The organism is Escherichia sp. HH26CH, from assembly GCF_009820205.1.
GTDB lineage: Bacteria > Pseudomonadota > Gammaproteobacteria > Enterobacterales > Enterobacteriaceae > Escherichia > Escherichia coli_F.
Genome location: NZ_VNXM01000063.1, coordinates 1 through 49,599, shown reverse-complemented (window position 1 = coordinate 49,599; position 49,599 = coordinate 1). Strand labels below are relative to the sequence as shown.

The window sequence follows — 49,599 nt, the reverse complement described above, 5'->3', positions numbered from 1 at the left end:
CTGTTAGGGCGCGGCTGGTAACAGAGCCTTACAGGCGCATTTGAAAAACCTCCGGCTATGCCGGAGGATATTTATTAAGGTTAAATCACCGCCCATACGCACCAGGTAATTAAGAATCCGGTAAAACCGAGAATGGTCGTTAACACTGTCCAGGTTTTCAGACCGTCTGCTACCGACAACCCCAGATATTTGGTCACAATCCAGAACCCTGAGTCATTAATATGTGACGCACCAAGCCCACCAAAGCAGGCTGCCAGCGTCACCAATACGCACTGAATTGGATTCAATCCCATCACCGCTTCTGAGAGTAACCCGCCGGTTGTCAGGATTGCTACGGTTGCTGACCCCTGCGATGCACGCAGCGCCAGTGAAATAATAAATGCGGCTGGTAACAGAGGTAGGTCAATCATTTGTAACATGTTGGCAAGGGCTTTACCGACGCCCGATTCCACCAGCACTTTACCAAATACTCCTCCAGCACCAGTAACCAAAATCACTACCGCCGCAGTGGGAAGGGCAGAGCCCATAATGTCGCTGGTGTGTTGTAAGCTCCAGCCGCGACGTAAAGCCAATAACCAGAATGCCAGCACCAGCGCAATCATTAGGGCTACCATTGGTGAGCCGATCAACTGTAGCGTACCAAGCAGGGGATGCGAAGGCGGCATCAGTGTTGCAGAAACCGTACCCGCCATGATAATCGCGATAGGAATAACAATTAGCGAGGTGACCAGCGCGACGCCCGGTGGATTTATTTTATCGCTTAATTTTGTCGCGCCTTCCTCACTGGCCGGAGCCAGTTGCATCTGTTCCAGTACCTCGACCGACATCGCATACTGGCGCTTATTGATTATTTTCGCTGCAAAGTAGCCAACAATCCCTACGGGAATAGAAATCGCAATACCAATGATGGTTAGCCAGCCGATGTCTGCGTGGAGTAACCCCGCTGCGGCGACAGGGCCTGGATGCGGCGGTACCGCCACGTGAACAGTGAGCATGATCCCAGCGACAGGCAGGCCAAATTTGAGTGGTGATATTTTGGCAACCTTGGCAAAACCGTAAATGATTGGCGCAAGAATAATAAAGCCGACATCAAAGAAGACGGGAATACCGAGGAAGAACGCTGCCAGAGTCAGCGCAGCGATAGTTCGTTTGTCACCTAACTTGCGACTGAAATAATTAGCCAGTGACTCTGCACCACCAGAGTGTTCGATCATACGCCCCAGCATAGCGCCCAGACCAATAATAATAGTGACGGAACCAAGCACACCGCCCATCCCGGCGATCATCACTTTACCCACTTCGCCCGCCGGTATACCCGCCGCAAGTGCGACTAACAGGCTGACGAGGAGCAGAGCAACGAATGGTTGAACCTTTGCCTTGATGACCAGCAGCAACAGCATGATTACGCCAGCTAACGCAATGCATAACAAAGTAATTGTGGACATGGGAAACCCTGTCTGAAAGTTATAGTTAACCTACCCCATCCGTAGATGGGGGGATGTATGGGTACGTTGTAATTAGGGATTGAGCGAATTAGCGCCAGGCGTCAAACCAGCCAAGCCCTTCTTCGGTGAGGCCACGAGGTTTATATTCACAACCGATCCAGCCCTGATATCCCACCTCATCGAACAGGCGGAACAGCCACGGATAGTTGATTTCTCCATCGTCCGGTTCATGTCGATCAGGTAGTCCGGCAATTTGTACGTGCGCATATTTCCCGGCGTAGTCGCGGATTAAATGCGTCAGGTTGCCATCTACTTTTTGCGCATGAAAAGTATCTAGTTGAATAAACACGTTATCTCGCGCAACTTCTTCAACAATAGCCAGTGCCTGATACTGGCTGGAGAAGAGATAATGAGGCTTAACGCCGGGGCTGAGTGCTTCAACTAATATTCGCTTGCCGTGTGGCGCAAAGCGGTCGGCAGCGTAGCGGAGATTATCGATAAATACTGCCCTGTACCGTTCAGCATCTTCGCCAGCGGGCACGACGCCTGCCATCACATGGACTTGTTCACAATTGAGCGCCAATGCATATTCCAGTGCCAGGTCGATGTCTGCGTGTGCTTCGTGCTCACGTCCGGGAAGGGCGGATAATCCCCATTCCCCCGCATTAATATCTCCGGGAGCGGTATTGAACAGCGCCAGTGTCAGATGGTTTTGCTCCAGTTGCTTTTGGATTTGCAGGGTGGAGTAGTCATAGGGAAACAGAAATTCCACAGCATCGAACCCGGCTTTTCGCGCTGCGGCGAAGCGTTCAATAAAAGGCACTTCGGTGAACATCATGGATAAATTAGCTGCAAAACGAGGCATTGCATTAACTCCTTAATTCCGCAATTTCACCTGCGGTCAGATAACGGATCGGGCGGTCACCGAGAATAAAAATCAGCTTTGCCGTTTCCTCCAGCTCTTCCATATTGTTGGCGGCTTCTTGCAGGCTTTCACCGCAAACCACTGGGCCATGATTTGCCAGTAAAAAAGCCTGATTGTCTGCTGCCAGTTCCGCCAGATCCTGTGCGATGCGTTTATCGCCCGGTCGGTAATAAGGCACCAGCGGGATATTTCCCATCCGCATCACCACGTATGGTGTGAACGGACGAATAACGTTATTGCTGTTCAGCCCTTCCAGGCAGGAAAGCGCCGTCGACCACGTACTGTGCAAATGCACCACCGCTTTACAGCGCGGATTGTTGCGATACAGCGCCAGATGAAAGAGCACCTCTTTCGAGGGTTTGTCACCACTTAACCATTCGCCATCCGCGGTGACTTTGGAAAGCCGCTGCGGATCGAGGTTGCCCAGGCATGAACCTGTCGGTGTCGCCAGTAAATTCCCGTCAGGTAAAAGCAGCGACAGATTGCCAGCCGAACCGGTTGCATATCCGCGCTGAAAGAATGAACTGGCAATCCGCGTCATCTCCTCTCGCAAAGACTGCTCTACTTTTGCGAAATCGCTCATGATAAAAACTCTCTTTGGGCTCGTGAAAAAAAGGCTTCATCACCGAAGTTGCCAGATTTAAGGGCGAGTGAGACAGGCTTATCCAGTGCGTTTACCCACGGCACGCCGGGGGAAATGGTTGGGCCAATATGAAACCCTTTTATTCCCAGGCTCTGTGTGACTACGCCGGAGGTCTCACCGCCTGCGACAATAAAGCGTGTCACGCCTTCCGCTGCTAACCGCGCCGCTAGTTGAGAAAACAGTGTTTCTACTGCCTGACTGGCTTTTTGTGCACCGTATTGCTGTTGAATTGCTGCCAATGCATCAGTGCTGGCGGTGGCAAAAACCAGTGGAGCAAGTACACTTTCCTGGCCCAGAACCCACTCTGCCAGTTCGTGTGCATAAGCGGCCAGAGTTTCAATTGAGAGGCAGCGTGCCACATCAACTTCACGGGCTGGTGCAATTTGACGGTAATGTGCTACCTGGCGATTGGTCATTTGAGAGCATGAACCGGAGAGCACTACGCCGCGCCCAGCGAGCGGATGCCCTGCTTTGCGAGCCTGGTTACCGTTTTCTTGCGCCCACTGCCGGGCAAGGCCAATCGCCAGACCAGAACCGCCCGTTACCAGTGGGGCATCGCGCAAGGCTTCTCCCTGAATTTCCAGATGGTGTTCGGTCAGCGCATCAAGCACCGCGTAGCGGTAGCCCTCTTGCTGTAAGCGAGCCAGCTCTTGACGAACGGCATCCACACCTTGTTCGAAAACATGTGCCGAAACGACGCCGCAGCGCCCTGTGGATTGCGCTTCAACCAGACGGGGAAGATAGCTGTCGGTCATGGGATTTACCGGGTGATGGCGCATCCCGGATTCGGCCAGCAGTTGATTCATTACGAACAAATACCCCTGATAAACCGTACGTCCGTTGACCGGCAGGGCCGGAGAGAAGACCGTAAACGGCGTGTCGAGAGCATCCATTAATGCATCGGTAACCGGGCCGATATTACCTTTCGCCGTACTGTCGAAAGTAGAGCAGTATTTGAAATAGATCTGTTTGCAACCTTGCTGTTGCAACCAGCTCAGAGCCGCCAGCGATTGCTGTGTGGCTTCAACCACCGGACAGGAACGCGTTTTCAGGCTGATCACCAGTGCGTCGATTGCTTCCGGCATTTTACCTGTTGGAACACCGTTAATTTGTACCGTTGGTAGACCGTTTTCCACCAGAAAACTGGCGATATCCGTCGCGCCGGTAAAATCATCGGCGATAACGCCAATCTTGATCATGATTTCGCTCCCGGTAGAGTGATGCCAGAGAAAATCTTGATAACTGCGCTATCGTCTTCTTTCCCGTAACCCGCGTTACTGGCGCTGGTGAACATATTCAATGCTGTTGAGGCCAATGGCAGCGGGAAGTGCAGGGCTTTGGCTGTATCGGCAACCAGACCAAGATCCTTAACAAAAATATCGACGGCTGAATGCGGGGTGTAATCGCCATCCACCACATGACGCATCCGGTTTTCGAACATCCAGGAATTTCCGGCGGCATTGGTCACGACGTCATACATCACATCCAGCGGGATCCCCGCACGGGCTGCAAGTGCCATCGCTTCGGCTCCGGCAGCAATATGTACGCCCGCTAACAACTGGTGAATAATTTTTACGGTCGAACCTAGTCCCGGTTCTGCACCTATGCGATAAACTTTTCCGGCAACGGCTTCCAGCACGGGTGCCAGTCGTTCAAAGGCAATATCGCTACCGGAGGCCATGACAGTCATTTCACCGTTAGCGGCTTTTACTGCACCACCAGAAACTGGCGCATCCAGCATTTCCAGATCGAATCCAGCTAGAGCGGTAGCAATTTCTTGCGCATCAGCACTAGCGATAGTGGAAGAAACCATTACTGCCGTACCGGGTTTCAGATGTTGTGCAACGCCTGTTTCACCAAACAGCACCTGTTTAACCTGGGCCGCATTGACCACCAGCACCAGCAGAGCGTCCAGTTTTTCGGCAAACGTCGCGGCGTTATCAGAAACCCCGCAAGCACCTGCCTCTTTCAACGTAGCGCAGGCATTGCTGTTCAGGTCTGCGCCCCAGGTAGAAAGACCTGCGCGGACACATGACAGTGCTGCTCCCATTCCCATTGACCCTAAGCCAACGATACCGACATGAAACTCAGATCCCGTTTTCATCTGCTCTCCTTGTTAATTTAAGTGATATTTTGTTTGATATTGTGAATATAAGCGCTGGAAGATAACGATATGGTGAGCTGATTCACAAAAATTAACATTGTGTGTTATTTTATGTGAACTAAGCGTTAGTTGCGCCGCGCACGTTTCGCAGGCAAATAGCGTAGAATGTCAGCAGGACAAAGGAAGGAGCAAAAGTTGATACCCGTAGAGCGTCGCCAAATCATCCTTGAGATGGTAGCTGAAAAAGGCATTGTCAGTATTGCTGAACTAACGGACAGAATGAATGTGTCACATATGACCATTCGTCGGGATTTACAAAAACTGGAGCAGCAGGGAGCCGTTGTGCTGGTGTCCGGAGGCGTCCAGTCTCCGGGACGCGTGGCGCATGAACCTTCTCATCAAGTAAAAACTGCGCTGGCAATGACGCAAAAAGCGGCTATTGGCAAGCTGGCGGCAAGTCTTGTTCAGCCGGGAAGTTGTATCTATCTGGATGCGGGAACGACCACGCTAGCGATAGCACAGCATCTGATTCACATGGAGTCACTGACTGTGGTCACAAACGATTTCGTTATTGCGGACTACTTGCTCGACAACAGTAATTGCACAATTATTCACACTGGCGGTGCAGTGTGTCGGGAAAACCGTTCCTGTGTCGGGGAAGCCGCTGCGACCATGCTGCGCAGCCTGATGATTGATCAGGCTTTTATTTCTGCATCGTCATGGAGTGTGCGGGGGATTTCTACGCCAGCGGAAGATAAAGTCACGGTGAAACGGGCGATTGCCAGTGCCAGCCGCCAGCGAGTTTTGGTCTGTGATGCGACGAAATATGGTCAGGTGGCGACATGGCTGGCGTTACCATTAAGCGAGTTTGATCAGATTATTACAGACGACGGTTTGCCGGAGAGTGCCAGTCGCGCGCTGGCGAAGCAGGATCTCTCTTTGCTGGTAGCGAAAAATGAATAATGGCCTGCAATAACACCGGGTTACTCATGCTTCACAGAAGAAGCATGAGACTATTTTATTTTATAAAATGACAGGCGTCCGCTTTCCGGCGAACCGGTATCAATATAAACCTGGTTGGCGAATGTCTGGATGTTATCAAACATCATATGTCCGAAGATAAAGCAGTCGGCGCCGTTTATTTCCTGTAACTCGCCTTTGAGCGATTTCAGTACGCGATCAACAGGCCAGAGTAATTCTCTCTCCGCTATTTCTTTGCCAAAGAGATATTCATTCCCCGGATAATCTGCATGCGCGATGACATATTTTATTATGTCGTTAGTGATTTCAACAATATGTGGAAGATTATGAAAACGTAGCAATAGGTCTATTGCTTCTTTTTGTTCCGTATCACTTAACTCAAAGAACCAGTCGCCACCGCTGGCAAGCCACATATTGCCATCGCCGGTCGCGAACGCATCCAATGCCATCGCTTCATGGTTGCCTTTAACCGATGTAAACCAGGGCTGGTTTAGCAGGCGCAGCACGTTAAGACTCTCCGGCCCACGATCAATATTATCGCCGACAGAAATAAGTAAGTCGGTTTCAGGGCAAAAAGAGAGTTGATGTAAGCGGGATTGTAATAATTGATAGTCACCATGAATATCACCAACGGCCCATATATGGCGATAGTGATGGGCATTAATTTTTTGATAGCGTGTAGATGGCATGGTTTTACCCTGTAAAATAAGATTTTCTATTATACAGGGTATTTTTATTTGATTCGTCAGTTGTCGTTAATATTCCCGATAGCAAAAAACTATCGGGAATTGTTATTACACCAGACTCTTCAAGCGATAAATCCATTCCAGCGCCTGACGCGGGGTAAGTGAATCCGGGTCAAGATTTTCCAGCGCTTCGACCGCTGGCGAGGTTTCTTCCGGTACTGACAGCAAAGACATTTGCGTACCATCCACTTGCGTAGCGGCGGCGTTCGGCGAAATGCTTTCCAGCTCACGCAGTTTTTGCCGTGCGCGCTTAATCACCTCTTTTGGCACGCCCGCCAGAGCAGCAACCGCCAGGCCGTAGCTTTTGCTCGCCGCGCCATCCTGAACGCTGTGCATAAAAGCGATCGTGTCGCCGTGCTCCAGCGCATCGAGATGCACGTTGGCGACGCCTTCCATTTTCTCCGGCAGTTGAGTCAGTTCAAAGTAGTGGGTAGCAAACAACGTCAACGCTTTAATCTTATTCGCCAGATTTTCCGCGCACGCCCATGCCAGCGACAGACCATCGTAAGTGGACGTTCCGCGCCCAATCTCATCCATCAACACCAGGCTGTACTCCGTGGCGTTATGCAGAATATTGGCGGTTTCGGTCATCTCCACCATAAAGGTTGAACGCCCGGATGCCAGATCGTCAGCCGCGCCTACACGGGTAAAGATACGGTCGATCGGGCCAATCTCGACTTTTTGCGCCGGTACGTAGCTACCGATGTAGGCCATCAGCGCAATCAACGCGGTCTGGCGCATATAGGTACTTTTACCGCCCATGTTCGGACCGGTGATGATCAACATGCGGCGCTGCGGCGACAGGTTCAGCGGGTTGGCGATAAACGGCTCATTCAGTACCTGTTCAACCACCGGATGGCGACCTTCGGTAATGCGAATGCCCGGTTTATCAATGAAGGTCGGGCAGGTGTAGTTCAGGGTATAGGCCCGTTCCGCCAGGTTTACCAGTACGTCGAGTTCTGCCAGTGCGCTCGCGCTCTGTTGCAACGCTTCCAGATGCGGCAACAACAGGTCGAACAACTCTTCATAAAGCTGTTTTTCCAGTGCCAGCGCTTTACCTTTCGAGGTGAGTACTTTGTCTTCATACTCTTTTAGCTCTGGAATAATGTAGCGTTCGGCGTTTTTCAGCGTCTGGCGACGCATATAGTTGATGGGTGCCAGATGGCTTTGTCCACGGCTAATCTGAATGTAATAACCATGCACCGCGTTAAAGCCGACTTTCAGCGTGTCCAGGCCGGTACGTTCACGCTCGCGAACTTCCAGACGCTCCAGATAATCTGTCGCGCCGTCAGCCAGCGCTCGCCACTCATCCAGCTCTTCGTTATAGCCTGATGCGATAACACCACCGTCGCGTACCAGCACCGGCGGTGTGTCGATGATTGCTCGCTCCAGCAGATCGCGCAGCTCGGCAAACTCGCCCATTTTCTCACGCAGCGCCTGTACCGGTGCACTAGCGACATTTTCTAACTGTGCACGCAGCTCCGGCAGTTGCTGGAAAGCGTGACGCATACGGGCCAGATCGCGTGGGCGGGCAGTCCGTAAAGCCAGACGTGCCAGAATACGTTCCAGGTCGCCGACCTGACGCAGTACCGGCTGCAGCTCAGCGGTGAAATCCTGCAATGCGCCAATAGTTTGCTGGCGCTCAAGCAACACGCGGGTATCGCGCACTGGCATATGCAGCCAGCGTTTCAGCATTCGACTCCCCATCGGCGTTACAGTGCAGTCGAGCACGGAAGCCAGTGTGTTTTCCGCACCGCCCGCCAGGTTCTGGGTAATTTCCAGGTTACGACGCGTCGCGGCATCCATAATGATGCTGTCCTGCTCACGTTCCATAGTGATAGAACGAATATGCGGCAGAGTCGTACGTTGCGTATCTTTCGCATACTGCAACAGACAACCGGCGGCACAAAGTCCGCGCGGCGCGTTCTCGACGCCAAAACCGACCAGATCGCGGGTGCCAAATTGTAGATTCAACTGCTGGCGCGCGGTGTCGATTTCAAACTCCCACAGCGGACGACGACGCAAGCCGCGACGACCTTCAATTAACGACATTTCAGCAAAATCTTCTGCATACAGCAGTTCCGCCGGATTAGTGCGTTGCAGTTCTGCCGCCATCGTTTCGCGGTCAGCCGGTTCGCTCAGGCGAAAACGACCAGAACTGATATCCAGCGTCGCATAGCCGAATCCTTTGCTGTCCTGCCAGATAGCAGCCAGCAGGTTGTCCTGACGCTCCTGCAACAGCGCTTCATCGCTGATGGTGCCCGGCGTAACGATACGCACAACTTTGCGCTCAACCGGACCTTTGCTGGTCGCCGGATCGCCAATTTGTTCGCAGATGGCAACGGACTCGCCCTGATTCACCAGTTTGGCGAGGTAGTTTTCCACCGCATGGTAGGGAATCCCCGCCATCGGGATCGGCTCGCCCGCTGAAGCGCCGCGTTTGGTCAGTGAAATATCCAGCAGTTGTGACGCACGTTTTGCGTCGTCATAAAACAGTTCGTAAAAGTCACCCATCCGGTAGAACAGCAGGATCTCGGGATGCTGGGCTTTCAGCTTGAGATACTGCTGCATCATTGGCGTATGGGCGTCAAAATTTTCTATTGCACTCATGGGGTTATGTCCGGTTCCCTGATATTAAATGGGGTGTGATGGTTTTTATTTTCGTTGTAATCACATAAGGCGCACATGATACCGGAGTTAATCATTTCAGGGGAAGAAGCGAACGGCGAGTTCTTGATGGTGATTCCGGGAAAGATGCTGTTTTGCAGCTTTTGCGTGATGCTTATGAAGCAAGTACGCAAAATTGTATCAGTTGGCGAACCCTTCTTCTTCAGAGCCATAGTCCCCTTTCAAATTAAGTTGTAATATAAATACATCTTAATGAGGTGGAGGCAGCATGTCCGGCAAGCGTATCTCTCGTGAAAAATTGACGATTAAAAAAATGATCGATCTTTATCAAGCGAAATGCCCGCAGGCGTCAGCGGAGCCGGCGCATTACGAGGCATTGTTTGCTTATGCGCAAAAACGGCTGGATAAATGTGTGTTCGGCGAAGACAAACCCGCCTGTAAGCAGTGTCCGGTGCACTGTTATCAGTCTGCAAAGCGTGAAGAGATGAAACAGATTATGCGTTGGGCCGGGCCGCGCATGCTGTGGCGTCATCCGATCCTAACCGTACGCCATCTCATTGATGACAAGCGTCCGGTGCCGGAGTTGCCAGAAAAATATCGCCCGAAAAAACCTCGTGAATAGTATACCGGACAGGCAGATCTGTCCGGCACCTCATGCAGTTAAACCAATGCCGATTTATCAATCCCCAGTCGTTTCATCCGTGATAGCAGTGTGGTGCGTTTTAGTCCCAGACGTTGCGCCGCGCCTTTCGGCCCGGCAACCACGCCGTTAGTCTCTTTTAATACACGCACAATTAGCTGATATTCATCTTCGCCCTCCTGAGCGACGACCGTTGCAGCCGGCGGCGTTTTAGGTTCCGGTAAAGCAATATCAGGCAATGACAGCTGCAGCACGTTGCCACGTGTCAGCAATACCGCGCGCTCAATGACGTTTTCCAGCTCGCGTACGTTACCTGGCCACTCCATATTGCTCAACGCGCGCAATGTTTCGGCAGGAATGCTGTCGATATTACGCCCCAGACGGCGGGCAATTTTAAAAGTAAAGGCTTTCGCCAGCAGCGGAATATCTTCCGGACGCTCGCGTAGTGGCGGCAGGTGGATCGGGAATACGTTCAGACGGTAATAGAGATCGCTACGGAACTCGCGGTCGGCAACCATTTTTTTCAGATCGCGGTTAGTCGCGGCAATTAAACGCACGTCCGTCTGTATAATTTTATTACTGCCGAGACGTTCAAACTCCTGTTCCTGTAATACACGCAGCAACTTCGGTTGTAACTCCAGCGGCATATCACCCACTTCATCGAGGAACAGGGAGCTTTTATCCGCCAGTTCAAAACGACCGATACGCTGGGCGCTGGCTCCGGTAAACGCACCACGCTCATGGCCAAACAGATCGCTTTCCAACAATCCGGCAGGCATCGCCGCGCAGTTCATTTTTACCATGCGGCGATTATTACGCCCACTGAGATTATGGATCGCGCGGGCAATCAGCTCTTTACCAGTGCCAGTTTCACCGAGGATCAGAACTGTACTGTCACTTTGTGCCACCATTTCAACTTGTTTAAGCACGCTGTACATGGCTTCACTGCGACCAATAATCTCGCCAAATTCACTATCAACATTGTTGAGCTGCTCGGTCAGGGCGAGATTTTCATCAACCAGTCGTTCTTTCAGACGATGAATTTCCTGATAGGCAAGGGCGTTATCGACAGCGATTGCCACACGTTCGGCAATCTGGCGCAGTAAATTCAGATTGGTCGTGGTAAACACTTTCTCTTCGCATTGCGCCAGTTTCAGCACGCCCAGCATGGTGTCGCCAGACATCAGCGGTAACAGGCACAAGGTTTGAATCTGGTTGCCCCAGGTGTCGAACAACATGCGTTCGTAGGGGGCTAAATTATCTCGCTCGTGGAGATTAATCAGCAGCATCTCTTTGCTTTTAAACACGCGTTCGGTGAGGGTTCCAGCTTCATCGACTTCGCTCTGTTCGTGAGCGGGATGCTGTTTATCAAGATAGTGAGTGGAGTAGATGTTGAGTTTGTTTTTACGGTGGCTGCGTAAGACGATGCTGATATCGTCAATGTCGAAATAGTAATGGATTTCTTTGGCGACTTCGCTGACCAGTTCGTCCATATCCAGGCGAGAAAGCACCGCGTTGGTGATGGCAACCAGGATGCGGAAGTTATCGCGTTCCCTGCATAACAACTCATAGTCGACATTATTGACGACGCGGCTCTGGATTTGTTCGGTGACGACAGAAATGATCTGCGTAAAAGTTTGCAGGCGATTGAACTCTTTTTCACTCCACGGGCGATCGTCATAACGAATAAATTCACAGCCACCAAAAATATGCCCTTCCGCCGCCAGTGGCATCAGGCAATAGTGACCAAATTTGGGGTATAGCCCACCAGCGGCCAGCTGCGGCCAGGTTTCACAAAATTCTTCGTAACTGCAATGTAGTGTATCAGGGCGCGACAAAATGCTGCGCACTGGACCGTGTGCCAGAACAGTTTCGTCTTCATAATTTATGGGGGTGTCTTTTTCACGCGACGCGTAATAAGACGCACGTTGAGTCTGCGCTTGCCACAACACAATAGCTGCATTGTCGGCGAGCGCAGAACGCTTTACCAATTGCGAAAGAGCCTCACACAGCGAGGCCAGATCGGGCTGCTGCAATAGTGTCCGAGTGATGTCGAACAACCCTTGTTGTCCGAGATCACTCATCGGTGTATATGACATTTTGTTCTTCCAGGAAAGCACCGCAAAGCGGTGCAAAAGGTCATTGACTAACTATAGGAGATTTAGAATTTTATTAGCATATACGCGGAAGCGGTTCGGCGTGTGGTAAATCGAGGGTTCGTTTCACGCCATACAGACCGGCAAGACGAACACCTTTACGTTCCACCACTTCACCAATCAGCGCCGCGTCTTTCCCCAGTGGATGGGAATGTAACGCCGCCAGCACTTGCTCTGCTGCGTTGCGTTCAACGGCGATCACCAGTTTGCCTTCGTTGGCAAAGTTAAGGGCGTCCAGCCCCAGCAGTTCGCAAACGCCGCGCACGGCAGGTTTAACCGGCAGTGCCGCTTCTGAAATTTCAATACCACAACCGCAGGCTGCCGCGAACTCATGAACTACCGCGTTCACTCCACCACGGGTGGCGTCACGCAGTGCCTTCACACCGGGAATATCACGCAGCGTCTGGATGAGCGGCGTCAGCACTGCGCAGTCGCTGACCAGTTCGCCATCCAGCCCCAGTTGCTCGCGCAGATTAAGAATAGTTGCTCCGTGGTCGCCGAGAGTTCCACTCACCAGCAGAACATCGCCTGCGGTTAGCGTCTGTGCGCCCCAGTGAATATTCGCCGGGATCGCGCCCATGCCAGCGGTGTTGATAAACAGTTTATCTGCCGCGCCGCGTTGCACCACTTTAGTGTCGCCAGTAACGATGGCAATGCCTGCCGCGCGGGCGGTTTCTGCCATGCTGGTCACCACGGCTTTTAGCGTCTCCATCGGCAATCCCTCTTCGAGGATAAAGCCACAAGAGAGATAGCGCGGAATAGCGCCACTGACCGCAACGTCATTCGCGGTGCCACAAATCGCCAACTTGCCAATATTGCCACCAGGAAAGAACAGCGGGTCGATGACGTAGCTGTCGGTGGAGAACGCCAGACGGTCGCCTTCTGCCACCAGCTGCGCCAGCTCAAGGCGCGCCTGGTCTTCCTGTTCTGCCAGCCACGGATTGGCAAAAGCTTCCATAAATAGGCTGTTGATTAATTGCTGCATCGCCTGGCCGCCGCTGCCGTGGGCGAGTTGGATATTATTCACGCTTCACTCTCCTGCTGACGATACTGATACCACGCGGCGCATGCTCCTTCGGAGGAAACCATCAGCGCGCCAAACGCGGTTTGAGGATTACAGGTGTTACCAAACAGCGGGCATTGATGCGGCTTACATTTGCCCGTCAATACTTCGCCACAACGTGCGCGCGGGTCATCGCAAACCTGCTGCGGTGCCGGGCGGAAATGCGCTTCGGCGTCAAATCGTTGATAGTCTGGCGTCAGGTGTACACCAGAAGATTCAATCACGCCTAAGCCGCGCCATTCGCTGTCGCCGTTGACGCAGAACACATCGGCAATCGCCTGTTGCGCCAGCAGGTTACCGGCATCCGGCACCACCCGCCGATACTGATTTTCTACCTTGCTGTGGGCCGCTATTTTCTGCTCCACCAGCATGACCACGCCTTGCAGTAGATCAAGCGGTTCGAAACCAGCCACCACCAGCGGACGATGAAAATCGCTGGCGATAAAATTATAGGCGTCGGTGCCGATAACCATACTGACGTGGCCCGGCGCGAGGAACGCATCGATACCGTTATCCGGCTGTTCCAGCAAACTGCGTAGCGTTGGGATCAGCGTAATATGCTGGCAGAAAAAGTAAAAATTTTGCACATCGCGGGCTTTCGCCTGTTGCAGAGTGATGGCCGTCGTCGGCATGGTGGTTTCAAACCCTAAGCCGAAGAACACCACTTTACGAGTTGGATTCTCCTGCGCCAGTTTCAACGCATCCATTGGCGAGTAAACGATGCGCACATCGGCACCGCGCGCTTTTGCCTGTAACAGCGACCCTTGTTTCCCTGGTACGCGCATGGCGTCGCCAAAGGTACAGAAGATGACTTCCGGATGGCTGGCAATCTCCACGCAGGTGTCGATTCTTCCCATCGGCAGTACACATACCGGGCAACCCGGACCGTGGATAAACTCAACGTTTTCCGGCAGTAACTGGTCGAGGCCGAATTTAAAAATGGCGTGGGTATGACCGCCGCACACTTCCATAATCCGCAGAGGGCGTTCAGCGGTGTAAGAGAGATGTGAAGCACGTTCGCGTAGATGCTCAATTAACTGCATCACCTGTTCCGGCGCGCGATATTCATCAACAAAACGCATTATTTTTCCTCGCCATACAACAGCGCGCCGACATCCGGCTCAACGTCAAACATGTTTTGTAAGGCGTCGAGGGTGTCGCGCGCTTCGGCTTCATTAATTACGCTCATGGCAAAGCCAACGTGAACCAGTACCCACTGGCCCACGCGTGGCTGACCGTTTTCATCGCAGCTGCCGACTAACGTTAGATCGACGTCGCGCTGAATACCGCAGACGTCGACTTTCGCCTGGTTGCCGTCAATGGTGCGGATCTGGCCGGGAACGCCTATGCACATCGCTGTGTCTCCAGCCAGTTCAGCCACTGGTCCATCCCTTCGCCGCTGGTGGCGGAAATAAGGATGATTTCAATTTCTGGATTGACTTCGCGGGCGCAGGCGATGCACTTCTCAACGTCGAAATTGAGATACGGTAGCAGGTCAACTTTGTTGAGCAGCATCAGTGAGGCGGCGGCAAACATATGGGGATATTTCAGCGGTTTGTCTTCACCTTCGGTAACAGAAAGCACCGCCACTTTGTGTTTTTCACCGAGATCGAAGCTCGCCGGACATACGAGGTTGCCAACGTTTTCGATAAACAGAATACCGTTATCGTCCAGTGGCAGGCGCGGCGCGGCGTCGGCAATCATCTGTGCGTCAAGATGGCAACCTTTACCGGTATTCACCTGAATCGCTGGCGTGCCGGTAGCGCGAATGCGCGCGGCATCGTTCACGGTTTGCTGGTCACCTTCAATAACTGCGCACGGAACGCTATCTTTCAGGCGCATTAAGGTTTCCGTCAGCAGGGTGGTTTTACCGGAACCAGGGCTGGAAACCAGGTTGAGCACCAGTTGCTTACGGGCAGCAAAGCGCGCGCGGTTGCGTTCAGCCAGACGGTTGTTTTTGTCCAGCACGTCAATTTCGACTTCCAGCATCCGACGCTGGCTCATGCCCGGCGCGTGAGTGCCCGCTTCGCCATGACCGTAATGCAGGTCGCCTTCTTCAGTCTGGCTGGGGGTAAATTCAGGCGCTTTAATGCCGGTGATTTTCATCTTCGGGCGTGCCGCCGGGGCAAATGGCGCGCTACGAAACGCGGAATGAGGGTTATGTTCATCACCCTCGATATACAGGTTGCCTTCACCGCAACCGCATGTTGTACACATCGCTCACTCCTGGTCTATTTCTATCCGCCGAATCTGTAAACCGTCGTCTGCCACAATCTGTAGCATGTCACCATGACACTGTGGACAGCGGCGGACGCGCTGGGTCAGTAGCGTCACATACTGTTGGCATGTTTCACACCAGCATTCGGCCTCTTGTTCTTCGAGGTGCAGTTTACAACCTTCCGCTACGCTGCCGCGGCAAACCAGATCAAAACAAAAGGCAAGAGAGCTGGTTTCGACACAAGAAAATGCGCCAATTTTGAGCCAGACCCCAGTTACGCGTTTTGCACCGTGTTTTGCGGCCTGCTGTTCGATCAATTCCAGTGCCCGTTGGCAGAGGGTTATTTCGTGCATATCGCCTCCCATTAACTATTGCCAGCTACAAGCAATAATTGTGCCAGTGTTGATTATCCCTAAAGTGAATAATGTCGATGATGTCGAAATGACACGTCGACACGGCGACGAAATTCACCAGAATCCTAAAAATCTCTTTTATAACAATAAATTAAAAGTTGGCACAAAAAATGCTTAAGGCTGGCATCTCTGTTAAACGGGTAACCTGACAATGACTATTTGGGAAATAAGCGAGAAAGCCGATTACATCGCACAGCGGCATCGTCGCCTACAGGACCAGTGGCATCTCTACTGCAATTCGCTGGTTCAGGGGATCACGTTATCGAAAGCGCGCCTGCATCACGCCATGAGCTGTGCGCCAGACAAAGAACTCTGTTTCGTCCTTTTTGAACATTTTCGCATTTACGTCACCCTGGCGGATGGCTTTAACAGCCACACCATCGAGTATTACGTCGAAACGAAAGAGGGTGAAGAAAAACAGCGGATTGCGCAGGCACAATTGAGCATTGACGGAATGATAGATGGCAAGGTCAACATCCGCGATCGCGAACAGGTACTGGAACACTATCTCGAAAAAATCGCTGGCGTTTACGACAGCTTATACACCGCCATTGAAAACAATGTACCGGTGAATTTAAGCCAACTGGTAAAGGGACAAAGCCCGGCGGCATGAGCTGAGGCTTTGCCCGTTTTGCAGGCGTTACGCCTGTTTGGGGATGGGCGTGTCGATGAGTGTCGAAAATGACATTTCATCGGCATGTTTTCGTCAAAAATGACAATCACCTGAGGAATGCCTGGTGAATCGTTTTGTAATTGCTGACTCCACGCTCTGTATCGGCTGCCACACCTGTGAGGCCGCCTGTTCAGAGACGCATCGCCAGCACGGCCTGCAATCAATGCCGCGCCTGCGAGTGATGCTAAATGAAAAAGAATCTGCGCCGCAGCTCTGTCACCACTGTGAAGATGCGCCCTGTGCGGTGGTCTGCCCGGTTAACGCTATCACCCGCGTTGATGGGGCAGTGCAGCTGAATGAAAGCCTGTGCGTAAGCTGCAAACTGTGCGGCATCGTCTGCCCGTTTGGCGCAATCGAATTTTCCGGCAGCCGTCCGCTGGATATTCCGGCAAACGCCAATACTCCGAAAGCACCACCGGCACCGCCTGCTCCGGCGCGTGTCAGCACGTTGCTTGACTGGGTGCCGGGTATTCGCGCGATCGCCGTCAAATGTGACCTCTGTAGCTTTGATGAACAAGGTCCAGCCTGCGTGCGGATGTGCCCAACCAAAGCCCTGCATCTGGTGGATAACACCGATATCGCCCGCGTCAGCAAGCGTAAGCGTGAGCTGACCTTTAACACGGACTTTGGCGATCTCACCTTGTTTCAGCAGGCTCAAAGTGGAGAGGCTAAATGAGCGCAATTTCCCTGATCAATAGCGGCGTGGCGTGGTTTGTTGCCGCCGCTGTTCTGGCATTTCTCTTTTCTTTTCAAAAGGCGTTAAGCGGCTGGATTGCCGGAATTGGCGGCGCGGTGGGTAGCCTGTATACGGCAGCCGCAGGCTTCACTGTGCTGACTGGCGCGGTTGGCGTGAGCGGCGCGTTGTCGCTGGTAAGCTACAATGTGCAAATCTCTCCGCTTAATGCGATTTGGCTGATAACCCTCGGCCTGTGCGGTCTGTTTGTCAGCCTTTACAACATTGACTGGCATCGCCATGCGCAGGTGAAGTGTAACGGCTTGCAGATCAATATGTTGATGGCTGCTGCCGTCTGTGCCGTCATTGCCAGCAATCTGGGCATGTTCGTAGTAATGGCAGAAATCATGGCCCTGTGTGCGGTGTTCCTCACCAGCAACAGCAAAGAGGGCAAACTGTGGTTTGCGCTGGGGCGTCTTGGCACTCTGCTGCTGGCGATTGCCTGCTGGCTGCTGTGGCAACGTTACGGCACGCTGGATCTGCGCCTGCTGGATATGCGCGTGCAGCAACTGCCGCTCGGTTCCGATATCTGGCTGCTCGGCGTTATTGGCTTTGGCCTGCTGGCCGGGATTATCCCGCTGCACGGCTGGGTGCCACAGGCTCATGCTAACGCCTCTGCGCCAGCTGCCGCGCTGTTTTCCACGGTGGTGATGAAAATTGGCCTGCTGGGTATTTTAACCCTGTCTCTGCTGGGCGGTAATGCGCCGCTGTGGTGGGGAATTGCACTTCTGGTACTCGGCATGATCACCGCGTTCGTCGGCGGTCTGTATGCGCTGATGGAGCACAACATTCAGCGTTTGCTGGCTTACCACACTCTGGAAAATATCGGCATCATCCTGCTGGGGCTGGGCGCTGGCGTAACGGGTATCGCGCTTGAACAACCGGCGCTGATTGCCCTTGGCCTGGTCGGTGGTCTGTACCATCTGCTTAACCATAGCCTGTTCAAGAGCGTACTGTTCCTCGGGGCTGGGAGCGTCTGGTTCCGTACCGGTCATCGCGATATCGAAAAACTCGGCGGTATTGGCAAAAAAATGCCGGTTATCTCCATCGCCATGTTGGTCGGTCTGATGGCAATGGCTGCGCTGCCACCGCTGAACGGTTTTGCCGGGGAATGGGTTATCTATCAATCCTTCTTCAAACTGAGCAATAGTGGCGCGTTTGTTGCTCGTCTTCTCGGGCCGCTGCTCGCCGTGGGGCTGGCAATTACCGGTGCGCTGGCAGTGATGTGTATGGCGAAAGTTTATGGCGTTACTTTCCTTGGCGCGCCGCGTACCAAAGAAGCCGAAAACGCCACCTGTGCGCCGCTCCTGATGAGCGTAAGCGTAGTGGCACTGGCGATTTGCTGCGTGATTGGCGGTGTTGCTGCGCCGTGGCTGCTGCCGATGTTGTCTGCTGCCGTACCTCTGCCGCTGGAGCCTGCTAATACAACCGTTTCTCAACCAATGATCACGTTGCTGCTGATTGCCTGCCCGCTGCTGCCATTCATCATTATGGCGATTTGCAAAGGTGACCGTCTGCCGTCGCGTTCCCGCGGCGCGGCCTGGGTGTGCGGCTACGACCATGAAAAATCAATGGTGATTACCGCTCACGGTTTTGCCATGCCGGTGAAACAGGCATTTGCGCCAGTGCTGAAACTGCGCAAATGGCTGAATCCGGTGTCGCTGGTACCAGGCTGGCAGTGCGAGGGGAGTGCGTTGCTGTTCCGCCGGATGGCGCTGGTTGAACTGGCGGTGCTGGTGGTGATTATTGTTTCACGAGGAGCCTGAGAATGAGTGTTTTATATCCGTTAATTCAGGCGCTGGTGTTATTTGCCGTTGCGCCGCTGCTCTCCGGTATTACCCGCGTGGCGCGCGCCCGCTTGCATAACCGTCGCGGGCCGGGCGTGTTGCAGGAGTATCGCGACATTATCAAACTGCTGGGTCGTCAGAGCGTTGGTCCCGATGCCTCCGGCTGGGTGTTCCGCCTGACACCGTACGTAATGGTTGGCGTCATGTTGACTATCGCTACCGCGCTGCCGGTAGTGACTGTCGGTTCTCCGCTGCCGCAACTGGGGGATTTGATCACTTTACTGTATCTCTTCGCCATTGCGCGTTTCTTCTTTGCCATTTCTGGTCTGGATACCGGTAGTCCGTTTACTGCTATTGGCGCGAGCCGTGAAGCGATGCTGGGCGTGCTGGTTGAACCGATGCTGCTGCTTGGTCTGTGGGTCGCCGCGCAGGTGGCCGGTTCCACCAATATCAGCAACATCACCGACACCGTTTATCACTGGCCGCTGAGCCAGAGCATTCCGCTGGTGCTGGCACTTTGTGCCTGCGCGTTCGCCACCTTTATCGAAATGGGCAAACTGCCGTTCGACCTGGCGGAAGCCGAGCAGGAGCTGCAGGAAGGTCCGCTCTCTGAGTACAGCGGCAGCGGCTTTGGCGTCATGAAATGGGGTATCAGCCTGAAACAGCTGGTGGTGTTACAGATGTTCGTCGGGGTGTTTATTCCGTGGGGACAAATGGAAACCTTCACTGCCGGTGGGCTGCTGCTGGCGCTGGTGATTGCCATCGTCAAACTGGTGGTCGGCGTACTGGTTATCGCGCTGTTCGAAAACAGCATGGCCCGTCTGCGTCTTGATATTACTCCACGCATTACCTGGGCTGGTTTTGGCTTTGCATTTTTAGCGTTCGTCTCCTTGCTGGCGGCGTGATTAAAGAGAGTTTGAGCATGTCTGAAGAAAAATTAGGTCAACATTATCTCGCCGCGCTGAATGAGGCATTTCCGGGCGTCGTGCTGGACCACGCCTGGCAGACCAAAGATCAGCTGACTGTCACCGTGAAGATGAACTATCTGCCGGAAGTGGTGGAGTTCCTCTACTACAAGCAGGGGGGCTGGCTGTCGGTGCTGTTTGGTAACGACGAACGCAAACTGAATGGTCATTACGCCGTTTACTACGTGCTGTCGATGGAGAAGGGCACCAAGTGTTGGGTAACTGTTCGCGTCGAAGTTGACGCCAACAAACCAGAATATCCGTCCGTGACGCCGCGCGTTCCGGCGGCGGTGTGGGGCGAGCGTGAAGTGCGCGATATGTACGGTTTGATTCCGGTAGGGCTTCCGGATGAACGCCGTCTGGTGCTGCCGGATGACTGGCCGGATGAACTCTACCCGCTGCGTAAAGACAGCATGGATTATCGTCAACGTCCGGCACCAACTACTGATGCTGAAACCTACGAGTTCATCAACGAACTGGGCGACAAGAAAAACAACGTCGTGCCGATTGGTCCACTGCACGTCACTTCTGACGAACCGGGCCACTTCCGTCTGTTCGTCGATGGCGAAAACATTATCGACGCCGACTACCGCCTGTTCTATGTCCATCGCGGCATGGAAAAACTGGCGGAAACCCGCATGGGTTACAACGAAGTGACCTTCCTCTCCGACCGTGTGTGCGGGATCTGCGGCTTCGCCCACAGCACCGCTTACACCACGTCGGTGGAAAACGCGATGGGTATTCAGGTGCCAGAACGTGCGCAGATGATTCGCGCCATTTTGCTGGAAGTGGAACGCCTGCACTCGCATCTGCTCAACCTTGGACTTGCCTGCCACTTCACTGGCTTTGACTCCGGTTTTATGCAGTTCTTCCGCGTGCGTGAAACCTCCATGAAAATGGCGGAGATCCTTACCGGTGCGCGTAAAACTTACGGCCTGAACCTGATCGGCGGGATTCGTCGCGATCTGCTGAAAGATGACATGATCCAGACTCGCCAGCTGGCGCAACAGATGCGTCGTGAAGTGCAGGAGCTGGTGGATGTGCTGCTGAGCACACCGAACATGGAACAGCGCACTGTCGGCATTGGTCGTCTGGACCCGGAAATTGCCCGCGATTTCAGTAACGTTGGCCCGATGGTCCGTGCCAGCGGTCACGCCCGCGATACCCGTGCCGATCACCCGTTTGTTGGTTATGGCCTGCTGCCAATGGAAGTCCACAGCGAGCAGGGCTGCGACGTGATTTCCCGTCTGAAAGTGCGTATCAACGAAGTCTATACCGCGCTGAACATGATTGACTACGGTCTGGATAACCTGCCTGGCGGCCCACTGATGGTGGAAGGCTTTACCTACATTCCACACCGTTTTGCGCTGGGCTTTGCCGAAGCGCCGCGTGGCGATGATATCCACTGGAGCATGACCGGCGACAACCAGAAGCTGTACCGCTGGCGCTGCCGTGCCGCGACCTACGCGAACTGGCCGACCCTGCGCTACATGCTGCGCGGCAACACCGTTTCTGATGCGCCGCTGATTATTGGTAGCCTGGACCCTTGCTACTCCTGTACCGACCGCATGACCGTGGTCGATGTGCGTAAGAAGAAGAGCAAAGTGGTGCCGTACAAAGAACTTGAGCGCTACAGCATTGAGCGTAAAAACTCGCCGCTGAAATAAGGAATCGCCATGTTTACCTTTATCAAAAAAGTCATTAAAACCGGCACGGCGACCTCGTCTTACCCGCTGGAGCCGATTGCGGTTGATAAAAACTTCCGTGGTAAGCCAGAGCAGAACCCGCAGCAGTGCATCGGCTGCGCAGCCTGCGTCAATGCCTGCCCGTCAAACGCCTTAACCGTTGAAACTGATCTTGCCACCGGTGAGCTGGCATGGCAGTTCAATCTCGGTCGCTGCATCTTCTGTGGACGTTGCGAAGAAGTCTGCCCGACGGCGGCAATCAAACTGTCGCAAGAGTACGAACTGGCGGTGTGGAAGAAAGAAGATTTCCTGCAACAGTCTCGCTTCGCGCTGTGCAACTGCCGCGTCTGTAATCGTCCTTTCGCCGTCCAGAAAGAGATCGACTACGCCATTGCGCTGCTTAAGCACAATGGTGACAGCCGCGCGGAAAACCACCGCGAAAGCTTTGAGACTTGCCCGGAATGTAAGCGCCAGAAATGCCTGGTGCCGTCCGACCGTATTGAACTGACTCGCCATATGAAAGAGGCCATCTGATGAGCAATTTATTAGGCCCCCGTGACGCCAACGGCATTCCGGTCCCGATGACGGTGGATGAATCCATCGCCAGTATGAAGGCGTCGTTACTGAAAAAAATCAAACGTTCTGCCTACGTTTACCGCGTGGACTGCGGCGGCTGCAACGGCTGCGAAATTGAAATTTTCGCTACCTTATCGCCGCTGTTCGATGCAGAACGCTTCGGCATTAAAGTTGTGCCGTCTCCGCGTCATGCGGATATTTTACTGTTTACCGGCGCGGTCACCCGTGCAATGCGATCCCCTGCGCTGCGTGCGTGGCAGTCCGCGCCGGACCCGAAAATCTGTATCTCCTACGGCGCCTGCGGTAACAGCGGCGGGATCTTCCACGATCTCTACTGCGTGTGGGGTGGTACGGATAAAATCGTCCCGGTGGATGTCTACATTCCGGGGTGCCCGCCAACGCCTGCCGCCACGCTGTACGGCTTTGCAATGGCGCTCGGCCTGCTGGAGCAGAAAATTCACGCCCGTGGGCCGGGTGAACTGGATGAACAACCGGCAGACATCCTGCATGGCGATATGGTGCAGCCGCTGCGTGTAAAAGTCGATCGCGAAGCACGCCGCCTGGCGGGTTATCGTTACGGTCGCCAGATTGCCGATGATTTCCTGACGCAGTTAGGGCAGGGTGAAGAGCAGGTTGCACGCTGGCTGGAAGCGGAAAACGATCCGCGTCTGAACGAGATTGTCAGCCATCTGAATCATGTTGTTGAAGAGGCGCGTATTCGATGAGTGAAAAGGTGGTGTTCAGTCAACTGAGCCGTAAATTTATTGATGAGAACGATGCTACGCCCGCCGAGGCGCAGCAGGTGGTCTATTACAGCCTGGCGATTGGTCACCACCTTGGGGTTATCGATTGCCTGGAAGCCGCGCTCACCTGCCCGTGGGATGAATATCTGGCATGGATTGCCACTCTGGAGGCGGGCAGTGAAGCCCGCCGTAAAATGGAAGGCGTGCCGAAATATGGTGAGATCGTTATCGACATTAACCATGTGCCGATGCTGGCCAACGCATTCGATAAAGCCCGGGCAACGCAAACTTCGCAGCAGAAAGAATGGAGTACCATGCTGTTAAGTATGCTGCATGATATTTATCAGGAAAATGCCATCTATTTGATGGTGAGGAGACTGCGTGACTGACGTTTTACTCTGTGTTGGCAATAGCATGATGGGCGATGATGGCGCAGGTCCGCTGCTGGCGGAAAAGTGCGCCGCCGCGCCGAAAGGTAACTGGGTGGTGATTGACGGCGGTAGCGCACCGGAAAACGACATTGTCGCCATCCGTGAACTGCGCCCTACGCGACTGCTGATTGTCGACGCCACTGATATGGGGCTAAACCCCGGCGAGATCCGCATCATCGACCCGGATGACATCGCCGAGATGTTTATGATGACTACCCATAACATGCCGCTGAACTACCTTATCGACCAGTTAAAAGAAGACATTGGCGAAGTGATTTTCCTCGGCATCCAGCCGGATATCGTCGGTTTTTACTACCCGATGACCCAGCCGATTAAAGACGCCGTAGAAACCGTTTATCAACGACTTGAAGGCTGGGAAGGGAATGGTGGATTTGCGCAGTTAGCGGTGGAAGAAGAGTAGTTTTTCAGTAAGGAATTCAGGGAATTGAAAATCAGAACAGGGATGTGCGCTTTTTTATTTTGCTTAGTGCTTCCTGCGCAGGCTACCAGCTTTACCGAATATCTGCCAATGAGTGACAGCGAATACGCGCAAAAGCGGGCGCTGAAACCTCTCCTGACTATGCCTTATTATACCGAGCAAACCTGGCATTTTAGAAAAGTGGGCGTTGCTGGCGTGACGCTTGAGAAGATGCCAAATGAAGAGGATTACTGGCAATTAACTGCTAAAGACCGCGCCGGTAAATCCTGGAAGGTGCCTGTGGGTATGCTGGCAAATATGGCGGGCAAAGGGCAACTCTATCGCGCCGATCTGGATCGTAACGGCATTCAGGATCTGGTTATCTGGTTACCAAGTGCTGGTAATGGTCTGGCTCCTTATGCACATTTAATCCTTATGACGTTCACGCGCGATGGTCGTCCCTGTGTCTTTGAACCCTGGGGATTCTACACCGCAAGCAAAACTGGCGTAGATGATTTGCTGGATTTGCAAGGCAATGGCCACACACAATTGCTGGATATGCAGTTTAATTCTGGTTACTGGATAACCAGTCTGTATCAGGTAAAAGATGCCAAATGGCAACGTGTTCACGGCTGGTTTGGCAAGTTAAGCTATCCCGCGCTCACGCGTTTCACTTATACCCCCAACCGTAAACTCGTCCTCAAACCCATTGCCGGGCGTGACCCGCAAACGGAAGATTTAGCGCTGACGCAGCGTTGTTTGATAACAGGGGATGTGCTTGATGGGGTGAATCAGAACTGACTTTTTGCAGAGTGGCTATGTGGGCGATTACGTGCAGACAGACGTCACGTCAATACAGAGAGAACAAAGAATGACTGCTAATGCTGCACGCGCTGTTAAAGCAACAAGAGAACTGGTCAATGCAGTCCCCTTTCTGGGAGGCAGTGACTCAGAAGATGATTATCGTGAAGCACTGGAACTGGTCGAATATTTGATTGAAGAAGATGACACCAATCCACTTATCGACTTTCTGGCGAGCCGCATTGCAGAGTATGAAAACAACCACGAAAAGTTTGCAGAGTTCGACAAAGCCGTTGCTGCAATGCCGGTTGGCGTGGCGTTACTTCGCACGTTGATTGATCAACATAATCTGACCTATGCGGATTTGAAGAACGAAATCGGCTCTAAATCCCTGGTCAGTCAGATTTTGTCTGGACAAAGATCCCTGACGATATCCCACATTAAGGCACTTTCAGCCCGATTTGGCGTTAAGCCGGAATGGTTTCTTTGATTTTGACTGATGCCAAACGCCAGATTGCCCGATGCGCAACGCTTATCGGGCCCACCTGGTTCGTGCGACTGTAGTTGCTTACTCTAAATCTTCACCGTTACTGGCAATCACTTTTTTATACCACCAGAATGATTTCTTACGCGTGCGCGCCAGCGTGCCGTTGCCTGCATCGTCACGGTCTACATAGACAAAACCGTAGCGTTTGCTCATTTCACCCGTTGACGCGGAAACTAAATCAATACAGCCCCAGGTGGTGTAGCCCATCAGCGGAATGCCGTCTGCAATCGCTTCGCCCATTGCGCGGATATGTTCGCGTAAATAGCTGATGCGATAGTCGTCGTTAATCTCGCCATTGGCAGCAAATTTATCTTTTGCGCCCAGGCCGTTTTCCACCAGAAACAGCGGCTTCTGATAACGGTCATACATCATGTTCATAGTGATACGCAGACCGAGTGGATCAATACCCCAGCCCCAGTCGCTTACCTGCAGATAGGGGTTACGCAGCGATTTCACCACGTTCGCCGCACTGCTGTTGTTGGCGCTCATCTCCGCTGAGGCGCAGCGCGAGGCGTAATAGCTGAAAGAGACAAAATCGACGGTGTTTTTCAGGATCTCATCATCGCCCGGAGCTTTGTCGATGGTTACCCCTTTTTCGCGAAATACGCGGGCAGAGTAAGCCGGATACGCGCCCCGCGCCTGCACATCGATAAAAAACAGGTTTTCCCTGTCTTTCTCCAGCGCTGCCCAGACATCTTCCGGCTTGCAGCTGTAAGGGTAGAAGTTGCCGCCCGCCAGCATACAGCCCACCTGATTTTGCGGGTTAACCTCATGGGCGATTTTGGTAGCTAACGCACTGGCAACCAGCTGGTGGTGCGCAGCCTGATATTTCACCTGCTCCTGATTTTCCCCTTCTTCAAACACCAGACCCGCGCCGGAGAACGGGCTATGCAACATAATGTTGATTTCATTGAAGGTGAGCCAGTATTTCACCAGGCCATCAAATGCTTCAAAGCAGGTCCGGGCGTAGCGGCTGAAAAACTCCACCAGCTTGCGGTTACGCCAGGAGCCATATTCAGTGACCAGATGCATCGGCACGTCGAAGTGACACAACGTGACCAGCGGTTCGATACCGTACTTTTTACACTCTTCAAATACCGCGCGGTAAAAAGCAATGCCCTGCTGGTTGGGCGTCAGTTCATCGCCCTGCGGAAAGAGGCGGCTCCAGGCAATCGAGGTGCGAAAAACCTTGAATCCCATCTCTGCCATCAGGGCGATATCTTCTTTATAACGATGATAAAAATCCGTCGCCTCATGGCTGGGATAAAACTCGTCATCGCGCAACTGAAAACGTTTTTCCAGCCCCAGTTTCACCGCCATTCGATGTTCGCCGTGCGGGATCATATCGACCGTGGTCAGCCCTTTGCCACCTTCACGGTACGCACCTTCAGATTGGTTGGCGGCAAGCGCGCCGCCCCATAAAAAATCTTGCGGAAATACTGACATTTTCATCCTCAATTAAGACTTACTTCTTTGGCGACGGTCGGTTGTACGCTCTGATGCTTTCGCGTCTGGGCAGCCGCTTCCTCAACAGGAATATCCTCAAAGCCGAGCAACAGTGTGAGGATAAATGACAGCACGACCGCCAGCGCCATGACGGCGAACACCCAGACGATGCTCATTGGATTCGCCGGATCGAAGAACTGCACGCTGGTAAATAATCCCGGCGCTGCCATTGAGTGGCTGGCAAGCCCCGCCATACCGGCAACCGCGCCGCAAATAAAACCGCTGATAAGACTGGCGATAAGCGGACGTTTCAGGCGGATCGCCACGCCGTATAATGCCGGTTCGGAAATCCCCGCCATAATGGCCGATGCCGCCGCCGCCAGCGCCGTCTGGCGCAGTTCCGGGTTTTTCGTTTTCCACGCCACCGCCAGTGATGAACCGCCCAGCGACAGGTTAGCGCCGATCTCTGATGGCATGACCATTCCTTCTTTGCCGGTTTCGGCAATAGTTTGAATGATGGTTGGCGTAAAGACGCGGTGCATTCCAGTCATTACCAGCAGAGGCCACAGTGCGCCCATAATGGCGACTGAAAGCCAGCCCAGATAACCATGAATGGTGTAAACCAGCGCCGAAATGGCGCTACCGATCCAGATACCAATCGGGCCAATCAGCAGGATTGCCAGCGGTGCGGCAATCAACACAATCAGCATCGGCTTGAGGAAGTTTTTCGTCACCGCTGGCGTAATGCTGTCCACCCAGCGTTCGATATATGACAGGCACCAGGTCATCACCAGCGCCGGGATCACTGTGTAGGTGTATTTCACCGCGGTGACCGGAATCAGGGCAAATTCAACATGTTCACCCTGGGCCGCTTTCGCCATCAGCTCAATAAAACTCGGATGTACCAGCACACCCGCAATGGCAATCGCCAGCGACATATTGGTTTTAAATTTGATGGCGGCAGAAGCAGCGACCATCAGCGGCAGGAAGAAGAAAGCACCATCACCAATCACATTGAGAATAGTTAAGGTCGGCGATCCTTTTGTCAGCACGCCGCTCATCTCGAGGATCATCGCCAGCAGTTTGACCATCGATCCGCCGATGATCGCCGGGATCAGCGGTGACATGGTGCCGATCAGCGCATCCAGGATCCCCGCACCAATGCGACGTAGCGTGAGTTTGGGTTTCCCCACGGGCTGCGTGGGCTGCATATCTCCAGGTAACAAGCTGACAACTTCCTGAAAAGCCTGCGAAACCGTATTACCGATAATCACCTGACACTGGTTGTCACTACGTACCACACCGAGCACGCCGGAGATAGTTTTTAACGTTGGGCTGTCGATCAGTGCATCATCTTTGATAACAAAGCGTAAACGCGTCATACAGTGCGTGACTGCCGAGATGTTATCAACGCCGCCCAGTGCCGCTATCACCGAGCGTGCCAGCGCCGCATAATTTTTGGCCATCGGATTTTATCCTGTTATCAGTAGGGTAGAGGTAGTTGTTATCAGTCGACGTGACGGGAAATTGCCGATGCTGAAACGGAATTAAGAAACCGGTTTCACAAAATCATGAATAGTTGATACTGATTAAGCAAGATAGCTAATTGCTCATTTTTTATATTTGTGAAACCGGTCACCTTAATATTTTTCCCGCTGCTTGCGCAAGGACAATCAGCCAACGGTGCAGTACACTGCGTTGATTGCGTGTTAAGGGATGAAAATGATGACGACAATGCTGGAAGTGGCGAAGCGCGCCGGGGTTTCAAAAGCGACCGTTTCCCGCGTGCTTTCAGGTAATGGCTACGTCAGCCAGGAAACTAAAGATCGCGTGTTTCAGGCGGTGGAAGAGAGCGGTTACCGCCCAAATTTGCTGGCGCGCAATCTGTCAGCGAAGAGTACTCAGACGCTGGGGCTGGTAGTGACCAACACGCTTTACCACGGCATTTATTTTAGTGAATTACTGTTTCATACCGCGAGAATGGCGGAAGAGAAAGGGCGTCAGCTGCTATTGGCAGATGGCAAACATAGCGCCGAAGAAGAACGCCAGGCGATTCAGTATCTACTGGATCTGCGCTGCGACGCCATTATGATTTACCCGCGCTTTTTAAGCGTGGATGAGATTGATGACATCATTGACGCACACAGTCAGCCGATAATGGTGCTCAATCGCCGCCTGCGCAAAAACAGCAGCCATAGCGTCTGGTGCGATCATAAACAGACCAGCTTTAACGCCGTGGCAGAGTTGATAAACGCCGGACATCAGGAGATTGCTTTCCTTACTGGTTCGATGGATTCCCCCACCAGCATTGAACGCCTTGCCGGATATAAAGACGCGCTGGCGCAGCATGGTATTGCACTCAATGAAAAACTTATCGCTAACGGTAAATGGACGCCTGCCAGCGGGGCCGAAGGGGTAGAAACGTTGCTCGAACGTGGGGCTAAATTTAGCGCGTTAGTTGCCAGTAACGACGATATGGCGATAGGTGCGATGAAAGCGTTGCATGACCGTGGTGTAGCGGTGCCGGGGCAAGTATCGGTTATTGGATTTGATGATATCGCAATTGCCCCCTACACCGTTCCGGCGCTCTCCAGCGTAAAAATTCCGGTGACTGAGATGATTCAGGAAATAATTGGGCGGCTGATATTTATGCTCGATGGTGGTGCTTACACACCGCCGAAAACCTTCAGCGGAAAACTGATCCGCCGCGACTCCCTCATTGATCTTTCGCGATAAACATTGTCATCACATGTCATCGTCACTAGTGTCGATGACATCGTTTTTTCTGCATTGCAGAATTTAATTTCTTTAAATAACAATCAATTAAAAGTTGGCATGATTTGTGAATGTATCGGCGCATTAACTGTCATTGCTGGAGAATTTGATGAACCGTTTCATCATTGCTGACGCGAGTAAATGTATTGGTTGTCGTACCTGTGAAGTGGCGTGCGTGGTTTCTCATCAGGAGAATCAGGACTGTGCATCGCTGACCCCGGAAACTTTTTTACCGCGAATCCATGTCATTAAAGGTGTGAACATTTCCACGGCGACAGTCTGCCGTCAGTGTGAAGATGCACCGTGCGCTAACGTCTGCCCGAATGGTGCTATCAGCCGTGATAAAGGGTTTGTTCATGTCATGCAGGAACGTTGCATTGGTTGCAAAACCTGCGTTGTGGCTTGCCCGTATGGTGCGATGGAAGTGGTAGTGCGTCCGGTGATTCGCAACAGCGGCGCAGGGCTTAACGTACGCGCTGACAAAGCCGAAGCTAATAAATGCGACCTCTGTAACCATCGTGAAGACGGCCCGGCCTGTATGGCTGCTTGCCCGACCCATGCGCTGATTTGTGTCGATCGTAATAAACTTGAACAACTGAGCGCAGAAAAGCGCCGCCGCACGGCGCTGATGTTCTAAAAATCTTACAGAACTGTTCTGGCATCAAAGGAATTCCCGGAAATATTCGTAGAATACGGAGCGGGCGGTATCGCCAACCTGTGAATACCGGATGCGACGCGGTCGTGTCCGGCTGGGCGGGTTACGCAATTCATGATGGCGGGAATAACTCAATGGCAAAAAACACATCTTGCGGTGTCCAACTGCGTATTCGTGGCAAAGTGCAGGGCGTCGGTTTTCGTCCCTTTGTCTGGCAACTGGCACAGCAATTAAATCTTCACGGCGATGTCTGTAATGACGGCGATGGCGTGGAAGTCCGGTTGCTGGAAGATCCGGAAACGTTTCTTGTTCAATTGCATCAGGATTGTCCGCCGCTGGCGCGTATTGATAGCGTCGAATGTGAGCCGTTTATCTGGATGCAGCCGCCCACTGAGTTCACCATCCGCCAGAGCGCGGGCGGCGTCATGAATACGCAAATTGTTCCCGATGCCGCGACTTGTCCTGCCTGTCTTGCCGAAATGAATACCCCAGGCGAACGGCGTTATCGTTATCCGTTTATCAACTGTACCCATTGCGGCCCGCGTTTCACCATTATTCGCGCGATGCCTTACGACCGTCCATTTACCGTGATGGCGGCGTTTCCGCTATGTCCGGCCTGCGATAAAGAATATCGCGACCCGCTCGATCGTCGCTTCCACGCCCAGCCGGTGGCCTGCCCGGAGTGTGGCCCACATCTTGAATGGCTAAGTCATGGTGAACATGCGGAACAAGAGGCGGCATTACAGGCGGCTATCGCTCAGTTAAAAATGGGCAACATTGTCGCTATCAAAGGGATTGGCGGATTTCATCTCGCCTGCGATGCGCGTAACAGTAACGCGGTGGCGACACTACGGGCGCGCAAACATCGCCCGGCGAAACCGCTGGCGGTTATGTTGCCAACGGCAGAAGGTTTGCCCGACGCTGCCCGTCAGTTGCTCACCACGCCCGCCGCGCCGATTGTACTGGTGGATAAAATATATGTTCCGGAACTTTGTGACGATATCGCCCCTGGCCTTAACGAAGTCGGGGTGATGTTGCCTGCGAATCCGCTCCAGCATTTGCTGTTACAGGAACTGCAATGCCCGCTGGTGATGACCTCCGGCAACCTGAGCGGTAAACCACCGGCTATCAGCAACGAACAGGCGCTGGAGGACTTGCAGGACATTGCCGACGGATTCTTGATTCATAACCGCGACATCGTGCAGCGGATGGATGATTCAGTGGTGCGCGAAAGTGGCGAAATGTTGCGCCGCTCGCGGGGGTATGTACCGGATGCGCTGGCTTTGCCTCCGGGCTTTAAAAATATTCCTCCTGTGCTGTGTCTCGGTGCGGATCTGAAAAATACCTTCTGTCTGGTGCGTGGTGAACAGGCGGTGTTGAGTCAACATTTGGGCGATTTAAGTGACGATGGCATTCAGATGCAGTGGCGCGAAGCGTTGCGCCTGATGCAAAACATCTACGATTTTACTCCACAGTTTGTGGTGCATGATGCGCATCCGGGCTATGTCTCCAGCCAGTGGGCGCGTGAGATGAATCTGCCGACGCAAACGGTGCTGCATCACCATGCCCACGCGGCGGCGTGTCTGGCAGAACATCACTGGCCGCTGGATGGCAGTGATGTCATTGCTTTGACGCTCGACGGTATTGGTATGGGCGAAAACGGCGCTTTATGGGGCGGCGAGTGCTTGCGGGTGAACTATCGCGAATGCCAGCACCTGGGTGGCTTGCCTGCGGTGGCGCTTCCGGGGGGCGATCTTGCGGCAAAGCAGCCGTGGCGAAACCTGCTGGCGCAGTGCCTGCGCTTTGTGCCGAAGTGGCAGAATTACCCTGAAACGGTAAGTGTGCAACAGCAAAACTGGAGCGTGCTGGCGCGGGCCATTGAGCGTGGAATTAACGCGCCGCTGGCATCATCGTGTGGGCGGTTGTTCGATGCCGTAGCGGCTGCGCTGGGCTGTGCGCCAGCCACGTTAAGTTATGAAGGTGAAGCGGCTTGCGCCCTCGAGGCGCTGGCGGCTTCGTGCCAGGGAGTGACGCATCCGGTGACGATGCCGCTGGAGGACAATCAACTGGATCTCGCCACTTTCTGGCAGCAGTGGCTGAACTGGCAGGCACCGGTTAATCAACGCGCGTGGGCATTTCATGATGCGCTGGCGCAGGGTTTTGCCGCGTTGATGCGTGAGCAGGCCACAATGTGCGGTATCACTACGCTGGTATTTAGCGGCGGGGTTATTCATAACCGTTTGCTGCGTGCACGTCTGGCGCATTATCTTGCTGATTTTACGTTGCTCTTCCCGCAGAGTTTACCTGCGGGGGATGGCGGGTTGTCTCTGGGGCAGGGGGTTATTGTTGCGGCCCGTTGGGTGGCGGGTGAAGTCCAGAATGGATAAACGTGTTGCATTTGGGCGCAGTGCCGGATGCGGCGTGAACGCCTTATCCGGCCTACACATGCGCTCCCCGTAGGTCGGATAAGACGCGCCAGCGTCGCATCCGACATTTTGGGCACACTAGCCTGCCTACATCGGCAAGGTTTTCAACAATCCAAACGCCTCTTTCATCCGATCCTCACTGACTACAAAGGCGCGAAGCTGGTCGGCATCGTCAACGCCGCGCGCCACCATTCCCTGGCTTTCGGTACAAATCTGCCAGCGCAAATCCCGACGCTGGGTTTCCCCTGCCAGATGCAGCGGTAATTCCGGCGTTTTGATTTTTACCAGCATGGCGGGAAGTTTCAGCGGTGCGTTTCCACCGAGCAAGTTCTTCGCCAGCACCATCGCGCTAAGTTGAATCGGCTGCAGGAACGGCAATACCTGACCGTTAATTTCTGCGCAATCGCCCAGCGCGTAAATATCGGCATTACTGGTTTGCAGATAACTATCGACGCAAACGCCGCGATTAATCGTCAGCCCCGCACGTCGTGCCAGGGCGGTTTCCGGGCGCAGTCCGGTTGCGGCAATTACCGCATCCACTTCGATACTGCGCTGGCGGTCCAGCGTTGCCTGAATGCCAGAATCCGTTTTTTCCAGCCACTGCAACTGAGATTTTAACAGCAGATGAACGCCCAACTCCGTCAACCGATGCTGCAAGCGGCTGCTTACTTCCGGTGGCATTAACGACGCCAGAATACTGGCAGCGTTGTCGATTAGCGTAACCATTTTGCCTGCCCGACAAAAATCCATCGCCAGTTCGCTACCAATCAAACCACCGCCAACAATCAACACCCGTCGGGCATCCCGCAGTTGTGTTTCACAGGCGCGATATTCTTGCTGACTATTTAACGTCAGCATTAACTCACGCCCGGGCACCGGCGGGACAAAGGCGCTGGCTCCGGTAGCCAGCACTAGCTTGTCGTATTGCCACTGATTATTCTGGCTTTTCACCACATGGGCTTCGGCATCGATATCCGTCACCCAGGTGTGCGGAAACAGGCGCAGATTAAACTGCTCGGCAAATTCACCCGCCGTCTGGCGGGTAAGGTCGTCGGCACGTTGCCCCTGACTGATCACATGGCTAAGATCAGGTTTGTTGTACTCATCGATGCTATCGGCGGCAATCAGGGTCAATGGAATACCGGCATCCTGTTTACGAATATTTTTCACCAGTTGGCGGGCGGCGAAGCCCGAACCAATGATCACAATGCCGTTGCTCATTTTGCCTCCGATGCCAGTTCGTCAAAGACGTCTTTGCCAAGGGAGCATTCCGGGCACAGGAAGTTATCCGGGACTTCACTCCACGGCGTTCCTGGCGCAACGTCCTGCATTGGCTCGCCTTTTGCCGGATCGTAAATCCACTGGCAGACGCTGCACTGCATCCGTGGGCCGAGGTCAGCCGTCGTGGTGGCACAGGTTTCTTCTTTAACCACCGTATTCACCGTGCTCTGCGGCAGCGGCGAAAGCGCCCACTGACGGGCAATTTCACGACCGTGTTCACGGCATAACTCCAGCGCGTCCTGGTCCGGTCGCCATTTGGCTTTCAGGCTAAGCGACATTTCGAAACCTGCATCCTGCAGGCGTGTGGAAAGACGATCCACCGCACCGCCGCTCCAGCCGTGAGAGCCGAAAGCACTGGCGCGTTTGTTACGGAAGCGTAATCCGGTCATCTCCTCCACCAGCCCGGCGATTTTCGGCATCATCACGTTATTCATCGTAGAAGTGCCGACCAGCACGCCTTTTGAGCGGAAGACATTGGTCAGGATTTCGTTTTTATCGCTTCGGGCGACGTTGAAAATTTTCACCGCTACGCGCGGGTCGGTTTCCGCAATCCCCTGGGCGATAGCGTCAGCCATCATGCGGGTGTTATTCGACATGGTGTCGTAGAAAATGGTGATTCTGTCTTCCTGATAATCCGCCGCCCATTTCAGGTACAGCTCGACAATTTGCGTCGGGTTATCGCGCCACACCACACCATGAGAGGTGGCAATCATATCGACCGGCAAGTTAAAGCCCAGGATCTCGGTGATTTTCGGCGTTACCAGGCGGCTGAACGGTGTCAGGATATTGGCGTAGTAACGCTGACACTGCTCGAAAAGCTCGGTCTGATCCACTTCATCGTTGAAGAGATGCTCGTCGCAGTAGTGCTGACCGAAAGCATCGTTACTGAACAGCACCGCGTCGCCCGTCAGGTAAGTCATCATGCTGTCCGGCCAGTGCAGCATTGGCGTTTCGACAAAAATGAGCTGTTTGCCGTTGCCGATATCCAGCGTGTCACCAGTTTTCACCACATTAAAATTCCACTCCGGATGATGGTGATGACCATTTATTGAGTCGATAGCGTTGGCAGTACAATAGATCGGCGTATCGGGAATTTGCGCCATCAGTTCGGTCAGCGCCCCGGCGTGATCCTCTTCAGCATGGTTAATTACGATGTAATCGATATCTGCCAGATCGATTTCATTCCGCAGGTTCTGTACAAATTCGCGGCTGAATTTATGGTCGACGGTGTCGATCAGTACGTTTTTTTCTTCGCGGATGAGGTAGCTGTTGTAACTGCTGCCGCGCAGCGTTTTATATTCTGTACCGTGAAAATCACGCACTTCCCAGTCACGTTGACCAACCCAATGAATGTTATTTTTCACCACAATAGACATAGCAACCTCAATTTATTCAGCGTGTTCTAAAAAGATGTCTTGCTAATTGCAGATTGCGTGCCAGTTTTTTATCTGTTTGTTTTTACTATATAAATAAAATTATTCTCATTAATGAGTAGTCAAAATGACTATCAATAAAATGGTCGATATGACAATATCTATAGTCAAATTGACAGTGAGGCAAAGATGAGTTTTTCCGTTGATGTGCTGGCGAATATCGCCATCGAATTGCAGCGTGGGATTGGTCATCAGGATCGTTTTCAGCGCCTGATCACCACGCTGCGTCAGGTGCTGGAGTGCGATGCGTCTGCGTTGCTACGTTACGACTCGCGGCAGTTTATTCCGCTTGCCATCGACGGGCTGGCGAAGGATGTTCTCGGTAGACGCTTTGCGCTGGAAGGGCATCCACGGCTGGAAGCGATTGCCCGCGCCGGGGACGTGGTGCGCTTTCCCGCAGACAGCGAATTGCCCGATCCCTATGACGGTTTGATTCCCGGGCAGGAGAGTCTGAAGGTTCACGCCTGTGTTGGTCTGCCGTTATTTGCCGGACAAAACCTGATCGGCGCACTGACGCTCGACGGGATGCAGCCCGATCAGTTCGATGTTTTCAGCGACGAAGAGTTACGGCTGATTGCCGTGTTGGCGGCGGGAGCGTTAAGCAATGCGTTGCTGATTGAACAACTGGAAAGCCAGAATATGCTGCCAGGCGATGCCACGCCGTTTGAAGCGCTGAAAGAGACGCAGATGATCGGCCTGTCGCCAGGCATGACGCAATTGAAAAAAGAGATTGAGATTGTGGCGGCGTCCGATCTCAACGTCCTAATTAGCGGTGAGACGGGAACCGGTAAGGAGCTGGTGGCGAAAGCGATTCATGAAGCCTCGCCGCGGGCGGTGAATCCGTTGGTCTATCTCAACTGTGCCGCACTGCCGGAAAGTGTGGCGGAAAGTGAGTTGTTCGGGCACGTGAAAGGGGCGTTTACTGGCGCTATCAGTAACCGCAGCGGGAAGTTTGAAATGGCGGATAACGGCACGCTGTTTCTGGATGAGATCGGCGAGTTGTCGTTGGCATTGCAGGCCAAGCTGCTGCGGGTGTTGCAGTATGGCGATATTCAGCGTGTTGGCGATGACCGCAGTTTGCGGGTCGATGTGCGCGTGCTGGCGGCGACTAACCGCGACTTGCGCGAAGAGGTGCTGGCAGGGCGATTTCGTGCTGACTTGTTTCATCGCCTGAGTGTGTTTCCGCTTTCGGTGCCACCGCTGCGTGAGCGGGGCGATGATGTCATTCTGCTGGCGGGGTATTTCTGCGAGCAGTGTCGTTTGCGGCTGGGGCTCTCCCGCGTGGTATTAAGTGCCGGGGCGCGAAATTTACTGCAACACTACAGTTTTCCAGGGAACGTGCGCGAACTGGAACATGCTATTCATCGGGCGGTGGTGCTGGCGAGAGCGACCCGCAGCGGCGATGAAGTGATTCTTGAAGCGCAACATTTTGCTTTTCCTGAGGTGACATTGCCGCCGCCAGAAGTGACGGCGGTGCCCGTCGTTAAGCAAAACCTGCGTGAAGCGACAGAAGCGTTCCAGCGTGAAACTATTCGCCAGGCGCTGGCACAAAATCATCACAACTGGGCTGCCAGCGCACGGATGCTGGAAACCGACGTCGCCAACCTGCATCGGCTGGCGAAACGTCTGGGGCTGAAGGATTAAATAATCCCGGCCTGATAGAAATCCTGCAGGTTAATTGCGCCGGTAAGTTTGCCATTTTCATCCACCACTGGTGCGGCGGTGATTTTGCGCTTCATCAGGATCTCTTTGGCGTCGATGGCGCGACTTTGCGATAGCAACGTCGTGCCGCCTGTCGTCATCGCTTCATTAACTGGCGTGGTGAGTGCGCCGCCGCCAACCAGCCAGCGACGTAAATCCCCGTCGGTAAAGACGCCTTTCACCAGCCGTTGATCGTCGCACACGGCTACGAGTCCCAGACCGGTGCGACTGAGTTCCAGCATCGCATCCATCACGCTGGCGGTTAACGCCACCTGCGGGATGGCGTCATCACGGCGCATCAGATGATGCACTTTGTTCAGCAAGCGAGCGCCCAGAGCCCCAGCTGGGTGGGAGCGGGCAAAATCTTCTTCATTAAATCCGCGCGCCTGCATGACCGCCATCGCCAGCGCGTCGCCCATCATCAGGGTATTGACGGTGCTGGAGGTCGGCGCAAGATGCATCGGGCAGGCTTCGCGTTCTACAGAGATATCCAGCACCGCTTTCGCCGCCAGGCCCAGCGGTGATGTCGGTTTACCGGTCATCGCCAGCAGCGCGATAGATTTGTCTTCCAGACGCGGAATAATCAGATCCAGCTCCTTTGCGCCACCGGAGTAAGAGATAAACAGCATCACATCGCGGCTTTCAATCATCCCCAGATCGCCGTGCAGTGCTTCTGCCGGATGGACAAAAAAAGCAGGCGTGCCGGTACTGGCAAGCGTTGCGGCGATTTTCTTACCAATGTGGCCCGATTTGCCAATTCCCGAAACCACCACTTTGCCTTCGCAGTGCAGGATGATATTGGCGGCGCGAACAAAATCATCGCCCAGACGTTCTGGTAAACGGCTTGCTTCCTGCAACTCCAGCATTAACGTCTGACGTCCCGCGTTCAGTAGTGCTTCACTCATTGCTCTCTCCGGTTATGATCACATCGATCCCTTTCTCTTCCAGCGCCTGACGAAACGCCGGATCGATACCTGCGTCGGTAATCAGCTTATCGACGCTTTCAAGACTACAAACCACGTTGGGGCTTTTACGGCCAAACTTCGATGAGTCAGCCATCAAAATCACTTCGCGCGCGGCATTACACATCGCTTTACTGACGGTATAGACCTCGTTGAAGGTGGTTACGCCTGCATTGAGATCGATGCCATCGGTGCCCATAAACAATTTATCGAAGCTGAAATGTTCGAAGGCGTTCTCTGCCAGCTGCCCGTGAAATGAGGCCGATTTTTTACGAAATGTGCCGCCTGGCATCAGGATAGTTTGTTCGTTATCCAGTTCGGATAGCGCATTGACGATGTGCAGGCTGTTGGTCATCACCGTGATGTTATTAAAGCGCGAGAGCAGGGGCACCATCTGTAATACAGTACTTCCAGCATCAAGAATGATTGAATCGCCATCATGAATAAAACTGACGGCAGCTTCTGCAATCAGCTCTTTCTTGTGGGTGTTGATGAGTGTTTTATGATCGATAGGCGGATCGGATTCCTCTTTATTCAACACCACTCCGCCATAAGTACGAATGACGGTTCCTGCATGTTCCAGAATGACCAGATCTTTGCGAATGGTTGTGCCTGTGGTGTCAAAGTATTGCGCCAATTCTTCAACCGAGCATTTCCCCTGCTTTTGCAGGTACTCCAGAATGGCGGCCTGACGCTGACGAGGTTTCATGGGCGTGATTACCTGATTTAGGTTTCAAAATGATAACTTCGCAAGCTAGTAACATTCACAACGAAATTATCCACGTTTCAGTTTAAGCGCCAATGATAGAGCATTCTGTGATAGTGGATCATGGGGAAAGATCACATCGGGCTGTAAATCAGCAGAATGCATGCCCGTAATTGCGGGAATTTTTTGCGGTCGGGCGAAGACAGTCAGTCCTTTCATAAACAAGGTGTCGACGATGCGCTGCTGATCGTCCAGGGCGATGGCGACCACGACCCGCGGTTTAAAGCGCCCGCTGGAACGGCCCACGCCAACCCGCCCTTGCTGGCATAGTGTGTCGAAGGCACGGTTAAAACGAGAAATTTGCCAGCCGCCTAAGGCCAGTTGCGCACACCAGGCGATAACGGCGACGGTGATGAGTGCAGATACCATAACCTCTCCTTAATGTAGTGGCGGAAGTCCTGTAGGCCTGATCAACGTAGCGCATCAGGCATTTTATGAGTCACGCGGAGATCCTTAAAGGATCTCCGCTGTTAATCAGAACATCACCTGACCGCCGGTGACATTAATCGACTGTCCGGTGCAGTACGACGCCTTAGGACTGGCGTAGAACAGCAGCATATTCAGCACATCCTGATAATCGCAGCCGCGTTTGAGCGGTACTTTGTCGATGTAATACTGCTCGACTTGATCCGGTTTGATACCCAGCTTGGTCGCGTATTGCGGCAACAATGACTGGAACATCGGTGATTTCAGCAGGTTACCGAGCATTAGTGAATGCACCGTAATGCCGTACTCCGCCAGATCCAGAGCCAGTGATTGAGTCAGTCCGACGCCACCAAATTTCGCGGCGCTATAACCAGAGTTGTGTTTGCTGCCCACTTTGCCGGATTTCGAGTTGATCTGAATAATGCGTCCTTGAATGCCGTCGCGGATCATCAAACGCGAAAATTCACGCGCACACAGGAAATAGCCCACCAGATTTACCTGTAGCGAGCGGTCAAAATCTCCAAGCTGGAAATCGCTGATAAAGGCTGCTTTTGCTATTCCGGCGCTGTAGACCAGTAAATCCACGCGACCAAAGATTTCATCTACCCCACGAGAGAGCGCCAGAACGCTCTGCTCGCTGGTGGCGTCAGCACCAAAACCGTACGCTGTTCCTTCACCATATTCGGCGTTAATTTCTTGCGCCACATTTGCAGCTTTGTCGCTCTGAATATCGACAACCGCGACGCGATACCCCTCGGCAGCCAGACCGTGGCACAGGAACGCGCCTAAGGTTTGCCCACCACCGATGACAACGGCAACCTGATTCATTTTTTACTCCTTAACAGATTCAAACTTCAAAACCGATCCCGGCGCGATATCGTCGGGTACAGGGCCTGCCACATGGACAGTGCCCGGAAATTCCGCTTCGCTTAAACCATCGAAGCGCAGGGTGACATGACCCAGTTCGCGAAGGTTGTCTTCCGCCACGCTGCCAACGGCGGTCACCGGATAGCGATGCTGCCCGAGAGAAAATTGCAAACCGGGATGGAGTGCACCTTTCAACTCGCCGTGGCAATGAATGAAGCAATACTCTTCGAGATCCGCAGGCGCGCCTTCACGAAAGGTGATGAGCATCTGGTCGCTGAGGGCGTCAGTGGCACTCGCGCCGATACGGGTGATGGTGGTCTGATAAATAACGGTCATGTTTCAGCCTCTATTGATAGATAAAACCGGAGACAAACCAGGCGATCAGTACAGTCGGCGCGCCGGTTAAAAAGCGGCTCACCAGTACAGAAGGGACACCGACGCGAACCGTGTCCTGACGGGCTTCCGCCAGCGACAAACCGACCGGGATGAAGTCGCAGGCCGCCTGCGCGTTGATGGCAAACAGTGCAGGTAAAGCCAGATGCGGCGGAATATTGCCGAGACCAATCTGCACGCCAATCAATACGCCGATAACCTGTGCGATAACTGCGCCAGGGCCGAGAAAAGGTGAAAGCAGCGGGAAGGAGCAGATGAGCGCCAGCATGACCAGCCCCAGTGGATGGCTCGCCAGCGGAGCAAGACCGTGGGCAATCCAGTCACCAAGGCCAGAAGCCATAATGATGCCAATGAGCGCCGAGACGAACGCCATAAACGGCAGAATGGTTTTTAATACAGTGTCGATGGTGTCACGGCCAGATTGAAACAGCACGGCAACGGCAGAACCCATACCCATTCCCACCTTCGCCAGTAAACCATCGCTTTGTTCGGTGATTTTCTTGCTGGTGTCATAGTCACGGCCCACGGAAGAGGGTTGTGGTGTCGCATCACCCACTACAGTGATGTTTTCTTCTTTCACGCCAGAGACATAAATATCTTCCACAATGTACTGCGCCAGTGGACCGGACTTGCCCGTCGAGTGGATATTAATGGTGGGAATACGCCGTTTCGGATAGATGCCGCAGCGTAATGTGCCGCCACAGTCGATTACCGCGACACCAATTTCTTCCTCCGCAGGTTCACCTTCTTTAAATCCGTCGATAGCCTGCCAGCCAGTAAGCTGTGCCAGTTTGTCGACAATCGCAGGCCGGGTACCGGCGGTGATATAGACAATTTTTTTGCCCGGCGTGGCTTCCAGCTCAAGCGGGCCGCCCCAGCCACCCGTTCCTTTTTCGATCCGAATACGCGTCATGATGTTGCTCCTGCCAGGTGAACTTTTTGTTCAAGTTGAATGCCCATCTTTTTCTCAAAAATAGCGGTGGTTAGATCGGTCACCCAGCCGCGGAAGAAGTTAGTGACCAGACCAACCAACAGATAGCTCACCGCCAGTGGGCCAAGTGGCAGGTTCAGCGTTGTCAGACCGCTGGCAATGCCAAGATAAACAAACAGTTCGCCAGGGTTGATATGGGGGAAGAGGCCATTCATTGAGTGACAGCTATAAGAGGCCGCCGCGTAATAGCTGGGTTTGTACTTTTCCGGCATAAAGCGACCCAGGCTTAAGGTCATCGGATTGCAAAAGACAAACGTGCCAATGCACGGTAACAGCAGGTAACGGGAAACAGGGTTACCGGCGCAACGTTGAGCAAAACGTTCAATACGATGCTGACCGATAAAATTAATCAGTGCGTTCATGATAACCAGCAGGCTAATCAACAGCGGAAGAATGCCGGTCACCATCCCGGTAAACACCTCTCCGCCCTTTTGGAACAGCCCGATAAACCACTCTGCACCATGAGTAATGGTTTCTATCATTGTTCTCTCCTTCAGGATTTATTGTTTTATTACCAAACGGCAACCTAATCTAATCAGATTGAAAGATTTAAAAGTGTTATTTTGATCGCAAAATGAAAGATAAATATTTTAATTTGAAAGTTTATATAAAAGGATAGTGAGGCGGATGAGTTGAGTTATGTAAAGTCCGTATCGGGCAGTGACTACCGCTTCCTTGTGCGGGGCGTGATGCTTTACCATACTTGCCCCTGGTTGAATCTGTTAAATGGACCCCTCATGTTCAAGCGTCGTTATGTAACATTGCTTCCCCTTTTTGTGTTGCTTGCCGCCTGTAGCAGCAAGCCAAAACCTACTGAGACTGAAACGACCACCGGAACGCCGTCTGGCGGCTTCCTGCTTGAGCCGCAGCACAATGTGATGCAGATGGGCGGCGATTTCGCTAACAACCCGAATGCCCAGCAGTTCATCGACAAAATGGTGAGCAAACACGGTTTCAATCGTCAGCAGTTGCAGGAAATTCTCTCCCAGGCGAAACGTCTGGATTCGGTATTGCGGCTGATGGATAACCAGGCACCAACCACATCGGTGAAACCGCCATCAGGTCCGAACGGCGCATGGCTGCGTTATCGCAAAAAATTTATTACGCCGGACAACGTGCAAAACGGCGTGGTTTTCTGGAATCAGTATGAAGACGCGTTGAATCGTGCGTGGCAGGTGTATGGTGTACCGCCGGAAATTATCGTCGGGATTATCGGCGTCGAAACTCGCTGGGGACGCGTGATGGGGAAAACCCGTATCCTCGATGCGCTGGCAACGCTGTCATTTAACTACCCACGCCGCGCGGAGTATTTCTCTGGTGAGCTGGAAACCTTCTTGCTGATGGCGCGCGACGAGCAGGACGATCCGCTCAATCTGAAAGGCTCGTTTGCCGGTGCGATGGGCTACGGTCAGTTTATGCCATCGTCTTATAAACAATATGCGGTAGATTTCAGCGGCGACGGGCATATCAACCTGTGGGATCCGGTTGATGCCATCGGTAGTGTGGCGAACTATTTTAAAGCGCACGGCTGGGTGAAAGGTGATCAGGTTGCGGTGATGGCAAACGGTCAGGCTCCAGGCTTGCCAAATGGCTTCAAAACCAAGTACAGCATTTCACAACTTGCTGCAGCTGGACTAACGCCACAGCAGCCGCTGGGCAATCATCAGCAGGCCAGCTTACTGCGCCTGGATGTTGGCACCGGTTACCAGTACTGGTACGGTTTGCCGAACTTCTACACTATCACCCGTTACAATCACAGCACCCATTACGCAATGGCCGTCTGGCAGTTAGGACAAGCCGTGGCACTGGCGCGCGTTCAGTAACTCTTTGCAAGAGGGAGGTTAAACTTCCCTCTGTTTTCTTACTGTTTATTCGAATGACGTAATTGCTTGATTTTTTTTCGACAGCGATATCGCATATCCTAGGCAGACAACGCCTAACGCAGCCTGACCGAAGTCGAAAGGTTCAAGGTAGCCAGAAGATAAAATTTTACATATCACTGAAACCAGTGCGCCGATGCCACCAATGATGACCCAAATACGCATTTGCGTGGTTTGTTTAAGCGCGTTTTGTGGCGTGTTATCCGTTTTCTTTGTTGCCATTGCTATTCTCTCCCTGTGAATACATATCAATGTGAACGCGGCATGGTAGCGCTTTTTCTTTACCGACTGGTCGCAACAGTCTTTTTCCGGAACGCAACTCGTAAAATGAATCGCTCGTCCCCATCTTCTGCGGGAAAGTGCTATCTTGTCCGGCATATATTTTTTGACTGACTGAGGTTGTGATGATTGACAGTGAACTGATGCAGTTAAGCGAACAGGTTGGGCAGGCGCTGAAAGCCCGTGGCGCAACCGTAACAACTGCTGAGTCTTGTACCGGCGGTTGGGTAGCGAAAGTGATTACCGATATTGCCGGTAGTTCCGCCTGGTTTGAACGCGGATTTGTCACCTACAGTAACGAAGCCAAAGCGCAGATGATCGGCGTACGCGAAGAGACGCTGGTGCAGCATGGCGCGGTGAGCGAACCCGTCGTGGTGGAAATGGCGATAGGCGCACTGAAAGCGGCTCGTGCTGATTATGCTGTGTCTGTCAGCGGTATCGCCGGGCCGGATGGCGGCAGTGAAGAGAAACCTGTCGGCACTGTCTGGTTTGCTTTTGCCACTGCCCGCGGCGAAGGCATTACCCGCCGGGAATGCTTCAGCGGTGATCGTGATGCGGTGCGTCGTCAGGCTACTGCGTATGCATTGCAAACCTTGTGGCAACAATTTCTACAAAACACTTGATACTGTATGAGCATACAGTATAATTGCTTCAACAGAACATATTGACTATCCGGTATTACCCGGCATGACAGGAGTAAAAATGGCTATCGACGAAAACAAACAGAAAGCGTTGGCGGCAGCACTGGGCCAGATTGAGAAACAATTTGGTAAAGGCTCCATCATGCGCCTGGGTGAAGACCGTTCCATGGATGTGGAAACCATCTCTACCGGTTCGCTTTCACTGGATATCGCGCTTGGGGCAGGTGGGCTGCCGATGGGCCGTATCGTCGAAATCTACGGACCGGAATCTTCCGGTAAAACTACACTGACGCTACAGGTTATTGCTGCAGCGCAGCGCGAAGGTAAAACCTGTGCGTTTATCGATGCTGAACACGCGCTGGACCCAATCTATGCACGTAAACTGGGCGTCGATATCGACAACCTGCTGTGCTCCCAGCCGGACACCGGCGAGCAGGCACTGGAAATCTGTGACGCTCTGGCGCGTTCTGGCGCAGTAGACGTTATCGTCGTTGACTCCGTGGCGGCACTGACACCGAAAGCGGAAATCGAAGGCGAAATCGGCGACTCTCACATGGGCCTTGCAGCACGTATGATGAGTCAGGCGATGCGTAAGCTGGCGGGTAACCTGAAGCAGTCCAACACGCTGCTGATCTTCATCAACCAGATCCGTATGAAAATTGGTGTGATGTTCGGTAACCCGGAAACGACTACCGGTGGTAACGCGCTGAAATTCTACGCTTCTGTTCGTCTCGACATCCGTCGCATCGGCGCGGTGAAAGAGGGCGAAAACGTGGTGGGTAGCGAAACCCGCGTGAAAGTGGTGAAGAACAAAATCGCTGCGCCGTTTAAACAGGCTGAATTCCAGATCCTCTACGGCGAAGGTATCAACTTCTACGGCGAACTGGTTGACCTGGGCGTGAAAGAGAAGCTGATCGAGAAAGCGGGCGCGTGGTACAGCTACAAAGGTGAGAAGATCGGTCAGGGTAAAGCGAATGCGACTGCCTGGCTGAAAGACAACCCGGAAACTGCGAAAGAGATCGAGAAGAAAGTACGTGAGTTGCTGCTGAGCAACCCGAACTCAACGCCGGATTTCTCTGTAGATGACAGCGAAGGCGTAGCAGAAACTAACGAAGATTTTTAATTGTCTTGTTTGATACACAAGGGTCGCATCTGCGGCCCTTTTGCTTTTTAAGTTGTAAGGGTATGCCATGACAGAATCAACATCCCGTCGCCCGGCATATGCTCGCCTGTTGGATCGTGCGGTACGCATTCTGGCGGTGCGCGATCACAGTGAGCAAGAACTGCGGCGTAAACTCGCGGCACCGATCATGGGCAAAAATGGCCCCGAAGAGATTGATGCCACGGTAGAAGATTACGAGCGTGTTATTGCCTGGTGCCATGAACATGGCTATCTCGATGACAGCCGATTTGTTGCGCGCTTTATCGCCAGCCGTAGCCGCAAAGGTTATGGACCTGCGCGTATTCGCCAGGAACTGAATCAGAAAGGTATTTCCCGCGAAGCGACAGAAAAAGCGATGCGTGAATGTGACATCGACTGGTGCGCACTGGCGCGCGATCAGGCGACGCGAAAATATGGCGAACCTTTGCCAACTGTCTTTTCAGAAAAAGTTAAGATCCAGCGTTTTCTGCTCTATCGCGGCTATCTGATGGAGGATATCCAGGATATTTGGCGAAATTTTGCCGACTGAACGCATACGGTATTTTACTTCCCAGTCAAGAAAACTTATCTTATTCCCACTTTTCAGTTACCAGCCCGGCGGTTAAGACACGCTGTAGCTGGTGGCGATATTTCGTTAGCTTGATTTCAGGATAATTATGAGCAAGAGCACCGCTGAGATCCGTCAGGCGTTTCTCGACTTTTTCCATAGTAAGGGACATCAGGTAGTTGCCAGCAGCTCCCTGGTACCCCATAACGACCCAACTTTGTTGTTTACCAACGCCGGGATGAACCAGTTCAAGGATGTGTTCCTTGGGCTCGACAAGCGTAATTATTCCCGCGCTACCACTTCCCAACGCTGCGTGCGTGCAGGTGGTAAACACAACGACCTGGAAAACGTCGGTTACACCGCGCGTCACCATACCTTCTTCGAAATGCTGGGCAACTTCAGCTTCGGCGACTATTTCAAACACGATGCTATTCAGTTTGCATGGGAACTGCTGACCAGCGAAAAATGGTTTGCCCTGCCGAAAGAGCGTCTGTGGGTTACCGTCTATGAAAGCGACGACGAAGCCTACGAAATCTGGGAAAAAGAAGTAGGGATCCCGCGCGAACGTATTATTCGCATCGGCGATAACAAAGGTGCGCCATACGCATCTGACAACTTCTGGCAGATGGGTGACACTGGTCCGTGTGGCCCGTGCACCGAAATCTTCTACGATCATGGCGACCACATTTGGGGTGGCCCTCCGGGAAGTCCGGAAGAAGACGGCGACCGTTACATTGAGATTTGGAACATCGTCTTCATGCAGTTCAACCGCCAGGCAGATGGCACGATGGAACCGCTGCCGAAGCCGTCTGTAGATACCGGTATGGGTCTGGAGCGTATTGCTGCGGTGCTGCAACACGTTAACTCTAACTATGACATTGACCTGTTCCGCACGCTGATCCAGGCAGTAGCGAAAGTCACTGGCGCGACCGATCTGAGCAATAAATCACTGCGCGTAATCGCTGACCACATTCGTTCTTGTGCGTTCCTGATCGCGGATGGCGTAATGCCGTCCAACGAAAACCGTGGTTATGTACTGCGTCGTATCATTCGTCGCGCAGTGCGTCACGGCAATATGCTCGGCGCGAAAGAAACCTTCTTCTACAAACTGGTTGGTCCGCTGATCGACGTTATGGGATCTGCAGGTGAAGACCTGAAACGCCAGCAGGCGCAGGTTGAGCAGGTGCTGAAGACTGAAGAAGAGCAGTTTGCCCGCACGCTGGAACGCGGTCTGGCGCTGCTGGACGAAGAGCTGGCGAAACTTTCTGGCGATACGCTGGATGGCGAAACTGCTTTCCGTCTGTATGACACCTACGGTTTCCCGGTTGACCTGACGGCTGATGTTTGTCGTGAACGCAACATCAAAGTTGACGAAGCTGGTTTTGAAGCAGCAATGGAAGAGCAGCGTCGTCGTGCGCGCGAAGCCAGTGGCTTTGGTGCCGATTACAACGCAATGATCCGTGTTGACAGTGCATCTGAATTTAAAGGCTATGACCATCTGGAACTGAACGGCAAAGTGACTGCGCTGTTTGTTGATGGTAAAGCGGTTGATGCCATCAATGCAGGCCAGGAAGCTGTGGTCGTGCTGGATCAAACGCCATTCTATGCGGAATCTGGCGGTCAGGTTGGCGATAAAGGTGAACTGAAAGGCGCTAACTTCTCCTTTGCGGTGGAAGATACGCAGAAATACGGCCAGGCGATTGGTCATATCGGTAAACTTGCTGCGGGTTCTCTGAAAGTGGGCGACGCGGTGCAGGCTGATGTTGATGAGGCTCGTCGCGCTCGTATTCGTCTGAATCACTCCGCAACGCACCTGATGCACGCTGCGCTGCGCCAGGTTTTGGGTACTCATGTATCGCAGAAAGGTTCACTGGTTAACGACAAAGTGCTGCGCTTCGACTTCTCACACAACGAAGCGATGAAACCAGAAGAGATTCGTGCGGTTGAAGACCTGGTGAACGCGCAGATTCGCCGTAACTTGCCGATCGAAACCAACATCATGGATCTCGAAGCGGCGAAAGCGAAAGGTGCGATGGCGCTGTTTGGCGAGAAGTATGATGAGCGCGTACGCGTGCTGAGCATGGGCGATTTCTCCACCGAGCTGTGTGGCGGTACTCACGCAAGCCGCACCGGTGATATTGGTCTGTTCCGCATCATCTCTGAATCGGGTACTGCTGCAGGTGTTCGTCGTATCGAAGCGGTAACCGGAGAAGGCGCTATCGCCACCGTCCATGCAGACAGCGATCGCTTAAGCGAAGTCGCACATCTGTTGAAAGGCGATAGCAATAATCTGGCTGATAAAGTGCGCTCAGTACTGGAACGTACGCGTCAGCTGGAAAAAGAGTTACAACAGCTTAAAGAACAAGCTGCCGCACAGGAGAGCGCAAATCTTTCCAGTAAGGCAATTGATGTTAATGGTGTTAAGCTGTTGGTTAGCGAGCTTAGCGGTGTTGAGCCGAAAATGTTGCGTACCATGGTTGACGATTTAAAAAATCAGCTGGGGTCGACAATTATCGTGCTGGCAACGGTAGCCGAAGGTAAGGTTTCTCTGATTGCAGGCGTATCTAAGGACGTCACAGATCGTGTGAAAGCAGGGGAACTGATTGGTATGGTCGCTCAGCAGGTGGGCGGCAAGGGTGGTGGACGTCCTGACATGGCGCAAGCCGGTGGTACGGATGCTGCGGCCTTACCTGCAGCGTTAGCCAGTGTGAAAGGCTGGGTCAGCGCGAAATTGCAATAATATAAGCGTCAGGCAATGCCGTGGACTCGCTTCACGGCATTCGCATTAACGCTATCGACAACGATAAAGTCAGGTTGAAGTTGTGTATATCGGCTAAACTTAGGTTTAACAGAATGTAATGCCATGACTGCTTACATGTAATGTGTTTGTCATTGCTTACTTTTTGGCGTTATATGATGGATAATGCCGGGATACAGAGAGACCCGACTCTTTTAATCTTTCAAGGAGCAAAGAATGCTGATTCTGACTCGTCGAGTTGGTGAGACCCTCATGATTGGGGATGAGGTCACCGTGACAGTTTTAGGGGTAAAGGGCAACCAGGTACGTATTGGCGTAAATGCCCCGAAGGAAGTTTCTGTTCACCGTGAAGAGATCTACCAGCGTATCCAGGCTGAAAAATCCCAGCAGTCCAGTTACTAATCTTTCCGCGTCTCATCTTTATCGGTGAGACGCACCCTCAAAATTCCTCCTTCACTCCATTGTTTTTTCGCTTTACTCCCGTTCATTCAACTTTAGTCTCCATTTTTTTGCATTACTGCTATCTGTCAGACCTCCGTTTTTCTGTTGATAAAACACTCTTTTTGACGTTTTTACAGACTAATTGAGCGTGAAGTGTGCAAACGATAAAAGTGTGGGAAAAATTGTTTGACTTATAAGTCTCAGAAAGTAATATGTGCGCCACGCAGCGACGATGAGCGATAAACAAGTTCTTCGAAGCACTCGTAAGAGGCGTGTGGTGAGGTGGCCGAGAGGCTGAAGGCGCTCCCCTGCTAAGGGAGTATGCGGTCAAAAGCTGCATCCGGGGTTCGAATCCCCGCCTCACCGCCATTTGCATCCGTAGCTCAGCTGGATAGAGTACTCGGCTACGAACCGAGCGGTCGGAGGTTCGAATCCTCCCGGATGCACC

General features: G+C 53.1%; 49 protein-coding genes and 2 tRNA genes. 26 read left to right on the top strand and 25 right to left on the bottom strand.

Going from position 1 to position 49,599, the window contains the following annotated elements; translation table 11 throughout:
* Positions 1-80: 80 nt before the first annotated feature.
* From FQ015_RS19510 to ltnD, 5 genes are all read right to left on the bottom strand, one after another.
* The gene (locus tag FQ015_RS19510; protein ID WP_000104432.1) at positions 81-1,445 is read right to left on the bottom strand and encodes a GntP family transporter; all 1,365 of its coding nucleotides are present in this window, start codon (positions 1,443-1,445) and stop codon (positions 81-83) included.
* A gap of 88 nt (positions 1,446-1,533) precedes the next feature.
* Positions 1,534-2,310: an HPr family phosphocarrier protein gene (locus FQ015_RS19505; protein ID WP_001136925.1), complete on the bottom strand. Its 777-nt coding sequence runs from the start codon at positions 2,308-2,310 to the stop codon at positions 1,534-1,536.
* 4 nt (positions 2,311-2,314) lie between these two features.
* Positions 2,315-2,953, bottom strand: a complete 639-nt coding sequence (otnC, locus tag FQ015_RS19500) for a 3-oxo-tetronate 4-phosphate decarboxylase (protein ID WP_160524394.1) — start codon at positions 2,951-2,953, stop codon at positions 2,315-2,317.
* Positions 2,950-4,212, bottom strand: coding sequence for a 3-oxo-tetronate kinase (otnK, locus tag FQ015_RS19495; RefSeq protein ID WP_001613685.1), 1,263 nt, complete (start codon positions 4,210-4,212; stop codon positions 2,950-2,952). Before otnK ends, otnC begins: the two co-directional genes overlap by 4 nt.
* The gene (gene ltnD, locus FQ015_RS19490; protein WP_000847985.1) at positions 4,209-5,117 is read right to left on the bottom strand and encodes an L-threonate dehydrogenase; all 909 of its coding nucleotides are present in this window, start codon (positions 5,115-5,117) and stop codon (positions 4,209-4,211) included. The genes otnK and ltnD overlap by 4 nt, the downstream gene beginning before the upstream one ends.
* A gap of 195 nt (positions 5,118-5,312) precedes the next feature.
* On the opposite strand from ltnD, the gene ygbI reads away from it, so the two are divergent.
* A complete protein-coding gene (ygbI, locus tag FQ015_RS19485; protein ID WP_001295181.1) occupies positions 5,313-6,080 on the top strand; it encodes a DNA-binding transcriptional repressor YgbI in 768 nt (255 codons plus the stop codon).
* A 50-nt stretch (positions 6,081-6,130) separates the two neighbouring features.
* Here ygbI and pphB read toward each other — a convergent pair whose 3' ends face one another.
* Both pphB and mutS read right to left on the bottom strand, forming a co-directional pair.
* A complete protein-coding gene (pphB, locus tag FQ015_RS19480) occupies positions 6,131-6,787 on the bottom strand; it encodes a protein-serine/threonine phosphatase (RefSeq protein ID WP_046081189.1) in 657 nt (218 codons plus the stop codon).
* Between the two features lie 105 nt (positions 6,788-6,892).
* The gene (gene mutS / locus FQ015_RS19475; protein ID WP_105267251.1) at positions 6,893-9,454 is read right to left on the bottom strand and encodes a DNA mismatch repair protein MutS; all 2,562 of its coding nucleotides are present in this window, start codon (positions 9,452-9,454) and stop codon (positions 6,893-6,895) included.
* Positions 9,455-9,529: 75 nt separating this feature from the next.
* Here mutS and FQ015_RS19470 point away from each other — a divergent pair, with 75 nt between their 5' ends.
* Complete coding sequence (locus tag FQ015_RS19470; protein ID WP_032303651.1) at positions 9,530-9,709, top strand: hypothetical protein; 180 nt, start codon at positions 9,530-9,532, stop codon at positions 9,707-9,709.
* 31 nt (positions 9,710-9,740) lie between these two features.
* Positions 9,741-10,094 (top strand): nitrous oxide-stimulated promoter family protein, encoded by a 354-nt coding sequence (locus FQ015_RS19465; protein ID WP_105272169.1) that lies wholly within the window; start codon positions 9,741-9,743, stop codon positions 10,092-10,094.
* Between the two features lie 38 nt (positions 10,095-10,132).
* Here FQ015_RS19465 and flhA read toward each other — a convergent pair whose 3' ends face one another.
* From flhA to hypA, 6 genes are all read right to left on the bottom strand, one after another.
* Positions 10,133-12,211: a formate hydrogenlyase transcriptional activator FlhA gene (gene flhA / locus FQ015_RS19460; protein WP_115738170.1), complete on the bottom strand. Its 2,079-nt coding sequence runs from the start codon at positions 12,209-12,211 to the stop codon at positions 10,133-10,135.
* Positions 12,212-12,284: 73 nt separating this feature from the next.
* Positions 12,285-13,295: a hydrogenase maturation carbamoyl dehydratase HypE gene (gene hypE, locus FQ015_RS19455; protein WP_001059968.1), complete on the bottom strand. Its 1,011-nt coding sequence runs from the start codon at positions 13,293-13,295 to the stop codon at positions 12,285-12,287.
* Positions 13,292-14,413 carry a hydrogenase formation protein HypD gene (gene hypD / locus FQ015_RS19450; RefSeq protein ID WP_001212982.1) on the bottom strand — a complete coding sequence of 374 codons (1,122 nt, stop codon included), beginning with the start codon at positions 14,411-14,413 and terminating at the stop codon, positions 13,292-13,294. Before hypD ends, hypE begins: the two co-directional genes overlap by 4 nt.
* The gene (gene hypC / locus FQ015_RS19445; protein WP_000334881.1) at positions 14,413-14,685 is read right to left on the bottom strand and encodes a hydrogenase 3 maturation protein HypC; all 273 of its coding nucleotides are present in this window, start codon (positions 14,683-14,685) and stop codon (positions 14,413-14,415) included. The genes hypD and hypC overlap by 1 nt, the downstream gene beginning before the upstream one ends.
* On the bottom strand, positions 14,676-15,548 hold the full coding sequence (gene hypB / locus FQ015_RS19440) for a hydrogenase nickel incorporation protein HypB (protein WP_000337665.1): 873 nt from the start codon (positions 15,546-15,548) through the stop codon (positions 14,676-14,678). Before hypB ends, hypC begins: the two co-directional genes overlap by 10 nt.
* 3 nt (positions 15,549-15,551) lie before the next feature.
* Positions 15,552-15,902, bottom strand: coding sequence for a hydrogenase maturation nickel metallochaperone HypA (hypA, locus tag FQ015_RS19435; protein ID WP_001299100.1), 351 nt, complete (start codon positions 15,900-15,902; stop codon positions 15,552-15,554).
* Positions 15,903-16,113: 211 nt separating this feature from the next.
* On the opposite strand from hypA, the gene hycA reads away from it, so the two are divergent.
* From hycA to FQ015_RS19380, 11 genes are all read left to right on the top strand, one after another.
* Complete coding sequence (gene hycA, locus FQ015_RS19430) at positions 16,114-16,575, top strand: formate hydrogenlyase regulator HycA (protein ID WP_000158081.1); 462 nt, start codon at positions 16,114-16,116, stop codon at positions 16,573-16,575.
* Positions 16,576-16,699: 124 nt separating this feature from the next.
* Complete coding sequence (gene hycB, locus FQ015_RS19425) at positions 16,700-17,311, top strand: formate hydrogenlyase subunit HycB (RefSeq protein ID WP_115738167.1); 612 nt, start codon at positions 16,700-16,702, stop codon at positions 17,309-17,311.
* Positions 17,308-19,134, top strand: coding sequence for a formate hydrogenlyase subunit 3 (gene hycC / locus FQ015_RS19420; protein WP_160524393.1), 1,827 nt, complete (start codon positions 17,308-17,310; stop codon positions 19,132-19,134). The genes hycB and hycC overlap by 4 nt, the downstream gene beginning before the upstream one ends.
* Before the next feature lie 2 nt (positions 19,135-19,136).
* Positions 19,137-20,060 carry a formate hydrogenlyase subunit HycD gene (gene hycD / locus FQ015_RS19415; protein ID WP_000115224.1) on the top strand — a complete coding sequence of 308 codons (924 nt, stop codon included), beginning with the start codon at positions 19,137-19,139 and terminating at the stop codon, positions 20,058-20,060.
* A 17-nt stretch (positions 20,061-20,077) separates the two neighbouring features.
* Positions 20,078-21,787, top strand: a complete 1,710-nt coding sequence (gene hycE, locus FQ015_RS19410; protein WP_105276645.1) for a formate hydrogenlyase subunit HycE — start codon at positions 20,078-20,080, stop codon at positions 21,785-21,787.
* A gap of 9 nt (positions 21,788-21,796) precedes the next feature.
* Positions 21,797-22,339 (top strand): formate hydrogenlyase subunit HycF, encoded by a 543-nt coding sequence (gene hycF / locus FQ015_RS19405; RefSeq protein ID WP_000493799.1) that lies wholly within the window; start codon positions 21,797-21,799, stop codon positions 22,337-22,339.
* On the top strand, positions 22,339-23,106 hold the full coding sequence (gene hycG, locus FQ015_RS19400; protein ID WP_039021017.1) for a formate hydrogenlyase subunit HycG: 768 nt from the start codon (positions 22,339-22,341) through the stop codon (positions 23,104-23,106). Before hycF ends, hycG begins: the two co-directional genes overlap by 1 nt.
* A complete protein-coding gene (gene hycH / locus FQ015_RS19395; RefSeq protein WP_001291923.1) occupies positions 23,103-23,513 on the top strand; it encodes a formate hydrogenlyase assembly protein HycH in 411 nt (136 codons plus the stop codon). Before hycG ends, hycH begins: the two co-directional genes overlap by 4 nt.
* Positions 23,506-23,976 carry a hydrogenase maturation peptidase HycI gene (gene hycI, locus FQ015_RS19390; protein WP_000132961.1) on the top strand — a complete coding sequence of 157 codons (471 nt, stop codon included), beginning with the start codon at positions 23,506-23,508 and terminating at the stop codon, positions 23,974-23,976. The genes hycH and hycI overlap by 8 nt, the downstream gene beginning before the upstream one ends.
* A 42-nt stretch (positions 23,977-24,018) precedes the next feature.
* Positions 24,019-24,774, top strand: coding sequence for a hypothetical protein (locus FQ015_RS19385; protein ID WP_039021019.1), 756 nt, complete (start codon positions 24,019-24,021; stop codon positions 24,772-24,774).
* Between the two features lie 70 nt (positions 24,775-24,844).
* Positions 24,845-25,264 (top strand): helix-turn-helix domain-containing protein, encoded by a 420-nt coding sequence (locus tag FQ015_RS19380; protein WP_000126291.1) that lies wholly within the window; start codon positions 24,845-24,847, stop codon positions 25,262-25,264.
* A 78-nt stretch (positions 25,265-25,342) separates the two neighbouring features.
* Here the strand turns inward: FQ015_RS19380 and ascB are convergent, their stop codons facing one another.
* Entirely contained in the window at positions 25,343-26,767 is a 1,425-nt protein-coding gene (ascB, locus tag FQ015_RS19375; RefSeq protein ID WP_160524392.1) for a 6-phospho-beta-glucosidase AscB, read from the bottom strand.
* Between the two features lie 8 nt (positions 26,768-26,775).
* On the bottom strand, positions 26,776-28,233 hold the full coding sequence (gene ascF / locus FQ015_RS19370) for a PTS cellobiose/arbutin/salicin transporter subunit IIBC (RefSeq protein ID WP_105278416.1): 1,458 nt from the start codon (positions 28,231-28,233) through the stop codon (positions 26,776-26,778).
* Positions 28,234-28,492: 259 nt separating this feature from the next.
* Here ascF and ascG point away from each other — a divergent pair, with 259 nt between their 5' ends.
* The 3 genes from ascG (at position 28,493) to hypF (ending at position 32,584) form a co-directional block, all read left to right on the top strand.
* Positions 28,493-29,503 carry a DNA-binding transcriptional regulator AscG gene (ascG, locus tag FQ015_RS19365; protein WP_039021028.1) on the top strand — a complete coding sequence of 337 codons (1,011 nt, stop codon included), beginning with the start codon at positions 28,493-28,495 and terminating at the stop codon, positions 29,501-29,503.
* Positions 29,504-29,651: 148 nt separating this feature from the next.
* Positions 29,652-30,179, top strand: a complete 528-nt coding sequence (hydN, locus tag FQ015_RS19360; protein WP_001078777.1) for an electron transport protein HydN — start codon at positions 29,652-29,654, stop codon at positions 30,177-30,179.
* Between the two features lie 152 nt (positions 30,180-30,331).
* Entirely contained in the window at positions 30,332-32,584 is a 2,253-nt protein-coding gene (gene hypF, locus FQ015_RS19355) for a carbamoyltransferase HypF (protein ID WP_160524391.1), read from the top strand.
* A 126-nt stretch (positions 32,585-32,710) separates the two neighbouring features.
* Here the strand turns inward: hypF and norW are convergent, their stop codons facing one another.
* Positions 32,711-33,844 carry an NADH:flavorubredoxin reductase NorW gene (gene norW / locus FQ015_RS19350; RefSeq protein ID WP_160524390.1) on the bottom strand — a complete coding sequence of 378 codons (1,134 nt, stop codon included), beginning with the start codon at positions 33,842-33,844 and terminating at the stop codon, positions 32,711-32,713.
* Positions 33,841-35,280, bottom strand: a complete 1,440-nt coding sequence (gene norV, locus FQ015_RS19345; protein WP_000029633.1) for an anaerobic nitric oxide reductase flavorubredoxin — start codon at positions 35,278-35,280, stop codon at positions 33,841-33,843. Before norV ends, norW begins: the two co-directional genes overlap by 4 nt.
* A gap of 186 nt (positions 35,281-35,466) precedes the next feature.
* Here norV and norR point away from each other — a divergent pair, with 186 nt between their 5' ends.
* Positions 35,467-36,981, top strand: coding sequence for a nitric oxide reductase transcriptional regulator NorR (norR, locus tag FQ015_RS19340; RefSeq protein WP_160524389.1), 1,515 nt, complete (start codon positions 35,467-35,469; stop codon positions 36,979-36,981).
* Here the strand turns inward: norR and gutQ are convergent.
* The 7 genes from gutQ to srlA all read right to left on the bottom strand — a co-directional run bounded on the left by gutQ (position 36,978) and on the right by srlA (position 41,925).
* Positions 36,978-37,943, bottom strand: coding sequence for an arabinose-5-phosphate isomerase GutQ (gutQ, locus tag FQ015_RS19335; RefSeq protein WP_160524388.1), 966 nt, complete (start codon positions 37,941-37,943; stop codon positions 36,978-36,980). The genes norR and gutQ overlap by 4 nt on opposite strands.
* Positions 37,936-38,709: a glucitol operon DNA-binding transcriptional repressor SrlR gene (gene srlR / locus FQ015_RS19330; protein WP_000804546.1), complete on the bottom strand. Its 774-nt coding sequence runs from the start codon at positions 38,707-38,709 to the stop codon at positions 37,936-37,938. The genes gutQ and srlR overlap by 8 nt, the downstream gene beginning before the upstream one ends.
* Before the next feature lie 66 nt (positions 38,710-38,775).
* Positions 38,776-39,135, bottom strand: coding sequence for a transcriptional regulator GutM (gutM, locus tag FQ015_RS19325; protein WP_000252910.1), 360 nt, complete (start codon positions 39,133-39,135; stop codon positions 38,776-38,778).
* Between the two features lie 105 nt (positions 39,136-39,240).
* Entirely contained in the window at positions 39,241-40,020 is a 780-nt protein-coding gene (gene srlD / locus FQ015_RS19320; protein ID WP_001077351.1) for a sorbitol-6-phosphate dehydrogenase, read from the bottom strand.
* A gap of 3 nt (positions 40,021-40,023) precedes the next feature.
* Positions 40,024-40,395, bottom strand: a complete 372-nt coding sequence (srlB, locus tag FQ015_RS19315) for a PTS glucitol/sorbitol transporter subunit IIA (protein ID WP_000216203.1) — start codon at positions 40,393-40,395, stop codon at positions 40,024-40,026.
* 10 nt (positions 40,396-40,405) lie between these two features.
* Entirely contained in the window at positions 40,406-41,365 is a 960-nt protein-coding gene (srlE, locus tag FQ015_RS19310) for a PTS glucitol/sorbitol transporter subunit IIB (RefSeq protein ID WP_000196939.1), read from the bottom strand.
* Positions 41,362-41,925 (bottom strand): PTS glucitol/sorbitol transporter subunit IIC, encoded by a 564-nt coding sequence (gene srlA, locus FQ015_RS19305; protein ID WP_000573321.1) that lies wholly within the window; start codon positions 41,923-41,925, stop codon positions 41,362-41,364. Before srlA ends, srlE begins: the two co-directional genes overlap by 4 nt.
* Positions 41,926-42,180: 255 nt before the next feature.
* Between srlA and mltB the strand changes: the two genes are divergently transcribed.
* Complete coding sequence (gene mltB, locus FQ015_RS19300) at positions 42,181-43,266, top strand: lytic murein transglycosylase B (RefSeq protein ID WP_001352999.1); 1,086 nt, start codon at positions 42,181-42,183, stop codon at positions 43,264-43,266.
* Between the two features lie 45 nt (positions 43,267-43,311).
* On the opposite strand, the gene FQ015_RS19295 is transcribed toward mltB, so the two are convergent.
* Positions 43,312-43,545, bottom strand: coding sequence for a hypothetical protein (locus tag FQ015_RS19295; RefSeq protein WP_002431969.1), 234 nt, complete (start codon positions 43,543-43,545; stop codon positions 43,312-43,314).
* Positions 43,546-43,727: 182 nt separating this feature from the next.
* Between FQ015_RS19295 and pncC the strand changes: the two genes are divergently transcribed.
* From pncC to FQ015_RS19260, 7 genes are all read left to right on the top strand, one after another.
* Positions 43,728-44,225, top strand: coding sequence for a nicotinamide-nucleotide amidase (gene pncC, locus FQ015_RS19290; protein ID WP_125400274.1), 498 nt, complete (start codon positions 43,728-43,730; stop codon positions 44,223-44,225).
* Positions 44,226-44,304: 79 nt separating this feature from the next.
* On the top strand, positions 44,305-45,366 hold the full coding sequence (gene recA / locus FQ015_RS19285) for a recombinase RecA (protein WP_000963143.1): 1,062 nt from the start codon (positions 44,305-44,307) through the stop codon (positions 45,364-45,366).
* Positions 45,367-45,433: 67 nt separating this feature from the next.
* Positions 45,434-45,934, top strand: a complete 501-nt coding sequence (gene recX, locus FQ015_RS19280) for a recombination regulator RecX (protein WP_000140516.1) — start codon at positions 45,434-45,436, stop codon at positions 45,932-45,934.
* 127 nt (positions 45,935-46,061) lie between these two features.
* Entirely contained in the window at positions 46,062-48,692 is a 2,631-nt protein-coding gene (gene alaS / locus FQ015_RS19275) for an alanine--tRNA ligase (protein ID WP_000047170.1), read from the top strand.
* A 234-nt stretch (positions 48,693-48,926) separates the two neighbouring features.
* A complete protein-coding gene (csrA, locus tag FQ015_RS19270) occupies positions 48,927-49,112 on the top strand; it encodes a carbon storage regulator CsrA (RefSeq protein WP_000906486.1) in 186 nt (61 codons plus the stop codon).
* Between the two features lie 315 nt (positions 49,113-49,427).
* Positions 49,428-49,520, top strand: a tRNA-Ser gene (locus FQ015_RS19265).
* Positions 49,521-49,523: 3 nt separating this feature from the next.
* Positions 49,524-49,597 (top strand) — tRNA-Arg (locus FQ015_RS19260).
* Positions 49,598-49,599: the final 2 nt, after the last annotated feature.

What these genes read in the sequence shown, in the direction of transcription:
- FQ015_RS19510 (WP_000104432.1), bottom strand. Translation starts at nt 1,445, where the DNA reads ATGTCCACAATTACTTTGTTATGCATTGCGTTAGCTGGCGTAATCATG.
- FQ015_RS19505 (WP_001136925.1), bottom strand. Translation starts at nt 2,310, where the DNA reads ATGCCTCGTTTTGCAGCTAATTTATCCATGATGTTCACCGAAGTGCCT.
- otnC (WP_160524394.1), bottom strand. Translation starts at nt 2,953, where the DNA reads ATGAGCGATTTCGCAAAAGTAGAGCAGTCTTTGCGAGAGGAGATGACG.
- otnK (WP_001613685.1), bottom strand. Translation starts at nt 4,212, where the DNA reads ATGATCAAGATTGGCGTTATCGCCGATGATTTTACCGGCGCGACGGAT.
- ltnD (WP_000847985.1), bottom strand. Translation starts at nt 5,117, where the DNA reads ATGAAAACGGGATCTGAGTTTCATGTCGGTATCGTTGGCTTAGGGTCA.
- pphB (WP_046081189.1), bottom strand. Translation starts at nt 6,787, where the DNA reads ATGCCATCTACACGCTATCAAAAAATTAATGCCCATCACTATCGCCAT.
- mutS (WP_105267251.1), bottom strand. Translation starts at nt 9,454, where the DNA reads ATGAGTGCAATAGAAAATTTTGACGCCCATACGCCAATGATGCAGCAG.
- FQ015_RS19470 (WP_032303651.1), top strand. Translation starts at nt 9,530, where the DNA reads ATGATACCGGAGTTAATCATTTCAGGGGAAGAAGCGAACGGCGAGTTC.
- FQ015_RS19465 (WP_105272169.1), top strand. Translation starts at nt 9,741, where the DNA reads ATGTCCGGCAAGCGTATCTCTCGTGAAAAATTGACGATTAAAAAAATG.
- flhA (WP_115738170.1), bottom strand. Translation starts at nt 12,211, where the DNA reads ATGTCATATACACCGATGAGTGATCTCGGACAACAAGGGTTGTTCGAC.
- hypD (WP_001212982.1), bottom strand. Translation starts at nt 14,413, where the DNA reads ATGCGTTTTGTTGATGAATATCGCGCGCCGGAACAGGTGATGCAGTTA.
- hypC (WP_000334881.1), bottom strand. Translation starts at nt 14,685, where the DNA reads ATGTGCATAGGCGTTCCCGGCCAGATCCGCACCATTGACGGCAACCAG.
- hypB (WP_000337665.1), bottom strand. Translation starts at nt 15,548, where the DNA reads ATGTGTACAACATGCGGTTGCGGTGAAGGCAACCTGTATATCGAGGGT.
- hypA (WP_001299100.1), bottom strand. Translation starts at nt 15,902, where the DNA reads ATGCACGAAATAACCCTCTGCCAACGGGCACTGGAATTGATCGAACAG.
- hycA (WP_000158081.1), top strand. Translation starts at nt 16,114, where the DNA reads ATGACTATTTGGGAAATAAGCGAGAAAGCCGATTACATCGCACAGCGG.
- hycC (WP_160524393.1), top strand. Translation starts at nt 17,308, where the DNA reads ATGAGCGCAATTTCCCTGATCAATAGCGGCGTGGCGTGGTTTGTTGCC.
- hycD (WP_000115224.1), top strand. Translation starts at nt 19,137, where the DNA reads ATGAGTGTTTTATATCCGTTAATTCAGGCGCTGGTGTTATTTGCCGTT.
- hycE (WP_105276645.1), top strand. Translation starts at nt 20,078, where the DNA reads ATGTCTGAAGAAAAATTAGGTCAACATTATCTCGCCGCGCTGAATGAG.
- hycF (WP_000493799.1), top strand. Translation starts at nt 21,797, where the DNA reads ATGTTTACCTTTATCAAAAAAGTCATTAAAACCGGCACGGCGACCTCG.
- hycG (WP_039021017.1), top strand. Translation starts at nt 22,339, where the DNA reads ATGAGCAATTTATTAGGCCCCCGTGACGCCAACGGCATTCCGGTCCCG.
- hycH (WP_001291923.1), top strand. Translation starts at nt 23,103, where the DNA reads ATGAGTGAAAAGGTGGTGTTCAGTCAACTGAGCCGTAAATTTATTGAT.
- FQ015_RS19385 (WP_039021019.1), top strand. Translation starts at nt 24,019, where the DNA reads ATGTGCGCTTTTTTATTTTGCTTAGTGCTTCCTGCGCAGGCTACCAGC.
- FQ015_RS19380 (WP_000126291.1), top strand. Translation starts at nt 24,845, where the DNA reads ATGACTGCTAATGCTGCACGCGCTGTTAAAGCAACAAGAGAACTGGTC.
- ascB (WP_160524392.1), bottom strand. Translation starts at nt 26,767, where the DNA reads ATGTCAGTATTTCCGCAAGATTTTTTATGGGGCGGCGCGCTTGCCGCC.
- ascF (WP_105278416.1), bottom strand. Translation starts at nt 28,233, where the DNA reads ATGGCCAAAAATTATGCGGCGCTGGCACGCTCGGTGATAGCGGCACTG.
- ascG (WP_039021028.1), top strand. Translation starts at nt 28,493, where the DNA reads ATGACGACAATGCTGGAAGTGGCGAAGCGCGCCGGGGTTTCAAAAGCG.
- hydN (WP_001078777.1), top strand. Translation starts at nt 29,652, where the DNA reads ATGAACCGTTTCATCATTGCTGACGCGAGTAAATGTATTGGTTGTCGT.
- hypF (WP_160524391.1), top strand. Translation starts at nt 30,332, where the DNA reads ATGGCAAAAAACACATCTTGCGGTGTCCAACTGCGTATTCGTGGCAAA.
- norW (WP_160524390.1), bottom strand. Translation starts at nt 33,844, where the DNA reads ATGAGCAACGGCATTGTGATCATTGGTTCGGGCTTCGCCGCCCGCCAA.
- norV (WP_000029633.1), bottom strand. Translation starts at nt 35,280, where the DNA reads ATGTCTATTGTGGTGAAAAATAACATTCATTGGGTTGGTCAACGTGAC.
- norR (WP_160524389.1), top strand. Translation starts at nt 35,467, where the DNA reads ATGAGTTTTTCCGTTGATGTGCTGGCGAATATCGCCATCGAATTGCAG.
- gutQ (WP_160524388.1), bottom strand. Translation starts at nt 37,943, where the DNA reads ATGAGTGAAGCACTACTGAACGCGGGACGTCAGACGTTAATGCTGGAG.
- srlR (WP_000804546.1), bottom strand. Translation starts at nt 38,709, where the DNA reads ATGAAACCTCGTCAGCGTCAGGCCGCCATTCTGGAGTACCTGCAAAAG.
- gutM (WP_000252910.1), bottom strand. Translation starts at nt 39,135, where the DNA reads ATGGTATCTGCACTCATCACCGTCGCCGTTATCGCCTGGTGTGCGCAA.
- srlD (WP_001077351.1), bottom strand. Translation starts at nt 40,020, where the DNA reads ATGAATCAGGTTGCCGTTGTCATCGGTGGTGGGCAAACCTTAGGCGCG.
- srlB (WP_000216203.1), bottom strand. Translation starts at nt 40,395, where the DNA reads ATGACCGTTATTTATCAGACCACCATCACCCGTATCGGCGCGAGTGCC.
- srlE (WP_000196939.1), bottom strand. Translation starts at nt 41,365, where the DNA reads ATGACGCGTATTCGGATCGAAAAAGGAACGGGTGGCTGGGGCGGCCCG.
- srlA (WP_000573321.1), bottom strand. Translation starts at nt 41,925, where the DNA reads ATGATAGAAACCATTACTCATGGTGCAGAGTGGTTTATCGGGCTGTTC.
- mltB (WP_001352999.1), top strand. Translation starts at nt 42,181, where the DNA reads ATGTTCAAGCGTCGTTATGTAACATTGCTTCCCCTTTTTGTGTTGCTT.
- FQ015_RS19295 (WP_002431969.1), bottom strand. Translation starts at nt 43,545, where the DNA reads ATGGCAACAAAGAAAACGGATAACACGCCACAAAACGCGCTTAAACAA.
- pncC (WP_125400274.1), top strand. Translation starts at nt 43,728, where the DNA reads ATGATTGACAGTGAACTGATGCAGTTAAGCGAACAGGTTGGGCAGGCG.
- recA (WP_000963143.1), top strand. Translation starts at nt 44,305, where the DNA reads ATGGCTATCGACGAAAACAAACAGAAAGCGTTGGCGGCAGCACTGGGC.
- recX (WP_000140516.1), top strand. Translation starts at nt 45,434, where the DNA reads ATGACAGAATCAACATCCCGTCGCCCGGCATATGCTCGCCTGTTGGAT.
- alaS (WP_000047170.1), top strand. Translation starts at nt 46,062, where the DNA reads ATGAGCAAGAGCACCGCTGAGATCCGTCAGGCGTTTCTCGACTTTTTC.
- csrA (WP_000906486.1), top strand. Translation starts at nt 48,927, where the DNA reads ATGCTGATTCTGACTCGTCGAGTTGGTGAGACCCTCATGATTGGGGAT.